At 38.6% G+C, this 56544-nt stretch carries 64 protein-coding genes and 1 pseudogene (1 of these 65 only partly in view); 22 read left to right on the top strand and 43 right to left on the bottom strand.

The features are described from left to right. The 6 genes from H5092_RS17805 to H5092_RS17780 all read right to left on the bottom strand — a co-directional run. Positions 1–386: the 5' portion of a DUF5675 family protein gene (locus tag H5092_RS17805; protein WP_182734384.1), read on the bottom strand. Its footprint begins 40 nt before the window's first position; the window shows 386 of its 426 coding nt (coding positions 1–386); it begins with the start codon at positions 384–386; its stop codon lies beyond the left edge, outside the window. Positions 387–451: 65 nt separating this feature from the next. Next, positions 452–1003 (bottom strand): hypothetical protein, encoded by a 552-nt coding sequence (locus tag H5092_RS17800; RefSeq protein ID WP_182734382.1) that lies wholly within the window; start codon positions 1001–1003, stop codon positions 452–454. 140 nt (positions 1004–1143) lie between these two features. Continuing rightward, positions 1144–1428 carry a hypothetical protein gene (locus H5092_RS17795; protein WP_182734380.1) on the bottom strand — a complete coding sequence of 95 codons (285 nt, stop codon included), beginning with the start codon at positions 1426–1428 and terminating at the stop codon, positions 1144–1146. A 51-nt stretch (positions 1429–1479) separates the two neighbouring features. Next, positions 1480–1860 (bottom strand): LexA family transcriptional regulator, encoded by a 381-nt coding sequence (locus H5092_RS17790; protein WP_182734378.1) that lies wholly within the window; start codon positions 1858–1860, stop codon positions 1480–1482. Positions 1861–1868: 8 nt separating this feature from the next. Then, the gene (locus H5092_RS17785) at positions 1869–2609 is read right to left on the bottom strand and encodes a hypothetical protein (RefSeq protein WP_182734374.1); all 741 of its coding nucleotides are present in this window, start codon (positions 2607–2609) and stop codon (positions 1869–1871) included. Then, complete coding sequence (locus H5092_RS17780) at positions 2609–2791, bottom strand: hypothetical protein (protein ID WP_182734372.1); 183 nt, start codon at positions 2789–2791, stop codon at positions 2609–2611. Before H5092_RS17780 ends, H5092_RS17785 begins: the two co-directional genes overlap by 1 nt. A gap of 516 nt (positions 2792–3307) precedes the next feature. Here H5092_RS17780 and H5092_RS17775 point away from each other — a divergent pair. Then, positions 3308–3514, top strand: coding sequence for a hypothetical protein (locus H5092_RS17775; RefSeq protein WP_182734370.1), 207 nt, complete (start codon positions 3308–3310; stop codon positions 3512–3514). Between the two features lie 249 nt (positions 3515–3763). Here H5092_RS17775 and H5092_RS17770 read toward each other — a convergent pair whose 3' ends face one another. The 14 genes from H5092_RS17770 to H5092_RS17705 all read right to left on the bottom strand — a co-directional run bounded on the left by H5092_RS17770 (position 3764) and on the right by H5092_RS17705 (position 11962). Beyond that, positions 3764–4564, bottom strand: coding sequence for a hypothetical protein (locus H5092_RS17770; protein ID WP_182734367.1), 801 nt, complete (start codon positions 4562–4564; stop codon positions 3764–3766). 287 nt (positions 4565–4851) lie between these two features. Next, positions 4852–5610, bottom strand: a complete 759-nt coding sequence (locus H5092_RS17765) for a hypothetical protein (protein ID WP_182734363.1) — start codon at positions 5608–5610, stop codon at positions 4852–4854. A gap of 389 nt (positions 5611–5999) precedes the next feature. Further along, positions 6000–6449 (bottom strand): hypothetical protein, encoded by a 450-nt coding sequence (locus tag H5092_RS17760; protein WP_182734360.1) that lies wholly within the window; start codon positions 6447–6449, stop codon positions 6000–6002. 95 nt (positions 6450–6544) lie between these two features. Beyond that, positions 6545–7039, bottom strand: coding sequence for a hypothetical protein (locus tag H5092_RS17755; protein WP_182734356.1), 495 nt, complete (start codon positions 7037–7039; stop codon positions 6545–6547). Between the two features lie 515 nt (positions 7040–7554). Continuing rightward, the gene (locus H5092_RS17750) at positions 7555–8115 is read right to left on the bottom strand and encodes a hypothetical protein (protein ID WP_182734353.1); all 561 of its coding nucleotides are present in this window, start codon (positions 8113–8115) and stop codon (positions 7555–7557) included. A 1-nt stretch (position 8116) separates the two neighbouring features. After that, positions 8117–8311 (bottom strand): hypothetical protein, encoded by a 195-nt coding sequence (locus H5092_RS17745; RefSeq protein WP_182734351.1) that lies wholly within the window; start codon positions 8309–8311, stop codon positions 8117–8119. Then, entirely contained in the window at positions 8304–8744 is a 441-nt protein-coding gene (locus H5092_RS17740) for a hypothetical protein (protein WP_182734349.1), read from the bottom strand. The genes H5092_RS17745 and H5092_RS17740 overlap by 8 nt, the downstream gene beginning before the upstream one ends. Next, a complete protein-coding gene (locus tag H5092_RS17735) occupies positions 8741–9043 on the bottom strand; it encodes a DUF1364 domain-containing protein (RefSeq protein WP_182734345.1) in 303 nt (100 codons plus the stop codon). The genes H5092_RS17740 and H5092_RS17735 overlap by 4 nt, the downstream gene beginning before the upstream one ends. Then, complete coding sequence (locus H5092_RS17730; protein WP_182734342.1) at positions 9030–9482, bottom strand: recombination protein NinB; 453 nt, start codon at positions 9480–9482, stop codon at positions 9030–9032. The genes H5092_RS17735 and H5092_RS17730 overlap by 14 nt, the downstream gene beginning before the upstream one ends. Beyond that, a complete protein-coding gene (locus H5092_RS17725; protein WP_182734332.1) occupies positions 9482–9781 on the bottom strand; it encodes a hypothetical protein in 300 nt (99 codons plus the stop codon). The genes H5092_RS17730 and H5092_RS17725 overlap by 1 nt, the downstream gene beginning before the upstream one ends. Before the next feature lie 9 nt (positions 9782–9790). After that, the gene (locus H5092_RS17720) at positions 9791–10204 is read right to left on the bottom strand and encodes a hypothetical protein (protein ID WP_182734328.1); all 414 of its coding nucleotides are present in this window, start codon (positions 10202–10204) and stop codon (positions 9791–9793) included. After that, entirely contained in the window at positions 10201–10779 is a 579-nt protein-coding gene (locus tag H5092_RS17715) for a hypothetical protein (RefSeq protein WP_182734325.1), read from the bottom strand. The genes H5092_RS17720 and H5092_RS17715 overlap by 4 nt, the downstream gene beginning before the upstream one ends. Next, positions 10779–11687: a replication protein gene (locus H5092_RS17710; protein ID WP_182734321.1), complete on the bottom strand. Its 909-nt coding sequence runs from the start codon at positions 11685–11687 to the stop codon at positions 10779–10781. The genes H5092_RS17715 and H5092_RS17710 overlap by 1 nt, the downstream gene beginning before the upstream one ends. A 59-nt stretch (positions 11688–11746) precedes the next feature. Next, positions 11747–11962: a hypothetical protein gene (locus H5092_RS17705; RefSeq protein ID WP_121953873.1), complete on the bottom strand. Its 216-nt coding sequence runs from the start codon at positions 11960–11962 to the stop codon at positions 11747–11749. 96 nt (positions 11963–12058) lie between these two features. On the opposite strand from H5092_RS17705, the gene H5092_RS17700 reads away from it, so the two are divergent. After that, complete coding sequence (locus H5092_RS17700; protein ID WP_121953874.1) at positions 12059–12379, top strand: hypothetical protein; 321 nt, start codon at positions 12059–12061, stop codon at positions 12377–12379. Here the strand turns inward: H5092_RS17700 and H5092_RS17695 are convergent. From H5092_RS17695 to H5092_RS17685, 3 genes are read right to left on the bottom strand one after another with little or no spacing between them, the layout of a single operon-like run. Further along, on the bottom strand, positions 12376–12606 hold the full coding sequence (locus H5092_RS17695; protein WP_121953875.1) for a hypothetical protein: 231 nt from the start codon (positions 12604–12606) through the stop codon (positions 12376–12378). The two genes, H5092_RS17700 and H5092_RS17695, sit on opposite strands and share 4 nt — an antisense overlap. Further along, positions 12606–13133 (bottom strand): phage regulatory CII family protein, encoded by a 528-nt coding sequence (locus H5092_RS17690; protein WP_182734317.1) that lies wholly within the window; start codon positions 13131–13133, stop codon positions 12606–12608. Before H5092_RS17690 ends, H5092_RS17695 begins: the two co-directional genes overlap by 1 nt. A gap of 12 nt (positions 13134–13145) precedes the next feature. After that, positions 13146–13358, bottom strand: coding sequence for a Cro/CI family transcriptional regulator (locus H5092_RS17685; protein ID WP_182734303.1), 213 nt, complete (start codon positions 13356–13358; stop codon positions 13146–13148). Between the two features lie 114 nt (positions 13359–13472). Between H5092_RS17685 and H5092_RS17680 the strand changes: the two genes are divergently transcribed. The 13 genes and pseudogenes from H5092_RS17680 to H5092_RS17620 all read left to right on the top strand — a co-directional run bounded on the left by H5092_RS17680 (position 13473) and on the right by H5092_RS17620 (position 22216). Continuing rightward, positions 13473–14117, top strand: coding sequence for a LexA family transcriptional regulator (locus tag H5092_RS17680; protein WP_182734299.1), 645 nt, complete (start codon positions 13473–13475; stop codon positions 14115–14117). Positions 14118–14129: 12 nt separating this feature from the next. Continuing rightward, positions 14130–14567 carry a hypothetical protein gene (locus tag H5092_RS17675; RefSeq protein WP_182734297.1) on the top strand — a complete coding sequence of 146 codons (438 nt, stop codon included), beginning with the start codon at positions 14130–14132 and terminating at the stop codon, positions 14565–14567. A 152-nt stretch (positions 14568–14719) separates the two neighbouring features. Continuing rightward, positions 14720–15013, top strand: coding sequence for a hypothetical protein (locus H5092_RS17670; protein ID WP_182734295.1), 294 nt, complete (start codon positions 14720–14722; stop codon positions 15011–15013). 4 nt (positions 15014–15017) lie between these two features. Continuing rightward, a pseudogene (locus H5092_RS20900) lies at positions 15018–15402 on the top strand (Rad52/Rad22 family DNA repair protein); the annotation flags it as partial. 556 nt (positions 15403–15958) lie between these two features. After that, complete coding sequence (locus H5092_RS17660) at positions 15959–17149, top strand: hypothetical protein (protein ID WP_182734290.1); 1191 nt, start codon at positions 15959–15961, stop codon at positions 17147–17149. 59 nt (positions 17150–17208) lie between these two features. Continuing rightward, the gene (locus tag H5092_RS17655; protein WP_182734286.1) at positions 17209–17445 is read left to right on the top strand and encodes a hypothetical protein; all 237 of its coding nucleotides are present in this window, start codon (positions 17209–17211) and stop codon (positions 17443–17445) included. A gap of 153 nt (positions 17446–17598) precedes the next feature. Continuing rightward, positions 17599–18216: a single-stranded DNA-binding protein gene (gene ssb, locus H5092_RS17650; protein ID WP_182734282.1), complete on the top strand. Its 618-nt coding sequence runs from the start codon at positions 17599–17601 to the stop codon at positions 18214–18216. Between the two features lie 19 nt (positions 18217–18235). Beyond that, positions 18236–18868 carry an MT-A70 family methyltransferase gene (locus tag H5092_RS17645; RefSeq protein WP_182734277.1) on the top strand — a complete coding sequence of 211 codons (633 nt, stop codon included), beginning with the start codon at positions 18236–18238 and terminating at the stop codon, positions 18866–18868. A gap of 64 nt (positions 18869–18932) precedes the next feature. Further along, entirely contained in the window at positions 18933–19256 is a 324-nt protein-coding gene (locus tag H5092_RS17640; RefSeq protein WP_182734275.1) for a hypothetical protein, read from the top strand. Then, a complete protein-coding gene (locus tag H5092_RS17635) occupies positions 19253–19669 on the top strand; it encodes a hypothetical protein (RefSeq protein WP_182734273.1) in 417 nt (138 codons plus the stop codon). Before H5092_RS17640 ends, H5092_RS17635 begins: the two co-directional genes overlap by 4 nt. A gap of 7 nt (positions 19670–19676) precedes the next feature. Next, positions 19677–19898, top strand: a complete 222-nt coding sequence (locus tag H5092_RS17630) for a hypothetical protein (RefSeq protein ID WP_182734270.1) — start codon at positions 19677–19679, stop codon at positions 19896–19898. Then, positions 19899–21071 carry a recombinase gene (locus H5092_RS17625; protein WP_182734268.1) on the top strand — a complete coding sequence of 391 codons (1173 nt, stop codon included), beginning with the start codon at positions 19899–19901 and terminating at the stop codon, positions 21069–21071. A 464-nt stretch (positions 21072–21535) separates the two neighbouring features. Then, on the top strand, positions 21536–22216 hold the full coding sequence (locus H5092_RS17620; protein ID WP_182734266.1) for a hypothetical protein: 681 nt from the start codon (positions 21536–21538) through the stop codon (positions 22214–22216). Positions 22217–22534: 318 nt separating this feature from the next. On the opposite strand, the gene H5092_RS17615 is transcribed toward H5092_RS17620, so the two are convergent. The 3 genes from H5092_RS17615 to H5092_RS17605 form a co-directional block, all read right to left on the bottom strand. After that, entirely contained in the window at positions 22535–23266 is a 732-nt protein-coding gene (locus H5092_RS17615) for an excalibur calcium-binding domain-containing protein (RefSeq protein WP_182734442.1), read from the bottom strand. Positions 23267–24018: 752 nt separating this feature from the next. Then, positions 24019–24267 carry a hypothetical protein gene (locus H5092_RS17610; RefSeq protein ID WP_024596835.1) on the bottom strand — a complete coding sequence of 83 codons (249 nt, stop codon included), beginning with the start codon at positions 24265–24267 and terminating at the stop codon, positions 24019–24021. 92 nt (positions 24268–24359) lie between these two features. Then, the gene (locus tag H5092_RS17605) at positions 24360–25997 is read right to left on the bottom strand and encodes a cyanophycinase (RefSeq protein ID WP_182734264.1); all 1638 of its coding nucleotides are present in this window, start codon (positions 25995–25997) and stop codon (positions 24360–24362) included. A 262-nt stretch (positions 25998–26259) separates the two neighbouring features. Between H5092_RS17605 and H5092_RS17600 the strand changes: the two genes are divergently transcribed. From H5092_RS17600 to H5092_RS17590, 3 genes are all read left to right on the top strand, one after another. Then, complete coding sequence (locus H5092_RS17600) at positions 26260–26847, top strand: hypothetical protein (RefSeq protein ID WP_024596834.1); 588 nt, start codon at positions 26260–26262, stop codon at positions 26845–26847. A gap of 98 nt (positions 26848–26945) precedes the next feature. Further along, positions 26946–27860 carry a zinc dependent phospholipase C family protein gene (locus H5092_RS17595; protein ID WP_182734262.1) on the top strand — a complete coding sequence of 305 codons (915 nt, stop codon included), beginning with the start codon at positions 26946–26948 and terminating at the stop codon, positions 27858–27860. A gap of 1 nt (position 27861) precedes the next feature. Next, on the top strand, positions 27862–28260 hold the full coding sequence (locus H5092_RS17590) for a hypothetical protein (RefSeq protein WP_182734260.1): 399 nt from the start codon (positions 27862–27864) through the stop codon (positions 28258–28260). Positions 28261–28283: 23 nt separating this feature from the next. On the opposite strand, the gene H5092_RS17585 is transcribed toward H5092_RS17590, so the two are convergent. Then, the gene (locus H5092_RS17585; RefSeq protein ID WP_182734258.1) at positions 28284–30554 is read right to left on the bottom strand and encodes an EAL domain-containing protein; all 2271 of its coding nucleotides are present in this window, start codon (positions 30552–30554) and stop codon (positions 28284–28286) included. 126 nt (positions 30555–30680) lie between these two features. Beyond that, the gene (locus H5092_RS17580) at positions 30681–33530 is read right to left on the bottom strand and encodes a UvrD-helicase domain-containing protein (protein ID WP_182734256.1); all 2850 of its coding nucleotides are present in this window, start codon (positions 33528–33530) and stop codon (positions 30681–30683) included. 271 nt (positions 33531–33801) lie between these two features. On the opposite strand from H5092_RS17580, the gene H5092_RS17575 reads away from it, so the two are divergent. From H5092_RS17575 to H5092_RS17565, 3 genes are all read left to right on the top strand, one after another. Next, the gene (locus tag H5092_RS17575) at positions 33802–34539 is read left to right on the top strand and encodes a hypothetical protein (protein WP_182734254.1); all 738 of its coding nucleotides are present in this window, start codon (positions 33802–33804) and stop codon (positions 34537–34539) included. 114 nt (positions 34540–34653) lie between these two features. Next, positions 34654–35568, top strand: coding sequence for a M14 family metallocarboxypeptidase (locus H5092_RS17570; protein WP_182671832.1), 915 nt, complete (start codon positions 34654–34656; stop codon positions 35566–35568). A 73-nt stretch (positions 35569–35641) separates the two neighbouring features. Beyond that, the gene (locus H5092_RS17565; RefSeq protein WP_182696237.1) at positions 35642–36052 is read left to right on the top strand and encodes a hypothetical protein; all 411 of its coding nucleotides are present in this window, start codon (positions 35642–35644) and stop codon (positions 36050–36052) included. Positions 36053–36094: 42 nt separating this feature from the next. Here the strand turns inward: H5092_RS17565 and ccoG are convergent, their stop codons facing one another. From ccoG to H5092_RS17515, 10 genes are all read right to left on the bottom strand, one after another. Beyond that, on the bottom strand, positions 36095–37477 hold the full coding sequence (gene ccoG, locus H5092_RS17560) for a cytochrome c oxidase accessory protein CcoG (RefSeq protein ID WP_182712924.1): 1383 nt from the start codon (positions 37475–37477) through the stop codon (positions 36095–36097). A 145-nt stretch (positions 37478–37622) separates the two neighbouring features. Continuing rightward, positions 37623–39041, bottom strand: coding sequence for a sigma-54-dependent Fis family transcriptional regulator (locus H5092_RS17555; RefSeq protein ID WP_182712925.1), 1419 nt, complete (start codon positions 39039–39041; stop codon positions 37623–37625). A gap of 93 nt (positions 39042–39134) precedes the next feature. Further along, a complete protein-coding gene (locus H5092_RS17550) occupies positions 39135–40439 on the bottom strand; it encodes an AarF/ABC1/UbiB kinase family protein (RefSeq protein WP_182734251.1) in 1305 nt (434 codons plus the stop codon). A 68-nt stretch (positions 40440–40507) separates the two neighbouring features. Beyond that, positions 40508–41062, bottom strand: a complete 555-nt coding sequence (locus H5092_RS17545; RefSeq protein ID WP_002960677.1) for a DUF1439 domain-containing protein — start codon at positions 41060–41062, stop codon at positions 40508–40510. Between the two features lie 95 nt (positions 41063–41157). Continuing rightward, positions 41158–43839 (bottom strand): DUF349 domain-containing protein, encoded by a 2682-nt coding sequence (locus H5092_RS17540; RefSeq protein ID WP_182734249.1) that lies wholly within the window; start codon positions 43837–43839, stop codon positions 41158–41160. Next, complete coding sequence (locus H5092_RS17535) at positions 43829–44110, bottom strand: YeaC family protein (protein WP_007378333.1); 282 nt, start codon at positions 44108–44110, stop codon at positions 43829–43831. The genes H5092_RS17540 and H5092_RS17535 overlap by 11 nt, the downstream gene beginning before the upstream one ends. Position 44111: 1 nt before the next feature. Beyond that, on the bottom strand, positions 44112–44438 hold the full coding sequence (locus tag H5092_RS17530) for a hypothetical protein (RefSeq protein WP_024605018.1): 327 nt from the start codon (positions 44436–44438) through the stop codon (positions 44112–44114). A gap of 139 nt (positions 44439–44577) precedes the next feature. Further along, entirely contained in the window at positions 44578–46080 is a 1503-nt protein-coding gene (locus tag H5092_RS17525; RefSeq protein ID WP_002960681.1) for a sodium:alanine symporter family protein, read from the bottom strand. Positions 46081–46459: 379 nt separating this feature from the next. After that, complete coding sequence (locus tag H5092_RS17520; protein WP_182734247.1) at positions 46460–47587, bottom strand: carboxypeptidase family protein; 1128 nt, start codon at positions 47585–47587, stop codon at positions 46460–46462. A 183-nt stretch (positions 47588–47770) separates the two neighbouring features. Then, the gene (locus tag H5092_RS17515; RefSeq protein ID WP_002960684.1) at positions 47771–49213 is read right to left on the bottom strand and encodes a glyceraldehyde-3-phosphate dehydrogenase; all 1443 of its coding nucleotides are present in this window, start codon (positions 49211–49213) and stop codon (positions 47771–47773) included. Positions 49214–49387: 174 nt separating this feature from the next. On the opposite strand from H5092_RS17515, the gene H5092_RS17510 reads away from it, so the two are divergent. Further along, a complete protein-coding gene (locus H5092_RS17510; protein WP_024596170.1) occupies positions 49388–50188 on the top strand; it encodes a DUF2989 domain-containing protein in 801 nt (266 codons plus the stop codon). Between the two features lie 238 nt (positions 50189–50426). Here H5092_RS17510 and ihfA read toward each other — a convergent pair whose 3' ends face one another. From ihfA to H5092_RS17485, 5 genes are all read right to left on the bottom strand, one after another. Next, on the bottom strand, positions 50427–50726 hold the full coding sequence (gene ihfA / locus H5092_RS17505; protein WP_002960690.1) for an integration host factor subunit alpha: 300 nt from the start codon (positions 50724–50726) through the stop codon (positions 50427–50429). 2 nt (positions 50727–50728) lie between these two features. Further along, a complete protein-coding gene (gene pheT, locus H5092_RS17500; RefSeq protein ID WP_002960691.1) occupies positions 50729–53116 on the bottom strand; it encodes a phenylalanine--tRNA ligase subunit beta in 2388 nt (795 codons plus the stop codon). Positions 53117–53131: 15 nt separating this feature from the next. Beyond that, on the bottom strand, positions 53132–54112 hold the full coding sequence (pheS, locus tag H5092_RS17495) for a phenylalanine--tRNA ligase subunit alpha (protein WP_182734245.1): 981 nt from the start codon (positions 54110–54112) through the stop codon (positions 53132–53134). A 345-nt stretch (positions 54113–54457) separates the two neighbouring features. After that, positions 54458–55168, bottom strand: coding sequence for a DnaA regulatory inactivator Hda (hda, locus tag H5092_RS17490; RefSeq protein WP_002960693.1), 711 nt, complete (start codon positions 55166–55168; stop codon positions 54458–54460). Next, positions 55168–56223: a DUF2066 domain-containing protein gene (locus H5092_RS17485; protein ID WP_182696243.1), complete on the bottom strand. Its 1056-nt coding sequence runs from the start codon at positions 56221–56223 to the stop codon at positions 55168–55170. The genes hda and H5092_RS17485 overlap by 1 nt, the downstream gene beginning before the upstream one ends. Positions 56224–56544 lie beyond the last annotated feature (321 nt).

The raw sequence follows: 56544 nt of genomic DNA, 5'->3' as shown, positions 1-56544 counted from the left end.
AGCAAAATCATTAGCTCGTTGAATGCGCCACTACTATTTAAAACAGCCCACTCATCGCCCACAGTGCCAAGGCCTTTTCCTGGTGCAATGCAGCCTGCCAATTCGGTTGCTTTGTTTGCAACATGAATAAGAATGTGTGTGCGTAATGACGGTCCGTAGATAGTTACGCCTAAACTTTGTTGCTGTAGCGCGTAGCACATTCCATGCTTTGGACTTTCGTGAGGTACTAGCTCATAGATTCCACAAGAAACGCAAGAAATAGACGGCTTATTGTTGTTCCATTCACGTTCGACAGTAAAACAAATAAACTCGCCTTTTGCGTATAACTCACCAAACGTGCCAAAAATATCCTTTGGTGTTGGAAGGCGTTTAAGTAAAAGTTTCATGGCTGGCCTTTTTGTTTCGCGCATAAAAAAGCCCGCTAGTGCGGGCATGTATTTTCTATTTGTGATTATTGCTTGGAATATGTGTTGCTAAATTCCTTCCCTTGAACATCTTTATATCGATAAGTTATCTCGCAACTTTCGATAAACTCCATAATGTCTATAAATTCTTCTTGGCTACTTGCCCACACTCCTAAAAACCGTCTCCTTCCCGATGGTGTCAAACCATTAGGAAAGCCAATATCTATAGAGATGGAACCTTGGAAAAGCCTCTGTATACCAATTTGAAAATCACGGTTTGATATAGCTTTGCCGTCTTTCTTTACTGTGAAGTCTATATCTAGTGCCGCGCCAGAACCGAAGTTTTCAATAAATATTTCACATTCCCATTTTCCCACATCTATAATGCGGTGAGCGTCTAAGATTGGCCTAATAGAGCTGGTATACAGCCTTTCATTATGATTTAAGCCGCTCCATGCAAAACCAAATGTAATTAATGTCGCAATCAATGCTATGAAATCACCAAGCTTTACCTCAGCATTGAAGCCTTGGCCAATTATAGCGCCAGATAAAAAGACCAGCGCCAAACCAATTAAAATTACACCATCTAATTTACGCATTTTCTCTCCTTGTTTTAAAAGAAGGTTACCATGCTCACACGTAAAGTTGGGATCTAAAAACAAAAAAATCCGCTCAGTCATAAACTAAGCGGATTTCTTCAATATGGGAAATAGTATATCAGGATTGGGGGGGTTGCAAGTTAATCATCCCACCTTGGTTTTGATATATGACAATGATTAATCCAATTAAACAATTGAGCTAAACGTGCTTCCGCTTCTTCGTAATCTATTTTCCCTAAATCAATAGACTCCCATATACTTAATAAAACATCGGGAGCTTGCTCTGGTAGGTATGTATAAAAGTTACTACGTAACATTTTAAATAACTCATCACCATCAGGGCTAGCGTCTTTGTTGTCCCATATAGATCCAGTTCCACCAATTCCCCAGCCACAAAGCACAAACCCTAATTCCACGGTTTGCATACTGTCTCTATTCTCATTCCAAACTTCTACTTTAAACAACATAGCTTTACCTTAAATAGTATTTTTTATACTTCCTCGATGCATGCGCACAGAGCTGGCTACAACACCTTCTAAAGTGAATTCGTCACCACCTTTGAGTACGTAAGGTTCGTATTCATCACTTGCAGACAGTAATTGATTGTTTTTAAGGTCTGCTACTTTGCAAACATACTGACCGTTTAGTACAGCAACTATTACGTCACCAGGCTCAACGTTCAAGCTTCTATCAATCAAAAGCACATCACCATCAAATATACCTACACCTTCCATTGAGCGGCCGCTAGCTATACCGTAAAAAGTAGCATCTTTATTCTTTTCGATTAAGCCTGATACGCCGCTAGGTAAGTCGGTGTAGTTATTCAACTTGTTCAAGTTACTAATTATTAGAGCCATACTTTCCTCTAATCATCTCTATTAAATAAAACATCTAAAAAATCATCAAACTGTTCATATTTTTTAAAAGATTCAGGTTCAATCAATTTAGGTAAACTTCTTTCTGTGCCAAGAAGTGACTTGGATATAATTGCAAACCTCTTATTAAAATTATCATGGAAGTTGACTGTGACTTTTCTTAGGTCATGAAGTTTTTCTTGCAAAATTAAAGCCTTGGACCTTTCAAAATGTATACTTATAATTAAAATGTCTTTTTCTAAAGCATCTATAGTAAGTATGACCTTTTGATAATCTTGCTCTGCCCTTGCCATTGCTTTCGATTTAGCTGCTAGTTGAGATCTTAGCTTATCAATAGCCTTATTTAACTCAATCTTATTTCCACTATGCTTTTCATATAACTCAGCTTCTGTTAAATTTGAATCTTTAATTTCATCTAGGTAAATAAATGTTTTAACTTGTAAATCCCTTGCATCTAAGTAATGGGAGTACAAGTGAACAAATTTTCCAATAACCTCTGAAGCTTGGTCAAACTCCCTTTCAACCTTCCATGATTTACCTGCAAACCAAGCCGCAATGAATAGCAAAGAAGTCGCTAAAGATATTAAAAACGTGAAAGCAGCAATGGCTACATCACTAAATGACCCCCATGAACCAGTAGGAACAAAAGCGTCATACAAAAATAGAAGTAAAAAAAGAATCAATACGTAAACAAACGATACACATTTAACCCAAGAACCTAACTTTTCCACTACTCTTCGCCCTCTATTTTATCAGCCAAACCCCTAAGCTTATAAGCAAGCGTTACCTTTGTGTCATTTTTATTGAAATATGCTTCGAGATGTTCTGAATTAGTGTCTATGCGCAGTGTAAAATGACAATGTTCGCCACACCCTACGGGAAGAACTTCTATACTGGTGAGTTTGTCTTGCATGGTTATATCCTTATTTCATGCTCTATTCTGTACAAGCGAATCGCTAGAAATTATATTCTTCATTCTTTTATATCATAAACTTAGTGGTAATTATTCTAATAAACCAATTATATTGACATCATCATAAAAAAAGTTAGTCTAAAGTTAAGTTTACTATTTCGCAGTTAATAATAGCTATGACATTCAGTTTTTCATTTGAGGACATTGAACTCTTATCGCCTTTAAAAGTTAGGCGTAAAAAGTCTAATGCGCTCTGTAAAGAGATTATTAATCGCTACCTGCTAAACCACTTCAAAAAGTATTTCTCAAATGCTAAGCCTACAAGCCCTATTTATGCTTGTTTACTATCCGCTGCTCTCAGGCCTATAAATGGAAAGCCAACTATAAAGCAGCTTTTTTACATTCCATACACTGTATCCATCTTCGTCTCTATTTTTATGCATGACAGTAAGAGATGCCTTTCATAATGAAGGGTGTCACACCTTAAAGTGTGTTCATTGAACAAAATGGTGAACCATGAATAAATTAGAAAATATAGATTTTGAAAACAACTTTAGCGAAGAAGCCTATGAGTTAATTATTAAATCGCTGTCATTATCCAATATCGCAATTGCAAATGACTGTCATAAATTAAATTGTTTTGAAATGACAGCAGATACTTTAGAGGTCGCGGCAGAGTTACTATTAAAGGCGGCTAATATTGCGAGAAATCAAGCGAAATAGCTACACAAGCTACTTTGTTGATAACAAGCTTAAATAAATAAGTCTTAATTTTATCTGACAGGTTTGGTTAGTAGGATTCAATCAAATCTGTCAGTCGCGCATAAGCCAGTTAGATGTTGATAGCATTTGCCTAACCTAAGTTAAACAGTAAGCTAAAATAACAACTAAGTAGAGCAAGCCTGCTTTCATATTCTTTGGCTAAGGATATGCTCAATTCAAATAGTAGCTGCCTGGGATTCATTCTGAATGCTAGTAAGTGATATCTCTAAACTCATTCAAAGCTCTTAACAGATTATTCTCTAGCTGCACAACGCTATTTAGATAGATTTCATCATCCTCAGTAAGAAAGTAAATTTCTGGCTTATATTTGAGACCATTTCCTCTTATTCCAGAAATGTATATAATTTCCCAGCTTTCGTCTCTCAAAAGTTTATCTAATGAATGACAAAGCTGAATAATATAATCTTGCCTCACTTTTATTGATGGATTGAATGACCAGAATTCATTCATAATATTCCAACCAACAGATCCAAAACTCAAACCTACATGACCAAGCACTACCCGCGAATTATCAGGGTAATACCTACCGGATTTACGAATGCTTTCATTTAGATCAAAAAACAATGGGGACAAATAATTTATGAATGATTTGGCCTTTATTAATTCTTTCTCCGTGTCAAAAGTACCGGTTTGTAAATGTGGATTATTGTATTCTTGCATTGCTTTTTTTTCAGACTGGCTTTTCCACGAAAATAGAAGAGCATCTGTATGAGCAGTTTCATCCTGATCAATCGTTGAAGAGCATCTTTCACAAAGCCAAATTCCATTACTAATATCCTTGCGCCGCTCAGATGTCATATCAGTGTTATATCTTTTCCCGCCTGGAGCTGCAGCATATATATGAGCGGCTCTTCCGCCATTGAGCTTCATATAAGGAGAACTGCCTGGAGCAGATGTTGGTGCCAAACATGCTGGATTACAGCATCTATTTCCTGCTCTATCTCTTAATATATCTTTAGTCTTTTGTGTGAAATCGTCTCTATTATTCATATTACATCTAATAATTTTAAAGGTTTGAAATGATCGATTGCTAGAAGCACCTAACGAAGCTATAGAATAACTGCAAAAGGCAAAATTGACCTATAGAAGTTCCTAAAATAAATACTAAGCATTTTAAACACATTAGGCAAAGTATTTAGACGTCATATATGCGCAACTCTTCAACAAGAGACTTTAGTACCACAATGCACAAATAAAACAGACAAAAATTGTTAGTTATGATGTATACCACGTACGAGGGGGTAACAAACTTTTTTAAAAGTCGTTTATATCATTTGTTAGATATTTTTATTAGCATTAGATATCATTTCATTTCGCTCTTTTTCACTTAATACCGAAATGGCTCCTAAATATACAAACCTTGAGTTTGCATACCATGTTGAACCCGTCGAACCATCAGGCTCCCGGATATACCAATAGTTAAATAAAAACCATGACACATGCTCTGACCACGTATACCCAGTGCAAACTGAAGGGTTTTCTCTATCAGTCCATAAACCCAAATCGCCTTTACCTATAAAGCCCTTTCGATCTTCGTGCGACATAAGCAATATATCTTCATTTACAGCTAAAGTTAATCTCAAGCGAGTTTTGAAAGGAGCCTGACGAAGAAGGGTTATTATATCATCGGGAACCGTTTGTCCTGCGTCATATAAACGACACCCAAATGATTTAGCTAAATACCGGTAAAGCGAAACCAAGCCTTCTTCAAAGTCATCTCCGTACACATCTGTGAAATCGATAAATCTTTTACGAAGAATGTCACTTTCATTTTGATACACATAATCAATAAACTTGTCATAAGCACGGTCAAATGGCTGTGTAAAACCAGTATTGCATTCATGGCATAGCGAAGGTGCGTATTTTATTCTCTTAGCGTCTGGACCCTGCAGACGTCTATGTTCTCCATTTTTATCATGGACTATTTCCAAATCGCCTTTATATGGGCCTTTACCATACACCCGAATAAGATCAGACTTTTTTATAATATGCTCTTTGCTGTTAGCCTCATTTGGGCAGATCCAACACTTTACCATTTATCTCATACTCTCATAGCCTAAGCTTTATCAGGGAACACTAACCTTGTTTTACGGGAAAGTGTTCTTATTTTGTGGATCTCTGTCGATAATAAATAACGTAAATTATTGCCAGCTACGCATACCATTCTTAGGGTGGTTTTCATCACGTAAAAAAGAGGTGGCTTCCTCTTAATATTACTTAGCTAATGATTGACACTTTATGGTCAGTTATTGCTCACAGCAAATCTTCTCTAATGTGCTAATTGAGGACGGTCAGGAGAATAATGTCTGAAATCAAGATTTGACTGCTCTGGCCTATAACGCCCTAATAATGGGCAAAAAACTGTTGGTTAAAATGTTAAAGCACGAAATATAACCAACTGATTTTATTGCCTTTAAGTTCCTTGTTAGGAGTTGGGCATAGCATCGGCAACTTGTTTTATTAAGTCTCTTAAAAAGGAATTCTTCTCTGATAAAAACTTCAAGGTCAATACTTCCCTATATTCCACAGTAGTTTTATCGCTCTGAGATCTTTTGGGCTTTGAAAACTTTACGACTGTCATTGGAGTATCGTCATTCGTGAATATACGACCATGTGCAAGTGCATCTCTTAGCTTCTCAATTGGTTCAAAATTAAGTGTAGTTTCAGATAATTCGTTATATTTACTAGTAAGCTGTCTAAATGTTCTATAGTCTGTTATGGGATTAACGTTCAATATTTCACCCACTTTCCCATCTAGTCCTATATCAGGTTCCCCCAGTTTTTTTGCAATATAAAACCTTAGTAATAACTCGAGAGAGTTAAAGTTTGTCCAAAGCTTCCCCAAGCTTAAAGCATGTTTCTCTAGATTATTCATAGTGTACTAAGACTCCTAACGCTTTGCTAAGCGGCTAAAAATGGCTGGCTATAATAGCGAGGTACGAGCACAGCCAGCTGTTTGGCCCGTTTAAGCTACTTGAATGGCTTAGGTTTTACTTGAGCATCACTTGTAACTGTACTAAAGTTAGTAGTTTCCCTAATATCAGGCTCATGAAAAACAATTACCTCTTTTGATTTAAGCCCATCATCACAGCCATGTAGATGCTTTCTAATATCAATGATAATGTTTCGAACATCCTTTGCACCAGGTTTATGAGAAAGGCAGCTAGATAAATCCTCTGCGAGATCTCTAGGCAACCATAAAAATGCTTGAAAGGTTAGTTTGTTGAGTTGATGGTAATCGAGTGTTCCATTTTTTTTAATCCACTCAGCAAGTAGATCGGCAACGACTTCACCCTTTAACCTCATTTCTTTTTGGCTTTCAACCTCAAGAATCTTTTTATCGTATTCGTGCTTCACAGACCAACGTAATCTTGTAGCAATCCACGAGCGTAATAAAAAAGCGACAACTACAGTTGCACTAACTGTTGAGAGAGAACTTAGTAAAGCGACTACAACATTTTCCATATGATACTCTGAGTTTATAACAGCTTATTGAGCACTACTTTGGTGGTTTATAAAACACCAAAACGGCATATATTACATACCCTGATAATTTCATCAACAATTACCTTTGTAAACAAGTAATCAAAACAGCTAGGACTTAAGCATGTTATTTTGCCCCAAAACGGCGTTTAATAATGTTATCTGACAAAATTAGGATCCTACTCAAAGATGTAGGAATAAATTTAACTTTTTCAGTGTCCAGTTATCGCTCATAGCTGCCTGGGTAATCTTCAAAAAAAATAATGAAACCAAAACTTATTCATCACATAAACATGAGAACAGATTTGAGCTACTCCAAATTAAAGCTGCGCATTTTACGTATTTAATCGTTCATATGCGCAGTAAGTGTAGTTGATTTTTCTTATTATAAAAAATATCAACAACTTAGGAATGCGCACATTGCGCACTTTAATTTGCGGAAATACTCTTAGTACGCAATGCTTAGATTAGAACTAACTCCAACCAAATACCTTACGCTAAGCAACGTCCTCCATTTTTACGCGTATATTCTTAAATATATCGCTTTCCCAGCAAGCTATTAAACGCAGTAGCTCTTTCGTAATGTCATCATGGCTATCAGTGTAGCTTTTATGCCCGATACCTATAATCTTGCATCTGCTACGGGTTGATACTGTCTTTCTGCCTCGGCCGTAGCATTTAATACATATTTCAGCGTTAAGGTTAGTCGCCTTTTGCCCTGGCACTAAACCACTACCATCACATTCACCACATACAGGTTGCACAAATTCATGTATTGCAGCCATTACTATACCGTTTAGTGTTTCCGGTTTAACTTTGTACTGCTTTATCTTTACGAATAACGTTATGTGCATAGTAAGCGAGCGTACAACACGATTAAGCCGTGTTTCTTCCCCTACATAACGAAAGTAAGCCCAATTTGTTTGGCATTGTGGCAAACCGGCTAAAGCATGGGCTGCCGTTCGCCAATCAATAACGTCTTGCCCACTACCACCAAACGTACCAGTGAGATTAAGTGTTTTAGTCGATAGCTTAGATAGTAACTTTATTGGCTGCATATTATCTCACTCCCATACGCTTGAATATATCAATAACTTCTCTGTGAGCTTTGAAATCTGCGGGTTTAGCGAGTAAACTTTCAAGCGCTAAACACGGCCAAGATAAATCAAAAGTTTCAATTCCGCCTCGCTTTAGCATCCATCCGTATACATGCTGCGCGTGAGTCATTTTTAGCTTTAATGGTTTATCATCCATAAAGCGCCACCAAAGCAGCATCGCGCTTATCTTCGTTGCTTCTGCCTTTCCAACCTGTAATTTGGTTGAAATACTTATCGCTTTTTTTAGCTTCTCGCTTTACCGGGCCTTTTAGTGGTGCAATTAACTTTACTTTATATCCCTGGCTTTCTAATACTTGCTGAATTAGCGAGCTTGTCGCTTTACACTTACCTACGTCCTGGCAGATTTTTTCTCGTACAGCGCGTTTGTTTTTTATCTTTGCGCCAAACAGCGGCTTTATGGCGCTTGGGTTCTCTAATTTTATTAAAATATTCTCTTTTGGCCCTACTGCTGCTATGTACTCGAACATATTTACAAAGCTTAGTGACTCAAGATGAATTATTTCTTTGCCGTGAATAACAGCAACACCACTTTTAACAAAGTCGGGATCAATGCCTATCGTTAAATTCATTTAGCCACCTGTATCAATTCTTGCTCGAGTAAAAGCTTTTGCGTTCTAACCATGCCGTCATACGCATAAAGCCTAATAACTTGCGGTGTATTCACTCTTACTCTGTCATCTATAGCATCGTGACACGCTGAGCATGCGTAAGTGGCGTGAATATCGTCACACTTCTGGCCCATGCCTGAACCCTTGCCAACATGAGCAAGTACAACTGTTTCGGGGTTGCGGTTGCATACGCCTGGTATACGCACTTGGCATTGCTGGCCGCGTGCGCTATTTCTTATCTTTTTACTAATGAGCGACATTGTTTGACTCCCCATACATAGCCAAGTGATAAAGATCATCTGGTTGCGGTAGTAAAAGCTCTAAATATTCAGCGCAGTATTGCTCTAACCAATTTAGATACTCGCAAAACTCTTTTATGTTTAGCTTGCGCGTTCGCTTGCGCACGATTATTGGTTCCTCGTTGCCAGCTTGAATAACTTTTACACCAAACTTTCTACGCACAAATACTTCGTGTACGTCCTCTGAACTATTTTCTTGCCCGTAGTGCTCGCGAAAATAATCAGCAATTATCTGGTTCCACAGCCAAAGCAAACGGTTTTGAGCCAAAGAGCGCTTGGCTTTGTGCTCCTTAAACTCAACAACAACGTTTTTGCCCTGCTTTAAAAGCGCCCTTACCGCTTGCCCAATTTGAGGCATAAAGTATTGGGCGTTAGTAACGGTTACTACTTTCTTACTCATTACGCGGCCTTATCTTGCTTCTTGGCTTTTTCTTGCTCTTTCACTGCCGCCTTTTGCGCATGCACTAGAATGTAAGCACCAATTGATAGGAATGAATCGCGCAACTCGTTCGTTAAGCAATTTTTTTCAGCGAGTACGGCAACTGACTTTGTTAAATTGGCAAATGCTGCATCGTGGCTTACCTGTGCACCATCTTGAATAATTTTTGCTGCCTGTGGCTTTGCGTTAGCGATAAATCCATCACAAAAAATCTCGCCTGCTGGTGATAACTGAGTAAGTGTGCTTTTTTTAATAGTCATGGTTTGCTCCTAAGCTGTTTTTCTTGCGTTGTTGAATGTTTTATCTAGCTCTGCATTAAGTGAATAGCCTTGATTAACTGGCACTTTGCTCGATGTAAAGTTACCCGGATTAGCCTTAATATTGCTTTGCCTGGCTGCTTGCTTAGTTATTGCTTGTAAAGCGTGGTGATTTCTACCCTGCTCTTTTTTGTCTTTAATGTGTTGCGGTACACTATCAACACCACACGCTTTAGCGGCGCGGGCCATTGCGCGGTTGGCCTCTGCGGTTGCAAAGCCTAATTGCTTTGGTGTCGGTTTTTTAATTCCGTCCAGGGCTGCGAATTTTGCTTGCTTCGCATCTGCTAAAGCGGCTTGATAGTGAACACCTAAAATTTCTTTTAAGGCTCGAATAAATTGTTTTTGATCTTGCTCGTATGATTTCATTGCCCCACCCCCGCATATCTCAAATAGGCCGGCGGTGCGTTATATTCTATTTTCAGTGGTATTGGGCTTAGCTCACCTTTGCCATACTTATCAGCCAATTCCGTGTAACGGTTTTTAGCCATCTTCTTCCATGCACTATCAGCCATCGTTGATCGCGCTGCAGCAATGTGCTGGTTAAGCCAATAAACTAAAGGTTCTGACCACTCCTTGTCTTTTCCGTAATTTTTATTGCGCTGTTCGTTTATCTCGCTCATGCAACTATCGAGCGTTGGCATGCCCTTCGCCTGCAGGCATAAAATTTTAAATTCAATTGGATTTGGTGCGTGTCTCTCGCTTGTTGAAAGTAAACGCGCCATATCTAACGCAGCTCTTACGTACTTAGCGATAATTCCCATGCCGTAAAGCTGCCCAGCATATTCATTTGCAAACAAAACAAGGTTTCCGCGCCAATTAAAATCACTGTTTGGGTAGTACGCTTTTAGTGATGGCAACACCTCATCGCTGATCAGCTTAACCAGCACATCGTTAGTCTGCCGCTTGTCGGTGCTGTGGGTCGTTGAAACTTGAGTGCTCATCAAAGCACCTCATCATCGTGCGGTGTTGGAATGTGGGCCACTGACTGCTGCAAAGCAGCCAATTGATCGCCAACGAAGCTAGATTGACTGCCAAAGCTCTGCGATGACTTTTGATTTGAATTGGCTATCCAAGAATATTTAAAACCTTGCCAGTTTCGCGTTATGCACTCGGATAAACATTCATCGACACTGAGTCCGTTTTGGCAAGCAATTTGAAACTGAGTCCCAAAATTGTTAATCACGGTTTGACTAACGCTCGCTTTTTTGGATTTACGCATAGCAATCCAATCATCAAAAATTTGATTGCTAGGCATGGTTGGCCAAGTAGAAAAATCTAAAGATTCGAGCAAACTTTTTTTGTTTATTTTTTTAATATTATCTTTTGTATTAGTTTCTTTTCTTATGTGGCAGTCATTTTCGACTAGTTTTTTAGTCGTTTTTGACGAGTTAGCTAGTCGGTTTTGACTAGTTTTAGGGGTGCTTTCAACTAGTCGGTTTTGACTAGTTTTTAGTTGTTTTTGACTAGTGTCTATTTCTTGCCAATCGCTAACAACAGGGTTGATTCCAGTGTTTTTACCGTCACGAAATAACACTTTCTTAGCGATCAAACCTTTAATTATTTTCCCGATATTCGTGCTATCAATTCCGGTCAAACTGCTAATTTGTGTATTCGTCATCCAATCATTTTTTTTCTGCCAGCGGTACGTTTTACTGATCACAGCAAATACAATTTGATACTCTCGCGCACTTAGCTTTACCGGTGGGTTTGCAAGTGTGTCAGTTAGCTTTTGGGCTAGCCTGTCATAGCCTTGCTCAATATCTGCCTTCACATAACCACCTGTGTCATGTTGATTAATTTCGTCCCCTCGTTTATCAGGGAACTTGTAAACTTCTGCTAAATTGTTCATAATTATCTCGCTAAATTGAAACCCGCTATCGTGCCTCCTAAGCTGATGCGGGTTTTGTTTTACCTGCGAGTTGCGTAGTTTCTGCTACGTAACTCGCGCATTTCTGCGCAACCAATACACAAATTTGTTTTTATCGCCTTTTTACGCGCCTCTTGAATTTCACTACCACACTCAATACATTCATCTGTTGGCACTACTTCTGGGCGCTTTAAGTTCGCAATCTGGAGCGCTTCGTGGTGCTCCATTTCTTGCTGTGCGCTATCTGCTAAATCCATAAATAAAACCTAAAATTAAAACTGATTAAAAAGCGCCCTTTTGTCTGCTAGCATGCAAGTGCGAATTACTAAACCAACAAACAAAAGGACAAAAACATGAAATTCGATATTTCTTCTTTTAATAAAATTGCAAAGCCACTATTAAATAAACTTGCTGAGCAATTCCCACTACCTTTAACCATCAAACCTCAGAGCTATAATGAACCCACTTTTGACCGTGAGCTTGATGGTCCACTGCTTGAGCCAACGCTTCATTTTTTAGTTGAAAATAAGTTTCTAACCACTATGGAAGTCAGAGCTGAAGGCTACACCGCCTACCTAATAACCGAAAAAGGCCTATCACTTCTAAATATCGACCTCATAAGAGAAATCAAAAAGACCCCTTCCGTTTACGAACAAGGCAAAGTGGGTTGCTAGTCATTTACAATTACTAAGGTGCTTACTCTTATGTTTTGCTTTTCCAACGCATAAGCAGCAACGTCTGATACAAACCCAATATAAGAGCGGCTATGTAATCCATGTAGAGCCGCTTCTTTTTCAATTAACGATGCAATTTCATCGACCTTGCTGTCATAACTCTTCCAGCTCGCAATGTCTTTTTCGCGAAGCTCTTTTTCGGTTAACTCTTTGCTCTTATCACTCATCACGCCACCTTCAACGATGCTGACTTAGCTGCCACTGGTTCATTAGGATCAGGCCTAACCATCTGTTCAATTTCAGCGTTAAGCTGCAAAGCTGTAGAAATAATAGAAAGGGTATTTTTCTGAATGGCATTAAAATCTAATTGCGTGATCACGCCTTTTTGTCGTGCCAAGCGAAAGGTTTTAGCAAAGTCGCCAATAGTTTCTTGCAAATGCAAAACCTGATCGGCTAATTCATCGTCAGATAAGCCCACTTCTGGTAAATCAATAACAGTCTTGCCTTCGCTATAGGCCCAGGCGTTTAAAATTCGACTGTCATTAGTGATATTCTGAATAGCAATTGCTTCTTGCAGTGTTAATACATGCGAATCAATATTTGTATTTAGCTTATTGCTAAGTGTTGTTGGTGACTTAGCCATGACGCGCGCAATTTCAGACACATTAAAGTCACTCGCAATACTTGCCGCTGCTGCAAGTGGGCATCGAGCGCTAGGCTTAGCGTTTCTCGTACTCTTTTTAGATAAAAGCATTTATAGTTTCTCCTATGCTGCGGTTTGCGGATGACTATCTTCATAAACAGATAGATCGACTTTCAATTTGCCACCGGTAATAAGTTGAAGCTCAAAAGCTCTACCTCGCGGTATGCGTTTTGCTTTTACCCACGGGGTAATCGCGCCTTTCGTTATAGGCGGATTAAATGCGTTGGCTAACTTTGCTTTACCGCCAAAGAAATCAACTGCGTCTTGGGTTTTCATATGAACCTCCTAAAATATATCTGTAGAGTATAGTTTTATGAACATTTACAAGTCAAGGAAAGCAAACCGCCAAGGTAGTATTATGTTTAGTTATCTATACTAAGGAGTAAGCTCATGACTTTTCAGGACAGGCTTGAACAACAAATGAAAGCTACAAGTATCAAAGGAATTGATATTGTTAATAAACTAAATGTATCAAAAGGAACCGTAAGCCAGTGGCGTAACGGCGTTACGAAACCAGGTGGTGAAAATGCAATTAGACTGGCTAAGTTTTTGCGCTGTAATTTGACATGGCTAATCGAGGGTAAAGGTTCACCTAATAAAAACCTTGAATTAGAGTTAGGCCCTGACTTAAGGGGAAAGGCTCCTCTTATATCATGGGTGCAAGCTGGGAAGTGGAAGGAAATTGATGTGAATATGATCAGGGAAGATGTAGGGATAACCTACTACCAGCACACTGCCAATGTAAGTGATGACTCTTTTGCATTGAGAGTTAAAGGTGACAGCATGACGAGTAATACTGGAGGAAAGTCAATTCCGGAAGGCTCTGTGATAATTGTTGACCCAAATTTATCAGCAGAGCATGGAAAGGTTATTGTAGCGAGGCTTGAGGATAGTAATGAAGCTACATTGAAGCAGCTTGTTATTGATGGCGGCTCAAAATACCTTAAGCCTTTTAATAATAGCTACCCCACTATGCCCATAAACGGTAACTGCACAATTATTGGTGTAGTTAAGCAGGTAATACAGGATTTCTAAAAAGGAATAATCATGAAAGGTAAGATTTTTACAGGTATTATTTCTGCAGCAGTGACGAGCTTTATAATTAATGATTTTAATGTAAATGACACTGAGTCTGCAACCGTATGGCTTGGTTCGTTTGTTACTATTACTGTAGCCGCATTAATTGCGGCATCATCGCCAATAATGTTCAGGAGCAAATTTAACTCCCCACTATTTCAAAGCGTATGCTTGATTATTTCGTTTGGCCTTTTAGCTGGATATTCATTGTCTGAAAAAGAAAAAAAACAACAACTAAATAGTAAATACAATGATCTATTGATCGAGCAGCTAAATACGGTTAGTGGAAACGATTGCAAACATAAAGAAATTATTTACGAATCTCTTAATCAATGCGCCAACGGAGATTTGAGCGAAAACGAAAAAACACTTTTAAAAGAGGCTTTAAAAAGAAAAATAATTCAGTAACCCACCCTAAATTCCCTTATAAAAGCAGATAGCGCCCCATAAGGCGTTTTTTCATTAGCAACAAGTTTAGTTTTGTGAACTTTTAATTTGACAATTAAGTATAGTTATATAAACTAATGTCAAAGTTTAGAAAAACGAACCTTGAGGCGAAAATGGAAAACAACACTCAAACCACTAGTCGATTATCACTTGAAACAAAAACGCTTATAGCTTCTCTCTCTGTAGAGTCATTTTGTTATAGAAATCGCTCACACGTAAACGTAGTTACATGCGCAACGGACCCGTCTATCAGTGTATTTGTTTACATAGACGGCAAAGCTGAAAAGTCTTGGATTGTTTTCCTAACTGATCACGATGCGGCAGAACAGCTTCAAGTAATACTAAGCGAAGTACGCAGCTTTAAACGCATTGGCACATTTAACCTTCCTACGTTACTAGCGAGCTAGATCAATGAGCAACACAAAAACAGCAGCAGAGATCCAACGGTTATTAGCCGACCCGTTTGAAGCCCACGATATCGAATGGCGTGTGCAACAAAGTGGCGTATCTGGCAAGAGTAAGCCATGGGTAATGGTTATCCCTTACATCACTAACCGCGCAATTCAGCAGCGCCTTGATGATGTTGTTGGTATAGATGGATGGGAAAACACCTACACAGAAGCCGCCGGCGGCAAAGGTTACTTGTGTGGTTTAAGTATTCGCTTTGGCGATAAGTGGATCACTAAATGGGACGGTTCAGAGTATTCGCAAATCGAAGCATTAAAAGGCGCTTTATCTGGCGCTATGAAGCGCACAGCGGTTCAATTTGGCATTGGTCGTTACCTTTACTCACTTGATACCGAGTTTGCAACATGTGCACCGGTTGAAAGTCGATTTGTAGCTAACGGTGAGTTTATCAACATACCGCTTAGTAAGGGCAATAAAAACGGCCCTAGAATGAGCGCCGAGTGGTTCCCGCCTGAACTTCCTGACTGGGCGCTACCTAAAGCTAAGTTTGATAAGTACCTAGATGCTATCGAGCAAGCAACCAGCCTATTAACACTGCGCGAACATTACGAGCAGGCTTATAAATTTGCAGCTGTCGTTAATCGCATAGATATACGCGACAAGGCGATTGAAATTAAAGATCGCAAAAAAGCAGAACTTGAAGCTAGAGAGCAAGAAAATAGCTTAAACGCAAATAAGAAATTTCACTCCTGGCTAAATCAATCTATCAAAGACCGCATTGTCACAGCAGAGAACGAATCAGTATTAACCCTGAACCATAAGCACTTGTTACAAGAGCTCAAAGGTCATTGCCGAGCAACCAAAGTAGATAGCAGTAGCTTTGTAGCTCAAATCAACCAAGCGCATACAGAGGCGCTAAACAAACTAAGAAACGGAGTATAACCATGGCTACTAATCAAAGCACAGCAACCGACTTGGTTGAAGTTGTATACCAAGAAGATTTAACCAAAAAAGGCCTTGCAGATTTGCGCAAGAAGTATCCTAAATCGTTTTCTCTTGATATGTCAGACGATGAACAATTTAAACAAGCTCGCGCTATTCGTGCAGAGTTCAACAAACTTGTTAAGTCTATTAACGAGCGCCGCATTGGATTTAGTAAAGAACTTAAAACTTATGGTGATGACTTGGTTAAAAAAGTAGAGGCTATTTACGCGCCTACTGTTGAAGCTTTTTTACTTGAAGATAAACATCGCAAAGAAGAAGCTGCACGCATAGCCAAAGAGCGTGAACAATTTTTAAATAAGCAACGTGATGAAATAGCGCAAATGGGCAGCTTTGTTGACCAATGCAAAAATCAAGGTTCACAGTTTATTGCTGACACAATCGAAGCCGTTGATCTTGTTGATACCGAATCGTTTGATAAAGAGCTTATTCACGAAGCTATCGACACTAAAAAAGGCATCTTAGAAACGCTTAACAACATGTATCAAGCAGCTAAAGCAGCAGAAGCAGTTGCAGCAGAGCGCGAACAATTACGCATTCAACAAGAAGCCATTGCACAGCAAGAGCGCTTACAAAAGCAAGCTCAAGAGATAGAGGCTCGCATTAACAACTTGCGCGCCGACCCTATGAATTACTTTGATAAATCTAGCGCAGAGATAGCCGCTCGCATCGAAAAGCTGGATACCTTCACGCCTACCAATGAAAAGTTTGGCAATCGCTTAGATGAAGTTATCCAAGTGTTAGCTCAAGTAATCCAACAGCTAAAAATGATGCACCAACAAAAGCTACAGCTTGAGTCTATCGCTGTTACTACAGATCCAGAACCACAAGTTCAAGTGAACCACGAGCCAATTGAGCAAAGCACTCCTATAGAGCAGCAAGAGCATGAAGCACTAACCGAAGTAAATCGTATGTTAGACCAAAACGAGCAGCCGCTACTTGGTAATAGCTTTAAATCAACAATGTTTGAAAATACTAGTGCGCCTATTAACTACATGCCTCTTTCAGCATGGCCGAGCAGCCAGGACCGAGCAGACAATGATGAGCTAGACCGCATTTGCGACCAGCTAGACCTAGCTGAAAGCTACATCGAAGTATTAGAGCAGCGCTTAAACAAAGCACACGCAGCGTAAGTTCCCAACTCCGACCGAGCAAGCGCCTACGGGCGCAAGCTCTTTTAAATGAGGTTTATATGAAAGCATTACGCGTTCCACGACTAGTAGCAGCAAGAGAAGATTTTAAAGATATTCGCGTAGGCCAAGCAACTATTGTCGCATGTGAAGTTAATGGCGAATCTGGATGGGCATTACCTGGTAGTAATTTTACAACAAGGCGCTCTCTTGCATTCAACGTTTGCGCAAAGATGAACAACATCATTTTAGATCTTGGCGGCATTAGACCAGTAATGAAGTTCAAGCGAGCAGCTTAATGATGCATGACTACATGGCAATTAAAGGCAACAGCTCAAGCGCTTTAGAAAAGCAAAAGCGTAGAGATTTTATAAAGATGGTTGCAATAAACAGCGCTCGCGTTTTAGTCGTTTCCATTATTGTTTTAATAACAACCAAGTAAGGAGTCAGTCATGGCTAGAGGTGTGAACAAAGTAATTTTAGTGGGTAATTTGGGCGAAGATCCTGACGTTCGTTACATGCCTAACGGCAATGCGGTAGCGAAAATCAGTCTTGCGACTAGCGACAGCTACAAGGATAAAAACACTGGTCAAATGGTAGAAAAAACCGAATGGCACCGCGTTATTTTCTTTGGAAAATTAGCGGAAGTTGTGGGCGAATACTGCCGCAAAGGTTCACAAATTTACGTTGAAGGAAAACTTCAAACGCGTAAATGGACCGACCAACAAAGCATTGAACGTTACACGACTGAAATTGTAGTCGATGGCTTTACAGGTCAAATGCAAATGCTTGGCCAAAGACAGCAAGGCCTTGGACAGCAAAGCAACCAAAGCACACAAGGTAATAATTCTTACCAAAACAGTAACAGTTCTTACCAGGGGAATAACCAGGGCCAGAACAAACAGCAGCAAAGTGGTCACGCTCAAAACAACCAAAAGCAAGGTGGTTTTGCGCCAAAGCAGAACCAAGGTGTAACTAATAATCAGTACATGAACGGCGGGCAGCAAGGCGGCGCATCTAATCCTATGAGTCCTGGTGATGACTTTTACGATGATGATATTCCGTTCTAAATGATATAAGGAAATCCCTATGTTTGAACAATTCAAAGGCAAAAAATTTAATCTTATTTACTGCGATCCTGCTTGGCAGTTTGGCAATAAAAAGACAGGTGGAACTATGACAAGCGGCGCAGCGCACCAGTACAAATCAACAATGAGCGTAGACGAGCTAAAAGCTATGCCTATTGATGATATAGCCGCAGACGATTGTATCTTGGTTATGTGGTACGTAGGTGCAATGCCGCAAGAAGCCCTGGACGTTGTTAAAGCATGGGGCTTTACGCTTAAAAATATGAATGGCTTTGTATGGAACAAGCTAACCATAAACAACAACCCACTTTTTGGTATGGGGTTTTGGACTCGTGCCGGTAGCGAGTCGGCCATTATTGCAGTTAAAGGAAAGCCAAAAGTTGCTAGTCGCTCAGTGCGTGCAGTTGGTAATTACGACACCGAAAGCCTAGACGAAATACTAGGCCGTGGCGTTTTTGCAGGTGCCTACCCTATCGGCGTGCATAGCGAAAAGCCAAACGAGTTTAGAGAGGCGTGTTTTGAGTTGGCCGGTGACGTTCCTCGCGTAGAGTTGTTTTCTCGAAAGCGCGTTAAGGGCTGGACCGTTTGGGGTAATGAAGTTGGCAAGCTTAATAAAAAAGCAAAAGCCGCCTAATGAAACCACAAGTAAAACGTAGAGCGCATACCTGGTATGCACTAACCAAACTAAGGAGTGAGCCATGCAAGTGCAATTTAATTTCGAAGCGCCAATTGAGTCACCAGCAACAAAAGAAATAACAAGCTACTGTTCAAAAATTGGAATGCCAAAAGCATGTGTTAGTTGTGCTTATTTTGTGCATATCGGGTGGGAAGAAGATGATCAGCACCCGCTGTTAAAGTCTGGAATATTTAGAAAGTCATTACTAACAACTCAAGTAGGGGTATGTAAAAAACAAGGTGGCAAACAATTTGGTACAGAAATTTGCCCGAAGTATTCAGCACATCCTGATGTTATCCCTGTTGAAGTTGAAAATAGAGCTGTGCCATATGGAGTGAAACAATGAACAATGCAAAAATCAAAGCCCTAGCTCTAAAGCATGGCTTCAAATTAAGAGAGCAAAAAGGCGGTGAAATTGACCTAAACGACTACGTTTATTCATTCGCTTGGGCGCTACTTCAAAGCGGTAAGCCTAACGTGTCGCACAAAGCATACTTGGCCGACTTACTAAAAGATGCCGCTGATTGTGTACCGGAAAAGAGCGTTGGGTACAGACTTAATATTTACGCCAACGATGTATGTAGTGATGAACCACGTATGCAGTGGAATTTTTACAACGGTGTTGAGCGCAGTAATTTTGAGTGTCGCGTACCTGATACACGTGAAGAGCTAAACACAGCCCTTAACAATGCAAAGGGCTGTATGAAGTCGGCTTGTTATAGAGCTATGAACCCAGATTTTGATAAAAAATTAGCATAGGTGATTTATGAGTAAAGCAAAACTAATGAAAGCGCGTAAATGGGCTGAACAACACTTTTCACCTGAGTCAATGCCTAATCAGCGCTGCTTGCGCAACTGGGTGATTGAAGGCACAGTGAAAGGTGAATTAATTGGACCTGGTCAACATGCCTATGTATATGATGACCAAGTACCTGGATCGATCAACAAAGCACACTCAATTGCATTAGAACTAGCGGCGAACAGTTAAATGGCACCAAGGAAAAGAAACAATAACAATAGGGATCTCCCGCCCTACTTATACTTTGAAAGCGGCAAAGGTTATCGCTTAACCTTAACTAATGGAACTCGCAAAGTTATAAGTAAAAATAGAACTGAGGCAATTATCATCGCTAATGAGTATAACCGCCTAAAGCGTGCCTCTATTCTTGATGTTATTTTATCTGGTGATAGTAAATCATCACCACTTGCAGAGCATTGTGATGCAATCATTGAACGTATGATTACAGATAAGACACCTGGTAAGAGTCTTTTATCTACATGGAAAAACGATATAACTCGCGTTAAAGACTATTTTAATATGCCTGGTAATCAAATTGATCTTGGTACAGTAACCGATTATATGGAAAAGTTTCACGGTACGGCTAGCAACAATGTATACAACCGAAAATTAGGCTTTTTAGAATTGGTTTTCGATTACGCAAAAGATATTGGTGAAATGAAAGAAAACCCAGCAAAGCTTAAAATTAAACGACCAAAAGAAGCTAAAAAGCGCAAAGCACTTGATGTTAAGTCATTTATTCTGATCCGCGAAGCTGCCCCACTCTGGCTTAAAACTGCAATGGATTTAACACTTCAGACTACGCATGCAGTTTTAGAAATATCCCGAATCGAGTATAAAATAAATAAAGCAGAGCAAGGCCGCTGCGGTTGTATTTGGTATCCCGAACCTAAGAGCGTTGTTGATGACACAATCTATGGTGAGTTAGCTATACATCGTCAAAAAACACACAAGTCAGAGGCATCACACGTTGTGATCCCAATAGGCCAAACAATAAAAGATATAATCGACACAAGCCGAGATAACATAACTTCGCCTTACGTAGTGCATAAGCTACCTAAGACCAGCTCTAATCCAATGAGCAAGGAAGTTAAACATATTACGCAGATTGTTAGTCACAACATAAGCCGTGAATTTTCAAATGTTAGAGATAAATTAGAGCTATTTTCTAATTTATCTAAAGATGAACGCCCTACTTACCATGAAATAAGAGGCATGGCAGCAAGGTTGATTGAATCTCAAGGAGTCAGCCCACAAGAGCGTATGGGACATTCAGACAGTAAATCAACAAAGATATATACTAGCTTCGGTAAAGAGGTTGAGTGGATTCAGGTGCCTCATCTCAAAGTCCTAATTAATTAAATCAATTATAGTTAATCAAATGACTGTTCAGTGCCATGAGCCGACTATAAGCCGTAACTCGTTTCTGCCCCTTAACGAGTTAGTGCAGGCCTTTAACGATTTAAATTCACTCTAAAATGATGAGTCTTGGTGAAGAAATTCTGATTCATTTTAATCTACCATGATTGGTAATCTTTTATATTTCTATATAGACTACCGAAATATTGGCCTGCGTCGAATACCCGCCGAGAGTATGATAACTACACCTACCAACGTAAAACTTTTAGTAAGTTTCTCAATTTTTTACATTATAGCTACTAACTAAGAACAGGGTTTAATTTAGATCTAGTCTATGACAAATGTAGGAGACTAAGATTAGAAGCTTGTTAAGTAAATGTTGCCCTATGTTGACAATTAACAAGTATTAATATAGGTTTTTATTTGTTGAATAATGAACATATTGTTAATTTACTAAGGACTTTATTATGACAATCTTTTATAAGCTAGCTTCTGCAATACTTTTTATTGGCACTTTTAGTGTTAATGCGGAAACAACAATTGAACCTACTAATCCAGTATCACAAATAAAAAGTAATATAACTTATAATAGTAAAACTTTGGGTTTATCTGAAAAAGCCTATAAATACGCTGCGGATCAATTCATGAGATTAAACTCAGGCTCATCTACTCCTGATATGCAACTAATTTATGAGGTTCCTGAATTTATTTCGCCGGAGAATTATTCAGAAAAAGAATTGAATCAAGCGATGAATGAACAAAAAACAAAATTTGCTAACTATTTCGGTATCTCTGTATCAAAGTTAGACCCATTCATTGCTCATATGGCTGTCGCTTTTGATTCAGATCTTTTCAGTGGAGGTATTAGTACTTTCGATACAGATGAAGATATGGAAACAATAACAATTTTTTGTGAAGAAGCATGTAGTGGTGGAACAACTTCGGGAGGAGGTATTGCGTTGGGTCTCAGTGTTTATCAAGGTGCAGTTAATGCGGGCATAAGTCAGTACACTGATTTCAAAGTTGAGTTTGTCAAGAATTCCACAAATGATAAAGTTTCTACCGAAGTGTGGAGATACAATAACTTTTCGGGCGCTTGGAGAGAGAGCGTTATTTCTAAGCCTTGTCCTACCTGTTCTTATAATTAGAGTAGCTAAATTCAAGTGTGAAAAGCTAGCATTTATGTTAGCTTTTTTTTATTGCTAAATCTTTTAATTTACTAAATTAGCAAAACGAATTAATACAGTAGGAGGAAAGGTGTTTGGCTCACGAATAGCATCATATTAAGAATTATGATTTTAATACTCTAATATGTTCTTGTCCAAAAACGAGTTTAACCGACCGTCTGCTTCTCGCTCATAGCTGTCTGTCAGATATCATATAAACCAAACTTATTCGTCAAATCTGTAAATTCAAATATAAGCGACTAAATATATCTAATGCAATAAATAAACTTACAAATTGATTTATTCACATACCTTTCCATCCCCATCACGATCGCTCATATACTCATACGCAGGATGATCAGAATGAACTGGATCAATACCATGCTCTCTCGCTTCTGAGCAGGTGATTCGCCCATTCATATTAGTATCATATAGTGTGAGTACATTAACGATTACCGGTGGATGTTTATGACCAGCACCTTCATCAGGATAAAAAATCATTTCAAAACTATCACATTTAGATAATACAGCCTCTAAGGTATTAGCTTCTTCTGTATCTACACTGAGCTCATATTTTGTTTTTATTTCAACAACTCTATTTGCAAACCAGCATTCGTTTTTTTCAGGCAACCATTCTGAAGGGTCAAAACCACACTTTCCTCCTGTACTGCATCGATTAATCTTAGGTGCCGCAAGAGTTAGGTTTAAAAGATCTGTTGCAAACTGTCTTCGCTTATTTTCATTTGCACTACATAGGCCACTATCATGACCTTCTGATGCTGCAACAATATGTTCTATATCTGTCATAGTATCATGATCAAAGTACCGTCCAGTATATGGCCCGTACACTAAGCCCCCCATACTTTGCACAATGTCATCCTCTACACTCTGAGAATAAGGGTATTGGGCTTTTTTATCGTAGGGTGAGCATCTGTACTCTGGCTCAACAACAAGGCCATTCCAAATGCTCTGATCAGCATATGAGTATATTGAAAATGTGGTGATAAAAAACAATGTTACTAAGTGCTTCATGTATATGTTCTTATATTTGCGATAATTGATAAATAAACAGTATACGACAGCTAGACGATCGCTCTCGAAAATTTGGGGAAAATAGTCATTAGCAGAAACGGTAAAAACTTAATTTAAATGATTTATGTTGTGGTAAAATGAAATATAACATATTGATTTCGTTAAATACGTATTTTGCAAAGAACGCACTTAAAGCACTGTTTTTATATACACAGAAACAGAATAAAACAAATAAAATCAACAACTTAACAGTATTCAGCACGGTAACATGGGGTGGCAGGGGTCGAGAGTTCGAATCTCTCCATACCGACCATTAATACCAATCCGCTATAATACTTAATCATTTTGCGGAGCTAAACTTGTCGCTACCTGTGTTAAAAAATTCTCATTTAGAACAACTAAATAGCGAATTTTTTGCCTAGCTATCAACACGTTTTTCCATCCTAAAAATAGATCACTTAATTAAGCGAATTGGTATAAACTCCCTTTATATCAAAAAGTTAAACTTCTCTTCAAAATATAGCCAAAATCCATCTGTTTTGATTCTACAATTTATCCGTAGCACTATCTTATTTAACTAAGCGCACTTAATAAAACTGAGTTTAGCTGGCTAGTTTTGTGGTTTTTGATGGGGGTTGTATTTAATTGTTATTAACTTGAAGTGGCCTTTGTGGAATCTATATGAAGGCATTTGATTTCAATTTATTGAAATTAAAATAAAAAAGCGCTCTAAGCGCTTTTTTATTAAAGTACTAGTGCTTGCGCCCTACACCATTACGTACCATATCTTGCCCTGTTTGGAATACATCTTCTGTAATACCGCGCGCTAAAAGTAATTTTTGATTATCGTCAAACACGGCTACAAAACGACTACCATCACTATTGTTTGTTGCCATACCAACGCCCGAAACACCCTTAAGGCCAAGACCGCCGTTTTCTACATTTAATAAAAAGCTTTCTAATTCGGCTAGACTAGAAATTACATCATTTTCTTTATTCATTTTAACACTCTTTTAGTAAGGCTTTTAAATCATTATGGTGGCTATTTTATATAGAAGAGCCAAAAACTTAAACCCTTGGCTCAGGTTAGTCACTAAATCGACTTTATAGCTAACTCTAAATTGCTTAGCGCACAACCAAACTCTTTTGCATTGATGCGATGATACTGCGTGTCACTCGTTGCTGTAAGGCTAATTATAAACTCGTCTTGTTGGGCTACCGCACTTTGCTCTTGGCTTAGGCACATCGCTTGAGTAAGTGAACGCAGTTTTGAATTTGTTAAAATTGAGCCAAAACGCTGCACTGGCAGTGGAGGTATTTTTATAGCGGGTAACGCTTCATCTATTGTGCGTGCGCTTAAGGTAAACGTGTTATTGGTAATTTCAATTACACTGCTTGTAGGCCAGTACGAGTAGCTATAGCTCTTACTCTCAGGTTGGGCTTTTCCTTGGTTAGCCAAATGCACTACACCACTTTTGCCTATTACGGTTATTAAACTACCTTCTGGCGATTTAATAACAACCAAAGCCGTATTTTCATCAATACCAAAACCATGTTGAATTTCTGTTTTAGTACTTTTTACTTCGTTTTTATTTAGCGCTGCTGTGAGCTTAAATGTACGGTTTTGTTCGCTAAATTGAGTATCTAGTACACCAAAGTTAAAACTGCCCAGCCCACCAGCATTAGTGTTATTTTCACTTTTACGAAGTGCCTCAAGGCTTGTCGTATTTGTAAGCATGCCCGTCACTTTACTTTGGATTGCAGCACCGGCTCCTTCACCTACAATTACTGGGCGAGTTTGCAATGCTTGCGTCCACGGGTATGGGTTATTGTTTTGATCAAATAATACCTTATGAGTTAATGCTGCATTACCGCTATTAAACATCACACCGGTACTATTTTTAATAAGTGATACAAGTGCATTAGTGCCATTTTTACATAAAGCGTATTCGGCCTTTGTGCGATCGGGATAAATCACTTCACGGTTATACACATTCATTAATGTATTTCTAAGCGCTGGTAATTCATCGCACGAGTTACTCGTAATCGCTTTAGCAAGCGCTGGCGTTAGTGCTAACCATTGAGTGTTTATATTTGATTGTGCCAAAAGACTTTGCGCTACATCTGCCGACTCATAAGGGTCGCGGCTCGAAGCCGTAATAGCAAGCATGGTTGGTTTTGCGTTATTAACTTTTAAACTGCCCGACACAAATTGTAAAATATTATTAGTCGCAACCTCATTATTAAAATCGGTATTTACTTGCTCTTTTAAACGCTCACCGTTTTTATTAAGTAGCGGTACTTCTAGCATATCAAATACAAAGTTGTACTCTTGCTGAGTTAGACTTTCTAATTGCTGATTATTTTTATCGCGCCACTGCCAGAGTAAATCTGTTTTTGATACGCTATTTGACGATTTACTTTGTATGGTTTTAAGTGTTTTTAATACAGCCGTTTTTGCCTCAACATTATTATTAGGCCAATGCTGCGCGATGTTTTTTATTTGAGAGCTGCTAAGTGTATATAAATTATGTGACTTACCATCAATAACAGCCTCTTTTTGGCAATTATTAAGCTTGGCGCTAGTACAGGTAGTAAGCTCTGACCCCACTAAAATTAAAGTTTGGCTTTGCTCTTGAGCTACTGCATTTATTGAAAAACCGGCACCGAACAATGCCACTACCATACCCAGTAACTTCGGCTGTTGATCACGTAAAAATGCACATATCATAATGTAAACTCTAATATAAATAATAAAACTAATGTGCTGTAGTTTAACAGCTAGCCACTTGCGCCTAAATATATTTTTATAAATGTTAAATAATTCAAGTCTCTGAAAAACGTTCGGGTTAAGCACTGCATTTAAATACATTGTTTAGTTTGCCCCTCTGTCTTTGTAAATATTATCTAAACAAATTTAAACGGAGCATTTATTGACCAATTTCATTGTTTAAATTACGGTGGTGAATTATTTTATGTAACTGGGATGAAATATGGACTTTTCTAATGAAGAGATAAATTTTTTTGCTGAGTTATTTAAGCCCAATACAAAGTCACATGCTCACAACAGTCACGTTTTAACGTTACAAAGTTCAGTACCAGCCAATATTGCTCACTTACTTAGTAGCGCTAATTTAACCCTGCTCGCAGAGGTTGCACACTATCAGTTATGGTTTCCGTTGGACTTGAAAATTGATAGCGCCGGTATAATCAAACCGATTTTAACCGCCCCCGAAGTAATAGACACACAAGGCACACTGCGCAGTTGGCGCTGGAGTGAGCTAAATATTAAAAGCCAAGGGTTTAAAATTGAATCAATATCAAACACGGGGATGTTTTTAAAACCCCTCAGAAAAGGTAACCATTTAAATAAATCACAGCACATGGAATTTATTTTACCTAACAAACAAAGTATTTCGATGGAAATAGAACCCGTAAGGCAAAGCACGCAAGGTATAGCCGCTAAAATAACGCAAATTCATAGCGGTCAAGAGCAACTAAGAGCTTACCTATTTGAAGAACATAAGCGTCAACATGCTAAATTATACGAGAATGGCCAATTAGTTGAGCAGCTAATTTAATAGGTGTTTACCCCGCTATACTTGCATTTAGTTGGCTTTATTTAACCCCCTCTCAATGTTAATCTGTACCCTTATTAATAAATCATAAGGATATGACAATGCCAGGTGCTTTTGCGCACATCACTGCTGTTAATATTGCAACGCAAACCAAGTCACTCGCTAAAATGGATATGCCTAAAAAAGCAAAGCTTATTTTAAGCCAACGCCAAGCATACCTTGAACTAGGCTGTGTAGCCCCCGATTATCCTTACTTAGCTGTAGCGCAGCCTAGCCAAAATGCGTGGGCCGACCTAATGCACTATGAGCACACAGGCGATTTACTTAAAGCAATGATTGAATACTGTAAAACACTTGAAGGTGAAGCATTTGAAAAGTGTTTTGCCTGGTTATGCGGTTATATGGCCCATGTTGCTGCAGATATAACAGTGCATCCGGTTGTTGAATTAAAAGTAGGCCCTTACGCGCAAAACCAAACGGCGCACCGTACCTGCGAAATGAATCAAGACGCGTTTATTTGGCAACGTTTAAACTTAGGTGAGTTAGGTTATGCTGACCGCGTGCAACAAAATATTGGATCTTGTACTAACAAAGACGATAATTTTGATACCGATATTGCAAAAATTTGGCGACATGCTTTATTAACGGTTCACCCAAGCTACGCAGCACAACACGCTCCTAACTTTAATTCATGGCATAACGGTTTTCAGCTTGTAGTAAATAATGTTGAAGAAAGCTATCGATTATTTGCCTGTGCACGCCATGTTGCTGCTGATTTAGGCTTGTTTTATCCTCGCCCAAACGAAGTAGACCCCACTTTTATTGAACATCTAAAAACGCCGCACGAGCCTATGCATTACAACGATATTTTTGACTTTGCCGTTAGTAACATTCAGCACTACATAACCATTATTGCCAATGCCGTATTTTTAGATACTGATTACAGTGCAATTAAAAATTGGAACCTAGATACAGGCTACGATGAACACAACACGATGACGGTATGGAGCCAATAAAATGAAATACTTACTTTATATAAGCCTCATAGTATTACTTAGCGGTTGCTACACTCCTAAAAAAAACAATCCAGAAGTGATGGCCGACTTAGCCTCACAATTAAAAGATATTGCTACAGCCGTTGATGGCACACTAAAATTTAGTGAAACACCCTATTCAACAACTGATGAGTTATTAAAAGCCGCTGTTAATAACGATTTAAGCAAACTTGCACCTTTTGGGGAATACACGCTTATTGTAAACGTACAAGATGATAACGCAGTGCTACTTTTATGTGATGCCAATACGGCTTTAATTGAAGATGCAGGCTGTACTGCTCAATCAGATATACAGCATTGGGGAGCAGGAGTTATTCATCAGTGCGAAATAACTATAAACGCCCAACAGCTCTGTAACTAGGTAATAAAATACCTGCTATACATTTAAAGTTGAGCCGTCATCTCTTTGGGGTTAAACACTAAGCCATGGCGGCTAACATGCTCTGCAAAATTTTCGGCTGACATTGGTTTCGCAAAGTAAAAGCCCTGAAATTCTTTACACCCCATTTGCGCCATTATTGCTACTTGCTCTTGGGTTTCTACTCCTTCGGCTACACACTTAATATCAAGCTCTTCACACATAACGTGCACCGCTTTAACTAAACTTTTTTGACGCGTAGAGCTTGTTACTTGGCTGATTAATGAGCGATCTAACTTGAGCTTGTTAATAGGGTAATCGGCAAGGCGTGCAATATTAGAATACCCCACTCCAAAATCATCAACCGAAATAGTAAAACCCCACGATTGCAGTGTTTGCATAAGCTTTAGCGAATGCGCTTGGTTTGCCTCAAGAGAGGTTTCAGTCAGTTCTAACTCTATTTGAGGTGGCTTTACGTTGAAGTCGGCAAGGTATTTAACCAGTTTTGACATAAAATCGGTTTGGCTAAAATCAATTAGAGATATATTTATTGCCACCGGCACACTCGGTAAACCCGCCTTAGTCCAATTGGAAATTTGAGCGCAGACTTTTTGAATAATCAGATCGGTTAACCTACTGACCATTCTGTATTCTTCGGCAATAGGAATAAATACCACTGGCGACACATTACCTAGTATAGGACTGTTCCAACGCGCTAAAGCTTCAAGCCCTATACATTTACCCGTTGCATCTACTTTAGGTTGATAGTGTACCGACAAATCGCCCTGCTGAAGCGCTTCATCTAATAACATCGAAATTTCGTATTTTTCGATAAAAGCTTGTGATTGTTTTTCGTTATAACCACTTAGAGGCATATTACAGTTTGCAACTTTAAGTGCTTCGCACGCATTGCTAAGTACTGTTGTGCTGTTTTTTCCGTGATCAGGATACTTTGCAAAACCAAATAAAAATGATTGCTGACACTTAGTGCCAAACACATTATAAGTTTTATCTAATGTATTTTTTATTTGCATTAATAGCTTATCTTCAAGCTCGTTTTGCGAGTTTGCGCCAATTATAAAAGCAAGCTTTCCTACTCCTATATGGGCACACAACAACGGCCCATCTGCCATCGCCTTTAAACGCTTGTACGCGTTAATAAGTAATGCTTGAGAGTCGGCTTTAGTGAGCTTTAAATTTAAGTATTCACTATTTGCACTTTGGGTAACAACGATAAAAAAACCTTTTTGGTATTTGCTTGTTAATCTGTCGCATTGCAGCTCAAACCATTCTCTATTAGGTAGTTTTGTTTGCGAGTCTCTAAAGCGTAAACGTTTATTTTCTTGTTCCATCATCGATAAATTTTGTTTAATGAGCTGTTCTTGCGTGCAATCGTAAAAGTCGTATACACGGTAGTTTGTACTCATTGTTATTTGTTGGTAGCAGGCTTTAAAATAGCTTTTTTTGTACTTCACAATTTTATTTTGAGCATTAGGGGCGTCAAAAACTAAAGTAGGAAATAAATGAGAAAGGTTAACGCATTCTTCTTTTAATTCTTTTTTTATACCAAACATATCAATAGCGTGTTGATTAAAATCAGTAATGACAAGATTTTCGTCAACAATAATTTTGGCTTTATTTGATTCGGTGAACAGGCTTCGATAAAGCTCATTTTTATCTTTAAGGTGTGTATTAGCGCTTATCATTGTTTTGTTTAAACGCTTAGCAGCCACAATTGTGCGTGCCACAGCAAGGGGAATACAAATGTTAAAAAATAAGAATATTAGCCCTGTAATGTATAAGCTGGCATCGGGAAGTTGCTGAGCAATGCCAGTTAAACCCGAGACATCAACGTTATTGATGATCATATAAAACGGCGCAATATTTAATACGCCATAAGCAAGGGCTGTTCTATAACCAAGTAGCATAAGTGCGATTATTGGGCAGGAATACATATACATAGAGCCCACTTTAGCAAGCTCTAGGTCTGTTAAAAATAAGTTCATTGACACGCTAGCAGCTACAATGGCTATTAAAAGTACATGAGCGCTAAAGTGATAAAAACGCTTACTTGCTATAAGTAAACCACATGCAGTAGCAAGAAAACTGCTTGTTAATACAACAATATAAATTAAGTTAAATTCAATAGCGCTTGTGTACGTGTGGCACGCCACAGCAAAACATAACACCATTACTAATGATAGAATAATGCGCAGTGCACTTATTCGCCAATCAGCAACCTGACCAGGGGCTGAATAATGGTCATTTAATAAAAAGAATCTATTGAAAAAATGCATAATAAACAACAGTTAAAGCTCATTTTTCTATTAGACATTGATAACTTGTTAAAATCAATCAAATGAATGTAATTTCTATTTACATAGTTCTATAAAATAGACAGGTGTAAACCTGCTCGTTAGCCATTAAACATTCATTTTTCGAGTGTTTTTACAGTTATCCTCTTTAAGCGCGAAACCACTGCACCCTAAAAATTCACCGTGCTTAGATTTACGTTTACGCATTTCGCGACCACACTTTTCACAAATTGGATGCTGCGTTTTACACTCTGTATTCACACATTGTGAATACGTGCTTTTATCAACTGATGGGCTACTACAGCTTTTACACACTCGTAGTTTAGTTTCGCAAATCTGCGTATTAGTACAGCTATAATAATCACCATACTGACCCGTTTTTGGCACAATTAATCCGTCGCTGCACGTATTACACTCTCTTTGCTTTAGTTGCGACTTGTTAAACAACGTGGAGCCGATTTGAATAGGATAATCGTCATTTACTAGTTCTTTTACAAACGCTGAGCATGCATAAGGGTCTGCAATTAAATACGCTTTATGTTTTGCGCGCGTAATACCTACATAAAGCAAACGCCTTTCTTCTGAGTGAGTGAATTCATCTTGCACTGGTAATAACGACTCCACTAGGACGTTATTTTGATTATCGCTAGGAAACCCTAATTTACCTTGTTCAAAACCAATAATAATACAGTAATCGGCTTCAAGCCCCTTAGCGCTATGCAATGTCCAAAAATAAAGAGGGTTTGTATGCTTTTTATCTTTTAAATGCTGCTGCACGCTATTTAACATGTATCGGTATCGACTAAGTATGGCAATGCTCGCTGATGCATCGTTTTTTTGAATAGTGCTTATGCTCTGCTGTACTTTTATTTCTATCGATTTAGTGCCTTGGTATAAATCGTCTAACAAAATAACTTGTGGTGTGGTTACTTGCGTATGTGTGCTGATCTGCTTTTTATATTGCTCAGGGTTTTGCATTACAAAGCGCCCCGCTACATCACTAATACTATTGTTATATCTAAATGTTTTTTGCAACATAGTAAGTGAGTGGCTGCCCACTAATTCATTAAAGCGTGTAGTAAGCGCTAAATTACCACCCGAGAACCGATAAATTGCTTGCCAGTCATCACCTACCGCAGTAAAGCGTATTCCTTTGCCATATTTTAATATGGCATTTAAAAAAACCATACGCGCACTTGATATATCTTGAAACTCATCAACTAAAATGTGGCTCCATGGAATATTAAAATCTCCGCTTACTATCGCCTTTGTTGCTTGAATAATCATGTCGTCAAAATCAATGGCATTTTGCGTGCTTAGTTCATTTATATAAGCGTCATGAATTTGCACTAACAAGTTTGCATATTGTTGATAGTTTTTAATACCACTTTGCTTGATGCGCTGCGCTATTTGCTTATTACTTAGTTGCTCCACTCGAATAGCTTGTAAGCATTTTATGTACTTATCAATGCCTTGCTGTAACTGTCCTGAGTTATTTAAAGTATGAAATATTTCGTCGTTACTTAAAGGTGTTAATTCAACATTATGCTGCTTTAATTGTTTAGCGAGAGTTTGCTCTAGCTTTCCTTCTACCCAGTTGTAATGAAAGGTTTCGAGTAAAGTGGTGCCATTTTGTTTATGTAACTTACGCTTAAATGCAATTTGCTCGTTATAGTGTTTTTTATCTATATCGGCACGAGTATTCCCTTGCATATCAATGCCAAAGTGATCTAAGTAAATATCGTATTGAGGTATATAAAAGTCTGGTTGGTATTGCCCACTTAGCTCTGCGCCTTGATTAAAGTGATAATTCACCTCATAACTGTGCGCCACGCAATTCAAATGTAGCCAGTTTGAAATAAGCACTTCCTGATAACTTTTTACTTTATGACCCGCAAGGCTACGGTATTCGTTATCGCGTACGTACCGCTCGTACTGTGCATTATCTTTAAAGCTAAATATATCAATCGGCTCATGGAGTAAATCTACAAATGCTTTTAAAAACTGTGGCTCGGTTTGTATTTTTTTACTTACCCACCCAGTTAACCAACTATTTAATTGAACTGGGTCGGTTGCAAATTTTGACAATTCGATTGGCTTTTTAGCACTTTGTAATAATTTAAGCCCAAGCGCATGAAACGTTAAAATAGTGGGTGCTTTGGTATGCAATTTTGCATACGTGGCGCGTTTAATAAAGCGCTCTTTAAGCTCATTTGCTGCTGTTTTATTATAGGCCAGCACCAAAATTTGCTCAGGCTTGGCAATATCACACGCTATTAGATCTAACGATTTTGCGACCATCACAGATGTTTTACCTGTGCCTGCTGCCGCTAATACTAGGTTTTTATCGTTATCGCGTATAACCGCTAAGCGCTGCTCTGTTGTTAATGGATTTGACTCTACTTGATTAAAAAAGTCATTTTTAAGAGTTAGCTGTTTTTTTTCATATTTATGGCGCAGCTGTGCGATTGCATCGTGAGTATTGGGTGTGGAGCTCAGTATATTTAAAAATTTAATACTGCTTGGCGATAAGTGTTGTTGCCATGTATTTGTACTTTGAGCGTATTGTTTAGCAAGTAAAAATACTTCGTTATTAAGTATTTTCATGGAACTATCACGTAAAAACTCATCTAAAGCATAACGCTTTAGCAAAGCCTTGGCGTTATTTACTTTTTGCTCAAGCATGGCTGAAAATTGCGTATTAAGGGCGGTATTTAAAGACTTAGCTTGTGCTTTGTTTAAAAAGCTAATTGATGTATTGCTACTATCGCACAAATTAATTTTGGCGCTAAATAAACGATTTTTAAGTATTGAGTAATTATCAAAGTCTTTAATTAAAAATGTCCGTGCGGGAACACTTCTAAAATGCACAACAAGGCGCTCTTGTTCAATAGTTACGTGTTTAATACGGGTAAAAAAACGGCCTAGCCAACTTGGAGTAGCAATATACTGCGCCATAATACTCAATATGAAGATATGCTTTGGCTTGATTGTAACATACTCTTTTATATTACATTTAACGCTAAATAGTAGTCATTTATCAAGCAACCTCTTAGCAGGCTGACTTTTAAAACTTAATGTTATCATTTTACTCACAACCATTAACAATTTTAAACATTTACAGATAGTGTGTTGTGTAACAATGCACAAATACACTTAATATATTTACCAGGTATATCCGCAATTAAACAATTACTTATAGCTAATTCAGTGGTTAAAAGGAGCTAACATGCTTAAAAAGTGCATTACCACAACTGCTTTAATTTTATTATTATGCGCCTGTACAACAGAAACAGAGTCGAATTTAGTAAAAACAAAAGGAATTTGGGCAGGCTTTGAACTGATTTCTGACGGTAACCGCACGCGTGTTAACGCAGAGCTAAATGCGGGAGATGCTAATGGCTCAAACATTATTTTAAGCGATAGCGACTCATTGCAAGCTGTTGTTAATAACACTGCTATTGTACTTACAAAAGATACCGACTTTTTAGACGTTGATTACCAAGCGTATATAAATGCTACTGATGATAACCAACAGTTTGATATAAAATTTAAACGAGACGATGGCATAAATGCGAATTCAGGTGTGGAACTACCTTTAAATTTTATTATTTTAACCCCGAGTAACAACCAAACTTTTAGTATTAATAGTCCCCTTACAGTTCAGTTAGATGGCACTGATCCCAATAGTACTAGTCAAGTAGAACTTAGCAGTAGCTGCACTAACAATAATAATGAAACACTTTTACAATCAATGCTTTTTGCGCTTAGTACTTCGCGCCTTGAAATAGATTTGCAAAGCTTAGATATGTTTAGCAGCTCGCAAGTAGATCAAAGTAAAACGTGTAGTTTAACAGTTAGTGTAAAGCGTGAACGACTAGGTAGTATTTCGGGTGAGTTCGCAAACCAAAGTTATATTAAAGCCCTGCAATCACGCGCTATTAAAAATATGACTTTAACGTTTTAATTTGCACGCTAATTTACTCAGCGTTAAGCTACGCCTTTATTAAGTAATTTTACCAATTGTAATTGCCCTCCTTATTTATAGGAGAACAAATAACAGTTGATATAAAGGTTTATTATGACTAACAGCACATACCCTATTGGCACACCAGGCAAAAAATGGAATAACAACGATAAAGCCCAGTGGTTAGCACGCCAAAACATTAAACGCAGTTACCAAAACGAAGTCGTAACGCTAATTAATGACCTTAAAAGCACCTTAGATATAGAGCAATACGGCGAGCTTAATTACGCCGCTGGTACTTACCCATTATATATATTAAAAACGCCTAACTTTAATGCCAATAAACCAACTGTTTTAATCACAGGTGGTGTACATGGCTACGAAACCAGTGGCGTACATGGCGCACTTAGATTTGCTAAAACATCCGCTATGCAACACTCAGAGCAGTTTAATATTGTTGTTGCGCCCTGCATTAGCCCTTGGGGATATGAAACTATAAACCGCTGGAACCCTGATGCTATTGATCCTAACCGCTCATTTTACGAAGGCAGCCCAGCACAAGAGTCAGCAGCTATTATGGCGTTTGTAAAATCACTCAATGTAGACTTAGTTGCTCATATTGATTTACACGAAACAACCGACAGCGATAACAGTGAATTTAGACCCGCACTTGCTGCCCGTGAAGGCACAACAAACACTAATTGGAACATACCTGATGGGTTTTATTTAGTGGCCGATACCAATAAGCCTGAGCCTGAATTTCAAAAAGTAATTATCGAAGATGTAGCAAAGGTCACGCACATTGCACCGAGTGATGAAAATAACCAGTTAATAGGCGTCCCTCAAGAGCAATTTGGCGTTATTAATTACGCAGCACGCGATTTAGGTTTGTGTATGGGCTTTACAGATGCACCCTATGTAACCACAACAGAGGTATACCCTGATAGTCCAACAGCCACAGATGAAGAATGTATTTTGGCGCAAGTAGCGGTTATTAAAAGCGCCCTTAACTATATTAAAGCACTTTAATAAGTTTGCAGCCGCTTGTACCCTCTTGGCTGCTAAACGAAATTTAGATAAAAAGCTAATTTAGGAGGTATTAATGGAATACAAAAATAAAAACGGACACGTTAATTTATCGCTTGAAAATAATATAGTTATTGCACAATTTAGCGGAAACCTAGAACTTGAGCTTTTAAGTAATTTTAAAACAGCGCTTTTTGAAACCATTCAATCATTTAAAGGCGAGAAATGGGGTTATATAAGTGACTCATCAAACGTTGTAGCTGCAACCCCACAGGCCGAGCAAGAAATGGTAGCCATAAGCCACAGCATGCAGCAAAACAACTGTTTAATTAGCGCGTTTGTGCTTACATCACCTATTGCTATAAGCCAAATGCAACGAATAATGCAAAACGCCAAAAGAGACGTTACTTTCAAAGATTGTCTTTTTGATAATCTAGAATCTGCAAAGCATTTTATTTTAAATGAATTAAACAATGACTTGAGCTAGGTAGAGCTCAAGTCGTTGTTTATATAGAGCTTATATACTGTACTAATTTTTATAAAATTGGCTGTCTTTGGTTATAGTAATGCTGGCATCTTCTTGCGCTGTTACTATAAATTGTAACTTACTCACTTTGTGCGCAATATTGTAACCATCGGCTGTTACAGTAACGGGGACTCTTTTCATTGCACCTGGCTGTATAAGTGTAGAACTTGGACTTGAGAGTGTTGCTTCTGGCAAGCCCTCTATGGCAATACTGTAATGCAGTGCTTGCTGCGTTTTATTAATAATAGTAAGTGTATAAGGGTTTTCTACCAGGCCCTCGTAGTTCACTCTATAAAGCGCATTCCTATCGCGTAGTACTGAGGCTTCTATTGGTGTGCGTTGCAGCATCCATGCAAACATAGAAATTATTAACAAAGCCGTTAATGCGCCGTATCCTATTAGTTTTAATCTAAATGGATTGGTTTTTTTGCCTTCCATTTGTTTTTCGCTGGCGTATTTAATTAAGCCTTTTTGATAACCAAATTTCTCCATGGTATCGTCGCAAGCATCAATACATAAGCCACAGTTTATACATTCATATTGTAAGCCATTTCGAATGTCTATACCTGCCGGGCAAACCTCTACACATAAGTTACAGTCTACACAGTCACCTAAGTTAAGCTCTTTTGGATCGGCTTTGCGTTTACGCGGTCCACGACTTTCACCGCGCTTGCTATCATAGGTAACAAGCAACGTATCTTTATCAAACATAACAGCCTGAAAACGAGAATACGGGCAAGCAATCGTGCACATTTTTTCGCGTAAAAACCCTGCATTACCGTAAGTACAAAAAGCGAATAAAAACACCCAAAAGCTCGTAATACCTGACCATTCAAATGTAAGCATTTCCATATACAAACTTTTTGCTGGAATAAAATACGCCATAAACGAGGTGGCGGTTAAAACTGAAATAATAATCCACGCACTGTGCTTAGTTATTTTTTTGCGCCAAGTACTTAGCGTCCACTGAGATTTATCTAATTTAATTCGCTGATTTCGCGTGCCTTCTATGCGCTGCTCTACCCACGAAAACATGAGCATCCATATTGTTTGCGGGCACGTGTATCCACACCAAACCCGACCAAGCCAGTTGGTTACAAAAAATAACGCAAAAGCCCCCACCATGAATAGCAGGGCTAAAATCATAAAATCTTGAGGAAGGAGTGTTAAACCAAAAATAGTAAAGGTTTGCGTTGCCACATCAAGCAGCACAGCTTGTTGACCGTTATATTGGATCCACGGTATTGCAATAAAAGTTAGCATTAACAGCCAACCTAAATTACGGCGTATGCGCTGAAAAAATCCTTTTTGCTCGCGGATATAAATTGGCCCTTCGGTGTTATAGGGCTTAATGATCATGTCTTCTTCTTTAATATCAAACTTCATAGTACTTGCTTCATAATGACGGGTATTACGCAAGCATTTGCAACTTTCAGACCAAGCTGAAAATTTATTTACATTATTGATATTAAACGGTTTATTTCAAAGCAATAAAATAAAATTCGCGACACTAAACGCACTTCGCGATATATCACGAATCTTTAGCAATCCCTAACTTTCGCATTTTTGAGCGTAGTGTACTCTCAGGTAAGCCCAATTTAACTGCCGCTCCTTTATCACCTGATATTTGCCAGTGCGATAACGCTAGAACAGAGGTTATATGCTGCTTTTGCGCTTCATCGAGCGTAAGTGAAGGATTAATAACTACTTCACCACCCGCTTGCAAAGGCTGACTTAGCTGAAGTACCGCTTGATTAGATAAAATAGCTTCGCGTTCAAGTACATTTTGCAGCTCTCTAATATTGCCTGGCCAATCGTAAGCCTGCAGCTGCGTAATTGCTTTTTTACTTAGCCCTTTTAAATTTTTCCCGAGCCGTTTATTTAGCTGCGCAATCAAATTAGCGCATAAATAAGGAATATCTTCTTTTCGATCTTTAAGGGCAGGTACTTTTATAGGAAATACATTGAGCCGATAATACAAATCAATTCTAAACGTGCCTTTTTGTACCATTTCCCACAGGTCGCGATTAGTCGCTGCAATTACTCTAATGTTTACTTTTAGCGTGTTGCTGCCACCCACACGCTCAAACTCTTGTTCTTGCAGGACTCTCAGTAATTTACTTTGCGCCTCAAGTGGAAGCTCTGCTATTTCATCTAAAAACAAGGTGCCTTTATCAGCAAGTTCAAAGCGCCCTTTACGGCGGTCATTGGCACCTGTAAACGCGCCCTTTTCATGGCCAAACAATTCCGACTCTAGCAAGCTCGGTGTAAATGCAGCGCAATTTACTTTTATAAAGGCTTGCTCACTACGTTTGCTTAGCCTATACAAGTTACGGGCTACCAACTCTTTACCCGTGCCATTTTCGCCAAGTATAAGCACTGTGCTGTCGGTTTCACTCACCAGTTTTATTTGATCTAACATGGTTTGAAATATATGGCTTTGTCCAACTAGCCCTGAGTCTTGCCAGTCTTCGTTGAGCTCTGCAATTAAGTAGTTGTTTTCATCTTTTAGCTGCTCACTTAAGTGCTTTACTTGAGTAAGTGCCTCTTGCAGTGCATTTTGTGTTTGCTGTTGCAGTGATATATCGCGAAATACCGCTACAGCACCAATTAACTTATCATTTTGATAAACCGGTGTTGAAGTGTATTGAACTGCAAATGAGCTACCGTCTTTACGCCAAAAAACTTCATTTTTAACTTCACGACGCTTTCCGTCAAACATGGTGCAGTAAATTTGGCATTCATCTGCGGGATAAGGTGTGCCATCAGCATGAGTATGGTGATGATATTGGTGTATTTTTTTACCTAATAGTTCCTCAGCGCACCAACCTGTCATGCGCTCAGCGGCAGGATTAACAAACACCGCATTACCCGATAGGTCAAAACCGTATATGCCCTCACCTACTGCGTTTAGCAATAATTTAGGATCGTTTAAAAATTGTTTTATCATAAATACACCTCGCGAAATATCGCGAGCATTATGGCAATTTTATACACTAATTGCACTCATTACTTAAAGTGCACTTACGCGTAAGTTAAAAAGCTATAAATAGTGCTTAAATAACGTTTTTACATCTATTTTTGCACCTAGCCTTGCGGCTATTAAATAAAGTCCTGCAAGTTTTCGGTGAATAAATAACGCATCAACGGGCGGTGTATGCCATTGCTGAGATTGCGCACTAAGGGCAAGCCCTGCATTTTTAATTTTGAGCGCGAGTTCGCTATTTTTAAAATCAAATTCCCCTTCTGCTCTTAGTGGCTCGCACGCCATTAAAAATAAATCAATGACGTTGTTTTTATACTCATCAACTAAGTCATTTTTAAAATAACCTATGTGTGATGCCGCTTTAAGTACACCTTCTCGGTTGTTTTCGCTACCCGCTTTAAATAAGGCTAAGTACGCTAAGCTAAGCTCGGTTGATATTTCTCGCGTTGCACCAAAATCAAATAAAACAATTTTTTGTGTATCAAGCTGATAATGAAAGTTGGCAAAGTTAGGGTCGGTTTGAATTAATTTAAATTCAAACATTTCTTTAAAAAACAAATCAATCAGTTGCTCTGCAACAAAGCTTTTTTGACTATCTGGTAGCTCTGTAATGCTCTCAATAGGTTCTGCTTTTATATACTCCATAGTTAGCACTTGTTGTGTGCTGTGCTCTGGATATACGTTGGGTACTTTAAAGTGGGGATTAGTTGCTAATGCATTTTTATAACGTATTAAGTACTGAGCCTCACGTTTATAATCAGCCTCAGCTAATAACTGTGCCTTAGCCTCACCAATAAGTGGTTTAATATTAAGATCTTTTGGCAATAATCGAGAAATCGTTAATAACGAAATAACGTTATCGACATCACTTACTACACTTTTTGCAATACCAGGATATTGAATTTTAACAGCAAGCTGATCGCCATTTTCTTTATAAGCTAAATGAACTTGCCCTATAGAAGCCGCTGCAAAAGGCCTTAGCTCAATGTGAGAAAAACGCGCTAGCCACTCATCCCCCCATTGCTCTTTTAACACTTCAACAAGCTGCTTATGAGGCATTGGATTCGCGTCTGAGCGCAGTAAAGCAAGTAACTGAGCCAATTCAGGACTAAGTAAATCACCGGCATCCATTGAAAGCAATTGCCCTAGCTTCATCGCAGCGCCACGTAAATGAGATAGCTGTATAGCTAGTTTTTCAATGTTTTTAGGTTGTAGCAGTAAGCTTTTATTGTCCCAACCTTTACCTGTTAGCGCGCTCTTAGCACCATCAACTAACATGTTGGTAGCAACACCTGTGACAAGTGAGCCTAATTTTGCAAAGCGAGAAAGCCTAGAAGTGGGAACAGTACGAGGAGCCGCCATAATATTAAAACCTAATTAGCCTGAAAGTCAGGCTAATTAATACGTATATTATAAGTAGGTAGATCTACTTATAGACGAGGTACTAGCTTAATTGCACCTTCAACCACTTTCATATCAAGTGGAAGCTTACTAAGTAGCATCATTTTAGGGTCATCCATATTTAGAGTATAAACAGGGTTAACCGCTAAAAAAGCATTAATCACATCCATTGCTTGGCTATCAAGTGCACCTAAATTACCTTTGAAACCACCGGCATCAACACTCGAATCAAGTAATTTAATATTACGTAAAAACACCGCTTTTTTCTCACTGTCGTAAAATGGGCTACCTTCAATTTGTAGCTTTAAACGCACTGGGTATTTAAGTGCGAATGCATTAATTTCAGCGCTTGAATCAGCACCAAGAACAACAACGTCGCGGTTATCAGGCCCAATATTTACACTTAAATCGTTTACATCAAACTGAACCGGCAAACCCATTAAGCTTACTTTTTCACTTAACTTTGGTAATTGCTTACCCAGTACAGACTCAACCTCAGAGTTAGTAAATGAATATACTGATATGCCTTGCGTGGTATTACAGGCAGTTAAAAATAACGCTGCAATAATAACTAAAATTCTCATGAGAACCCTTTTGTTTATGAATTAGTGATACATAAAAAAGCCGCTATTAAAGCGGCTTAGTAAAATAGTAACCAGCACATATTATGCTGGTTTTATTAAGCTGCAAGTGTCGCTTTAAGTCGCGTTAGTGTGTCAGGTTCAACTGAACCGTCACTGAGCGCTAATAACTGTTTTAAATAATAGTTTAAATCAGCATGATCGCCACGATGTTTGTCATCTAGCATGGCTACTTGTTCTGCCATTCTAAGTGACTTATCGGTTGAACTTACGTTCGCTAGTATTTCCATGCGAGTAATAAGTTGCTCTTTACTTAATGTTGTTTTAAGCGGTGCTTGATACTGACTTGGTAACGCTTCATTGTTTTCAAGTGCAGTAATTAATGCATCTAAATTAGCTTGCTCAGATTTACTTGTAAGCAATGCAAGTTTATCTTCAATAGCAGCTAGTAGCTTAGTAACCTTTGGCACAAGCGATCTAAATTGCGTGTACCCTTTCACTTTTGTTTCTAGGTCGTGCAACTGCGCTCTTTGATTAACATCACTAAGTGCTGCTTCAAGCTCAGCAAGTTCTGCAACTGCTTGCTTATCTGACTCGTTTTGCTCGAGTTTTTGCTGCTCAAACTCACTACTACGCTTAGTAAATGTTTCATCGTTATACTGACGAAACTTTTGCCATAACGCATTTTCAGCTTTTAAACCAGCAAAGCCAATGGTTTGCCATTGCTGCTGCATTTGCTTCAACTCTTGGCAGGCAGCGGCTAAATCATCGCTTTGTGATAATTGCTGCGCTTTTTCTACTAACTCATTTTTAAGTGCTGCATTACTTTTATGAAATGCGTTTAATAAAGCCAGTACTTGTTGTTGCTCATTTTTATAACGATCGTTTAGTGTACGGTATGTTTTAGGGTCAACTTTACCCACACTGCGCCACGCTTTATTTAAACGATTGTATTGGCTTTCATATTGTTTCCAATCAAAATCATCCTCAGCAGTTGGCTGTAAATGGAGCGCATGCATGTCGTTAATAATACTTTCACGCTGTGCTTTTGATGCTTCGCGTTGCACTTCTTGCTCTGCGAAGTAACTACGGCAAGGCGCAAATAACAACTCGATTTGTTCATCAAACTGCACACCTTGTAGCTTTTCTTCATCTGTGTCTAAACGACCTAACTCATTCCAACGTTTACGTAGCGCTTTTACTTGCTCTGCGCGTTGTTGTGGGTCTGTACACTCTTCGCTTACTAATGCACTTACTTCTTCTAATAAAGCTTTACGCTTTGGTGCTGCAGCGTATTTTTGCCAATCTTTCGCATCTGCAAGTTGCGCTTCAAGGTCTGCTTTTATGTTTACAAGTGGCTGCTGATATTGCTCAGTAAGTGTATTAAATAACTCTTCAAAGCCTTTAAACACGCCAAAAGCAACATTAAAACGACCTTCTTCAATTAGGCGCTTAACATCACGAGCTTTGCGCTTTGCTTGGCTTTGGTTTTTTTCAAGTGGCTTAACTAGCTCATTCATTGGTGCTAAAAATTGCTTTTTATGCCCATTTAACTGTGTTTTAAAGGTACTTTGCAGTGGGCCATCTAAAACATTCAAATGATTACGCGCTGCTTTAAAGCCATTATTAAATTCAGTTAGAGTTGCATCGTATTGTGCTAAATCTTCTGCTGGCTTAATTTCGCATAATGCTGCAAAAGCGAGTTTGTACTCTTTAATAGCCGTTGTTAGCTCGGGTAATTTAGCAACTTGAGTAAATAGTTTTTCTAACTTGCTTACAGCGAGTTTTGATTGTGCATTATTAGCAAGTTCTGTTTCGCTAATAGCTTGCTTAGCTTGCGCTACTTTTGCATCAAGCCAATCTTGTTGAATTTGCTCTGGAGTTTCAAGACCAAGCTGTAAGGCATTTTCAATTTCTTCACCCAAAGCTTCAAGTGTTGCAAGTGCTAATAATTGACGCTGTTGTTGCGCTAATTGCTGCTGCTCTTTGTCATGTACTGCTTTTAGCTGTTCAATGTGTGCATCTAACTTAGTAGTAATAGAAATATATTTTTCATCAAGCAGCTTTACACGTTCATCACTTAACCATTTGAGCTCAAGTGCTTGCCACTGGGCCATTAATTCGCCGGCTTGTGAATTTACAACACCAAAATCTGTTTTTTCACGTAAAGCATTTAACTTAGCTAAAATAACACGTGTTGCACTTTCAACCTGAAGTGGCATTTCAATTGCTAAACGCTCATTTTCAATATGCGTTTCAAGTGCTGCTTTTGCATCACCTTTTGCATGTTTTACTAATGGCTTAATTAATTGATGGGTAATAACAAGTTCAACTAACTGAGTTTGTAGCTCTTCGCTACCTTCTTTAAATGCTTTTTCTACTAATTTTGGATTTGCTAAACGTTTTAATAATTTAACGCGTACTTGCAGTTCTTTTTCTGCAAATGCTAACTTTTCGAGTGTTTTAACAGGTGCAAAACGCTCTATGTATTCACTTTTGATTTGCGCTGTTAGTGTACTTTCGCTATTTAAAACAGCATTAGATATTTGCAGCTCTGCTATATCTTTTAATGCTTGATCTTGTTTATACGCTTTCCACCATAGCGGCAAATTGTTTACCTTTTGCAGCGCTTTACGGCGAATTTCAGCTGAGCTATCTTCAAGTGCTAACGTGTTTAATATGGTTGCATCACGTTCAATGTCTAATTTTTCGATAGCATCAAGACGTACTTGTTGCTTTGGGTGTTTCCACTTAGGTGTAAAAAGGTGCTTAAAGATCATGTTCACTAAACCTAGCTATTTCGTTGTCTGATTTGAATTCTTTTTGTAGTTGAGCTTTTGTCTTTTGGATCATTTCACCATTAGCACCAATCGTAAATTGCTCGTTTGATTGAGCCACCTTTGCTTGATACAACATAACCAACTGCACTGTTTGTTGCTTTTGTTCATCTGATAAAACGGTACCGTCTGGCCACTTGCCAGTAGAAGCACCGTATTGTAAGCGTTCGAATAATTCGGGAGTAATATTTTGTACAAGATTGTCGATGTTCATGTCATTTTTTCTTTTTTAGAGTCACTAAAATAATACGATTTACAAGGTACCAAATACAGCCTATGCCTATTGCGGCAGTGTAAGCATACCACTGAAGTGTTTCTTCTTGCGGTTGTAAAAAGTACAAGCAGAAAAAACCACCTAAAAATAAGATAAGCGCCAAAAAGGAGTGATTTATAAACATCTGCTTTTTTTTAATTCGCTGTTCGCGCTGAAGTTGTAAAACTTGCTCGTCGTTTAGCTCTGCAATGTTGCTTTCGCAATGCGGACATTGCTTATGTTTATCTGAAATTGATTTTGCACATTTTGGGCAACGAATAATCGCCATACTTCTCTCCATACTACGCATAAAAAAAGCGCCTTTCGGCGCCTTTATTGTACTTGTTTTATTTCTCGTTGTCTTTTTTGAATTCAAACCAACAACTGATTTAGGGGCTATAATTTTCTAAGTTGCCCACTAAGTTTAATTACTCAGCGTCTTTTGACTGTTTCTCTAAACGCTTTTCCCAAAACGAGGCGTTTTTAATCCCTAATTTAACTGGGTCAAATGTGATTTTTCCGCCTTTTTTCTTCTGATCCTCATAATCGCTCAAACATAACAAAGCTGGCTTAGCTACAAAGAAAATAGCTAAAATACCCAATATGTTAATCCAAGCCATTAAGCCAACGCCAATATCTCCAATAGTCCAGATATAACCTGAATTATTAACCATACCGTATGCAACCATGAACATAATCACAAATTTCACAAGGACAAGCGGGATATTGCCTTTAAAGTAACGATTTAAGTAAGCAATATTTGTCTCTGCAATGAAGTAATAAGCAAGTATTGTGGTAAAGGCAAAGAAGAATAATGCAATACCGACAAATGCTTGTCCAAAGCTGCCAAATACACTAAATAAAGCCATTTGAGTAAAGGCTGCTGAGCCTACTTCAGTCGCTGCATCGACATTTTGTACAATAAACTGTCCTGCTGGTAAATCACCCACAACATTATATTGCTGCGTTATTAAAATCATTAATGCTGTTGCAGTACACACAAAAATGGTATCAACATAAACCGAAAAAGCTTGTACTAAACCCTGTTGAGCTGGGTGATCAACCTCTGCAGCAGCTGCAGCATGAGGCCCACTACCTTGGCCAGCTTCATTAGAATATATACCACGCTTTACGCCCCAACCAATAGCGGCACCAAAACCAGCCTGTGCAGTAAATGCATCACTAATAATTAAATAGAATATATCAGCTACTTTATCTAAATTTAAAAATACCACGATTAATGCCAGTACTATGTAACCCAGTGCCATAAATGGCACTACTACTTGTGTAAAGTTTGCAATACGCTTTATACCGCCAAAAATAATAAACGCTAAAACAATAAGGATGATTGCTAAAGCGACTAACTTAAAGCTACCTACGTCACCAAAGCTAGTAGTAACCATGTTGCCACTGCCAAACACTTGGGTAAACGCATTACCTACTGCATTTGCTTGCACACCAGGTAGAAAAACACCACAGGCAATAATCGCCGAAACAGCAAATAAAACAGCTAGCCACTTTTGCCCTAAACAACGGTCAAAATAGTACGCTGGGCCACCACGGTATTGCCCATCTTCCTCTGTTTTATAAATTTGGCCTAAAGTAGACTCTGCGTATGCAGTGCTTGCACCTAAAAATGCAACAACCCACATCCAAAAAATTGCGCCTGGCCCACCAAAGCCGATAGCGGCAGCAACGCCAGCGATATTACCCACGCCTACTCGTCCAGACAACGATACTGCAAGGGCTTGAAAAGATGAGATACCTTTATCAGACGTGTTAGGACTAAATAATAACTTACACATTTCTTTAAAATGTCTAACTTGAGCAAATCGAGTTAATACTGAATAAAACAAGCCTGCGCCTAGGCATAAATAGATGAGTGCATTACTCCAAACAACATCATTAACAGCACTTACAAAAGCTTCCATGGATATCCTCTATAGTTATATTTATTATTTTTAATTACGAGACTCTGCTTTAGCTACTCCGCTACATAAGCTTTACGAAATGAGGTTTTACCTCTCCCGTCCCGACTCATGATTTAATTAATCTTAACTTAAGTAACCTAACTTTGTTAACACTTAATTTTCAAAATATATAATTACACGCTTGGCGAAAGGCACTACATCTGTAGTATTTAAATGAAAGTAGATTGATTTGTACCGATACGGTGATGATACGCAGCGAAGAAGCGTTGAAAACGTTTTAAGAATAAAGCTGCTATATGATTATTATTTTTTTATACAAGAGGTTTTATTAAAAGCAAAAAGGGTATCAAAACTATTGATACCCTTTTAGATAAACGTTTTATCTTAAATCATCAACAACATTCACAATAGCCGCTAATGTATCTTGACCAAATTGATACGAACGACGATCTGACCAGCCGTAATCTGGATCCGGTAAAGCGTTGTTATCTTTAAATGGCATTTCAATTGTGTACGTTAATGCTTTGAATTCTTCAGCCGTAGCTGATGAACCTACCGTTAGGTTAGCTTGACCTGGCTCATCTTTTGGATAGCCATGCTCATCTTGAAACTCAGGTGTAATAGTTAAAAGCGCAGCTTTAAAGCTATCTTCTAAACCTTTTAAGCGTTCATCGTAACTTGGAATACCTTCACTGCCTGCCACAAAGTTATATGGGATAGCTTCATCGCCGTGTATGTCTAAGTGCATATCTAAGCCAGCTTCGCGCATTTTATTAAGCACTAAGTAAACCTCAGGGCTATTTTCCATGCTTGGTGTTTGCCATTCACGGTTTAAGTTAACACCTTTAGCGTTAGTACGAAGATGTCCGCGTGCGCTACCGTCTGGATTCATATTAGGCACAACGTAAAAAACTGCTTTTGATAGAAGCGCAGCTGCATGTGGGTCTTCGTCATCAAGAAGTTTGTGCAGTAGACCTTCAACATACCACTGCGCCATTGTTTCACCTGGGTGTTGACGTGCTGTGATCCAAATGGTTTTCTTGTCTTCACTTGGCTCACCAATTTTAAGCACACTCATATCGCGGCCATCGAGTGTTTCACCAAGCGTTATTAATTGGCAAGCGCCTTGGCTTTGTGCCCAAGATAATAAATCTAAATGGCGGTCGTAACTGTATGGCGCAAAGTAAGCAAAATATACGCTGCCGCACTCTGGTTCAATTTCAAAGCTTAATGTGCCATTTTCATAGCTTGATGGTACACGAAACCATGTTTGGCGGTCATATGATGCAACGGCTTGGTACCCTTCCCAACCATCTGGGTAAGCTGATTTATCAAGCTCATTAATATTTAACTTATGCAATTGGTAAGGTGTTGTTTCAAGACGAAAGTGAAACCACTGATAAAATTCAGACTGGTGATCTTTATTAATTTCTAATTGAATATTTAAAGGATCGGTGGCTTCAATAACTTTGATATTACCACTATCGAAATTGCTGCTGATTTTCATGAAAAAACCTTTAGGTTGAATAAGTTTATCTGCTTATTAATTCACAGAACTGACATTATTTTATAAATAGTAAAACGAATGTGCATCTTCTTAATTAAAGCCTATCACAAGGCATACGCTTTAAAAATAATACACGACCAAAAAAGCCAGCAACATGCTGGCTTTTAAGTCACTGCAAATAAATTAGCGAGGTAAGCTTGGGAATGACACTTCGGCCATATCGCGCATACAACGAACTACTTGGCAGCTGTAACCAAACTCATTGTCGTACCATACATATAAAACAATACGGTTATCTTCAACAATTGTTGCTTGTGAATCAACAACACCTGCGTAACGGCTACCTACTAAATCGGTAGATACAATTTCCGTTGATGCAGTGTAATCAATTTGATCACGTAAGTCTGAATGAAGTGCTGTGTCGCGTAAAAATGCGTTTAGCTCTTCAACTGATGTGCTTGTTGCTAAGTTAAGATTTAAAATAGCTAGCGACACATTAGGTGTAGGTACGCGGATTGCGTTACCTGTTAACTTGCCTTCAAGCTCTGGTAATGCTTTTGAAACCGCTTTTGCAGCACCTGTTTCAGTAATTACCATATTGAGTGCTGCGGCACGGCCACGGCGCTCTGCTTTGTGGTAGTTATCAATAAGGTTTTGATCGTTCGTGTACGAGTGTACAGTTTCAACATGGCCATTATTGATACCAAACTTATCGTTTAATGCTTTAAGCGTTGGTGTAATTGCATTGGTTGTACAGCTTGCTGCACAAACAATTTTATCTTCAGGTAAAATATCTTTGTTATTAACACCATATACGATGTTTTTGATATTGCCCTTTGCAGGAGCTGTTAATAATACTTTTGCAGCGCCCTTACACTCTAGGTGCTGGCCAAGGCCCGCTTCGTCTTTCCAAATACCAGTGTTATCAACAATTAATGCATTGTCGATACCGTATTGAGTGTAATCAATTTCGCTAGGAGAGTTAGCGTAAATAACTTGAATGTAGCTACCGTTAGCTTTAATTGCATTGCGTTCTTTATCAATCGTGATTGAGCCATTGAATGGACCGTGAATTGAATCACGACGCAGTAAGCTTGCACGCTTTTCAAGATCCCCATCTTTACCACCACGCACAACAATAGCGCGCAAACGTAAATCTGAATATGGACCTGATTTTTCAATTAATAAGCGCGCTAATAAACGACCGATACGACCAAAACCATACAATACTACATCGCGTGGCTCTTTCGCTGGTGAGTCTGTTATTTCTGCAAGTTCATCTTTTACAAACTCTTCTACTGAACGACCTTTTGCGGCTTCAGTGAACAAATAACTATATGCAAGCTTACCAATATCAATACGTGCTGAGTTTAATTCCATTTTGCTGATAGCTTCTAAAAATGGGAAGCTTTCGCGCAAACGTAATTTAGTGCCTTCAAACTGAGCAACGGTTTTGTGAGATTTGATAATATCTATAGTACTGGCATTTACGAGAGGACGGCCATATACAGCGATTTCGATACCACGATTACGGTAAAGCTTACCAATGATTGGTTGCATGCTTTCTGCGTAATCTTGGCGCTCTTGCCAACTATTTGTGTATTCTAACTCGTGAGATGAGGTCATTTTATTTACCTAAGTTTATCATTTTGAACGGATAGCCTTTAAAAATGCACTATATTTTGAGAGTAATGCACTTCAGGCAGGGCTATTCTAATTTAAACTGAAGTTATTCTCTACTGTTAGGCGTTAAATGATTGCGTTAGAATAACAAAGTAAATATTCATTTGGGGTTAAGGAATGCTTAAAAAAGCAAGTGTACTATTGGGTTTGCTAACATTGGCAGGGTGTGAAGAACCGTTAACACTCGCACAAGTGTGCAAAGAAACACCTGGCTTTTGTAGCGACTTAAACAAAGACAGTCACTGCAAGGATGAGCGTTCTGATGTAATTATCAAACGCTACATAGAATACAAAGACCCTACTGATGAAAATAAATACCAATTACTCAAGGACTTTGAATCTTATAACCAATGCATAACTTTGGCCGCTAAAATTGAACATATTAAGTTAAAAGCTAAAAAAACGTCACGTATTGATGGTCAATTAACGAGTATTAAAGAAATGACTCGGTTATATCAAGATACCCAAAATACAAACCACCCAGGTTTGCTCTACTACCAATGGTCACGAAATAACAACCAAAGTGCGTTGACTAAATTATTGGCTATAGAAAATGATAAAAGTGTAACGCAAAGTGCCGAAATGCAATTTTTTTTAGCATCGTACTATATTAAATTTGATGATGAAAAAACCATTGATTTACTTTATAAAACTCTAGAGCTCAATAAAAAAGACAACATACCGAATCCGGAAGTGTATACATCACTTATTAGTCTTTTTTATAAACATGATAAGTTTAAGCACGCATATATATTTTCTAAAGTAGCGCAAATGTCGGGGATTGAAAATATTGATGTATTTGAAATTGAGCAGAAATTAGTCGCAAATGGTAAAAGCTTAGATAGCCTAGATGTACTTGCAGAGCAAACATTTCAGCAAATAATGGCAGGTGATTTTGTATCTCCTCGAGAGTTTTAATTTATAATCGCAAAAATAACCTAATACCAATCTGCTTATGTATGGGGTCTATTTAACGTTAAGGAAATTACGCTAGAACTAGGCAAAAATTTTGTATCTAGTTGTTCTAGATAAAAATATTTTAACGACGTTATAGTGTTATTTAATTCGTTAAATTGATCAAAGATTTATGCAGGTTGGTATAATTTAATAACTAGGTTATTCAGGCAAATAAAAAGGCAGCTTACGCTGCCTTTTTTTATTTTGCTTTGCTTGTGCCCACTTCTACGCGGGTTTTAAGCTTTTGACCTGGTCGAAAAGTCACCACGCGACGTGCCGAAATAGGAATATCTTCGCCTGTTTTCGGGTTGCGGCCTGGTCTTTCTTTTTTGTCTCGAAGATCAAAGTTACCAAATCCAGAGAGCTTAACCTGCTCGCCTTTTTCTAGCGCTGAGCGGATTTCTTCAAAAAACGCTTCAACTAAATCTTTGGCATCTTTTTTATTGATCCCGAGCTTTTCAAATAGGTGTTCAGCTATGTCGGCTTTAGTAAGCGCCATATCTAGTCCCTCAACGATGCATTAAACTGTTCGGCCAATTCGGCCACCACGTTATCAACTACTAGATTGATATCTTTCTCTTCGAGTGTTCTATCAACCGCTTGCAGTGTTAGAGCAATCGCCAAACTCTTATAATTTGGCTCAATACCTTTGCCCTTATACACATCGAATAAGTTTAGGTCAACCAATTGATTTCCGCCAACTTTTTCGATCACGCTTAAAATGTCGCCAGATTTAACGCTGTCTGCCACTAAAATCGCGATGTCGCGGCGATTTGAAGGAAATTTAGACACCCCTTCGGCTTGCGGTAAATTTCTTTTTTCTATTGCTGACATTTCAATTTCAAAAACAAAAGTTGCGTTGTTGATATCTAACGACTTTTGAGCTTGAGGATGTAAAGCACCAAAAAAACCAACCTTTTTACCATCAACATATATTACTGCTGATTGACCAGGGTGAAGCCCATCTGACTGCTCGGCTTTAATTTCAAAGCGAGTAATGTCATTGGTAATTGCAAGTAAGGCTTCAACATCACCTTTTAAATCGTAAAAATCAACATTGCGTTTTTCTTCAACCCAATGTTCACCATTTACAAGACCCGTAATAACACCGCCAATAACCGGTACTTGGTAAACACCATTTTCTGCACTTTCGTCGCTTATAAATTTAAGACCATGTTCGAATAAACGAATACGAGGCTGTTGGCGATTTTGGTTATACGCTACAGACGCTAATAAACCCGGCATTAAACTTACACGCATTGCTGACATTTCAATTGAAATAGGATGCGGTAATACCATTGCTTTACACTCTGGGTGTAAAATAGCTTGTGCTTTAGGGTCTACAAAGCTGTAAGTAATTGCTTCTTGGTAACCACGAGTCACTAACGTATTGCGGAACTTGCTAAGCGCAATAGTTGCTTCGTTATGTGTCGTCATTTTAAGTTTTGCAGTTGGTGCAACATTAGGAATGCTGTTGTAACCGTAAACACGTGCTACTTCTTCAATTAAATCTTCTTCGATGCGAATATCAAAACGGTAGCTTGGTACGTCCGCACTCCAGCTTTCATTTTCTACTTTAACATCAAGACCTAAACGCGTAAGAATGTCTGTTACTTTAGCATCTTCAATATGATGACCAATAACACGGTCTAAACGTGCACGACGAAGACGTACTTCAGTCACTTTTGGTAGTTTATCAGCCGCAACAGCTTCAACTACTGGACCTGCTTGACCACCCACAATTTCAAGAAGAAGTGCTGTTGCACGTTCCATTGCATCGTGTTGTAGAGCAAAATCAACACCGCGCTCATAACGGTGTGAAGCATCAGTGTGTAAACCGTAGCTACGTGCTTGTCCTGCAATTGCTACAGGATTAAAAAATGCGCTTTCAAGTAATATATCAGATGTTTTATCTGTAACACCTGATTGCTCCCCACCAAAAATACCCGCAATTGCAAGTGCTTTATTATGATCGGCTATCACAAGTGTTGTGTCGTTTAATTTAGCGGTATTACCGTCTAATAAAACAAGTTCTTCGCCTGCGTTTGCACTACGAACTTTAATACCACCTTCAATCGCATTTAAATCAAACGCGTGCATTGGGTGACCAAGTTCAAGTAATACATAGTTAGTAACATCAACTACAGGATCGATAGAACGTACGCCACTACGACGTAATTTTTCAACCATCCAAAGTGGTGTTTCAGCATCAAGGTTAATGCCCTTTATCACACGGCCAAGGTAACGAGGACATGCATCTTCGTTAACTAGCTCAATTGATACTTTGTCATCAATTGTTGGCGTAACCGCTGGGATATCTAATACATTTACGTCAATGCTATTTAAAACACCTACTTCACGAGCAAGGCCTTTAATACCTAAACAATCACCACGATTTGGTGTTAAGTCAACATCTATAATATTGTCATCAAGACCTAGGTAGTCACGTAAATCAGTGCCTACTGGTGCATCGCTTGGCAATTCCATAATGCCGTCGCCTTCTTCGCTAATACCTAGCTCAACAAAAGCACATAGCATTCCGTTTGAAGGTTGGCCGCGTAGTTTGGCTTTTTTAATTTTAAAGTCACCAGGAAGTACAGCGCCCACAGTTGCAACAGCAACTTTAATACCTAAACGACAATTTGGTGCACCACACACGATATCAAGTAGCTCATCGCCACCTACGTTAATTTTGGTAACACGAAGTTTATCTGCATCAGGGTGTTGACCACATTCAACCACTTCACCAACAACTACGCCATTAAATTTGGCAGCAGCAGGCTCAACACCATCAACTTCTAAACCAGCCATTGAAAGCTGTTCCGAAAGAGCTTGCGTATCAATAGCAGGATTAACCCACTCTCTTAACCACTTTTCACTAAATTTCATTTTATTGTTTCACTCTTAACGGAACTGGTTCAGGAATTTTAAGTCATTTTCGAAAAATGCACGCAAATCGTTTACGCCATAGCGCAACATAGTTAAACGCTCTACACCCATGCCAAAGGCAAAGCCGGTGTATTTTTCTGGGTCAATGCCCACAGACTTAAGTACATTGGGATGTACCATGCCGCAGCCTAGTACTTCTAACCACTTTCCGTCTTTACCCATAACATCTACTTCAGCTGAAGGTTCTGTAAACGGGAAGAATGAAGGACGGAAACGAATTTCCATATCTTCTTCAAAGAAGTTACGTAAAAAATCATGCAAAATACCTTTTAACTCAGTAAAGCTAACATCGGTATCAACCATTAAACCTTCAACCTGGTGGAACATTGGTGTATGTGTTTGGTCGTAATCGTTACGGTATACACGTCCAGGTGAAATAATGCGCAGTGGTGGCTGCTCAGTTTCCATAGTACGAATTTGCACGCCACTAGTTTGTGTGCGTAGTACTAATTTAGGATTGAAATAAAAGGTATCGTGATCAGCACGTGCTGGATGGTGCTCAGGGATATTTAGCGCATCAAAGTTATGAAAATCGTCTTCGATTTCTGGACCAGATTTAACTTCAAAACCTAACTCACCAAAAAAGCTTTCTATACGCTCAATAGTGCGCGTAACAGGGTGTAAACCGCCGGTAGGCATAACACGCCCAGGCAGAGTTACATCTATAGTTTCAGCAGCTAGCTTTTCTTCAAGTGCTTTACCTGCAAGCAATTCACGCTTTTCGTTAATAGCAGCTTGCACATCCTGTTTAGCTTGGTTTATAACTTGGCCTGCTTCTTTACGTTCTTCAGGTGCTATTTTACCTAACGTTTTAAGTAAGCTAGTGATTTCGCCTTTTTTACCAAGGTAATTAACCCTGATATCTTCTAACTGCGCTATTTCACTGGCACTGGCTACCGCCTCAAGTGCTTGCGCTAATATGTTTTCTAAGTTCATTCGATACCTGATCTTTCACAGAAGGTGATTGCTTAAGAGCGTGTTGGCCTTTCAAGATTGCTTTTCAACTGTGTGGTTGGCTATTAAATAAGGTTAAGCATTGGGCTGTAGTTTCCTACATAAGTCATGCAATAACCCTAAATAAAGACCAAACACGTGTTGTTCGAAGTGTTTATCTTGAAGGCTATTTTCTTTGTTGTTCGGGTTTTGCATATAAAAACTATGCTAATGTCCTCACGACGCGATTAAAGCACCCTTAAGTTAAACAAATTCCAATCAGGAAAGGTAAACACGCTCTGATAATAGCTTATGATAACTGAAAGCAGGGTCTAGATTCTAGACCTACTACAGCTTTAACGTTGATTTTATAAAAGGAATAGTTAATTTTCGCTGTGCAGCCATAGATGCATGATCTAATTTGTCGAGTACATCTAATAAAGCTCGCATATCACGGCTTAAACGGGTTAATAAAAAGCGTGCACACTCATCACTTAATTCAAGGCCGCGCATGTGAGCGCGCTTAACAAGTGCTTGTGCTTTATCGTCATCACTCATAGAACGAATTTGAAAGGTTGTTCCCCACGTTAAACGAGACTCTAAATCAGGCAGAGATATATTGAGCATGCTCGGAAGTAAATCAGCAGTTACTACTAGCATTTTACCGGGTTCGTTAAACCGGTTAAAAAAGTTAAATAGTGCTTTTTCCCACGCATCATTCCCTGCAACTAAATGCACATCATCAATACATAGAACATCAAGCGCCTCTAACCCGTCTAATACCATAGGTCCAAAGTCAATTACTTCGCGCATAGACAGCAACATATTAGATAAGCCACGCTCTTGTGCTTTTATGCAGGTTGCATATAAAAGATGAGACTTGCCCGAATCACCTAAACCACATAGGTATGTATACTGAAACGTTTTTGCTAATTTGGAAAAGCTATCTTTTAGGTGATTAACCTCCAAAGAGTCTTCTCCCCCAAAATACGATGCAAATGTTTCGTCATCCGGTAAAGTAACCGGTAGTGCCATTTGCATCGGCTCAGACATTAGCATTATGGTGTTACCCATTGATACTCTAAGCTATTTTTATCAACAACATGATAAAATGCGCGTGGATCCTCATAATCTTTAAATGAAGAGTCTAGCCCTAACCCTTTTTTAAGATCACTCAAGTTACCAGTATGATTTAATTTAAATTCAACAAATTCCGGTGTTTTACGAACGATTTTGACTTGCGTAACAACACTTATGCTCAATAATCTTCGTTTCGCTAATTCTATATCAACAAAACTTTGTGTGCCTTTTAGCGTGAGCGTAGCAGTTGCTTGTTCATAATAAGCATTTGGGTCAATTGCATACTCGCTTGCAAGGCCTCGAGCTAAGGTGTCAATCATCTGGCTAACTATTTGCTGCTTATCGCCCGTTAATCTATTTGAATCAAATTGATCATCATTAGTAAAACGCCAATCTAAAATCCAATTTTCGCTATCAGCTTCTTTATACATTCTTGCTGTAATACTTCGCTCAGCACTGTAGCGTCTAGAGGCCTCTTCTACTGGTTCAGAAAAGTTACCCCATACCTCAGGAATACCTACTAGACGTCGATCTTGTAAATCAAGTAATGGAACAACGACAGGTAAACCACGACGCCCTGCTTTGTCATAAATTAACTGCTCTAACTGCGGGTAACTTTCTTGTGTTACTAATTCTCTGCGCCAATTGTCTTCAATACCTAACCATATTGCGACTAATGGACGTTGTACTCCCCATAAAGGTAAGTTTAACTCTTTGATTAGCGCGTTGATCTTTCGAGCTTCAAATTTAACAACGAGTTTCAATTGTCCATTTGCTCTCTCGTCATATTCAAACTTAAGCATATAATCAGAAATATCTTTAGTACGTTGCTGCGCTAACTTATTTTGATCCGCAGTTTCATCACCGCTTACTTTCACTAAAACATTAAGCAAAGCTTTTCGACTCGCAGCTAATCGAGTATCTCGTGTTTTGTCATCCACTTTTAAAATATCTTGATATAGATCAGTTACTTCAACTGCCGACACAGAAAAACAAAATAAAATGGATATGGCGCTAATTAATAATCTATACACAGGCTGTTAGTTCTTGGTTTTAAACTGATTTGATCCTAAATCAAAGACAGTAACAAAGCAAAATTAAATTTGTTATCTAAGGAAATGAGAGTAATTAGCTTTTATAAAAAATAAAAAAGATTAAATTAACTTCAGGAGTCGCTAAGCTCACCCGACCTACGTGATGGTGTTGATGTGAATGTGTGTTAATTGCGCATATTTCACTTTTCTGCAGACGTAAAAAAGCCCGACTATTTCTAGTCGGGCTCTCTACAATTTGAAGCCTGGTAATGTCCTACTTTCACATAGCAAATGCTACACTATCATCGGCGCTGTTTCGTT

Source organism: Pseudoalteromonas sp. SR41-7 (assembly GCF_014163935.1).
Lineage (GTDB): Bacteria > Pseudomonadota > Gammaproteobacteria > Enterobacterales > Alteromonadaceae > Pseudoalteromonas > Pseudoalteromonas distincta.
The sequence above is the reverse complement of the archived record's forward strand: the minus strand, read 5'-3'. Positions and strand labels throughout refer to the sequence as shown.

Coding starts and splice junctions, on each gene's coding strand:
- H5092_RS17800 (WP_182734382.1), bottom strand. CDS start 1,003: ATGCGTAAATTAGATGGTGTAATTTTAATTGGTTTGGCGCTGGTCTTT.
- H5092_RS17795 (WP_182734380.1), bottom strand. CDS start 1,428: ATGCAAACCGTGGAATTAGGGTTTGTGCTTTGTGGCTGGGGAATTGGT.
- H5092_RS17790 (WP_182734378.1), bottom strand. CDS start 1,860: ATGGCTCTAATAATTAGTAACTTGAACAAGTTGAATAACTACACCGAC.
- H5092_RS17780 (WP_182734372.1), bottom strand. CDS start 2,791: ATGCAAGACAAACTCACCAGTATAGAAGTTCTTCCCGTAGGGTGTGGC.
- H5092_RS17775 (WP_182734370.1), top strand. CDS start 3,308: ATGAATAAATTAGAAAATATAGATTTTGAAAACAACTTTAGCGAAGAA.
- H5092_RS17770 (WP_182734367.1), bottom strand. CDS start 4,564: ATGAATAATAGAGACGATTTCACACAAAAGACTAAAGATATATTAAGA.
- H5092_RS17765 (WP_182734363.1), bottom strand. CDS start 5,610: ATGGTAAAGTGTTGGATCTGCCCAAATGAGGCTAACAGCAAAGAGCAT.
- H5092_RS17760 (WP_182734360.1), bottom strand. CDS start 6,449: ATGAATAATCTAGAGAAACATGCTTTAAGCTTGGGGAAGCTTTGGACA.
- H5092_RS17755 (WP_182734356.1), bottom strand. CDS start 7,039: ATGGAAAATGTTGTAGTCGCTTTACTAAGTTCTCTCTCAACAGTTAGT.
- H5092_RS17750 (WP_182734353.1), bottom strand. CDS start 8,115: ATGCAGCCAATAAAGTTACTATCTAAGCTATCGACTAAAACACTTAAT.
- H5092_RS17745 (WP_182734351.1), bottom strand. CDS start 8,311: ATGGATGATAAACCATTAAAGCTAAAAATGACTCACGCGCAGCATGTA.
- H5092_RS17740 (WP_182734349.1), bottom strand. CDS start 8,744: ATGAATTTAACGATAGGCATTGATCCCGACTTTGTTAAAAGTGGTGTT.
- H5092_RS17735 (WP_182734345.1), bottom strand. CDS start 9,043: ATGTCGCTCATTAGTAAAAAGATAAGAAATAGCGCACGCGGCCAGCAA.
- H5092_RS17730 (WP_182734342.1), bottom strand. CDS start 9,482: ATGAGTAAGAAAGTAGTAACCGTTACTAACGCCCAATACTTTATGCCT.
- H5092_RS17725 (WP_182734332.1), bottom strand. CDS start 9,781: ATGACTATTAAAAAAAGCACACTTACTCAGTTATCACCAGCAGGCGAG.
- H5092_RS17720 (WP_182734328.1), bottom strand. CDS start 10,204: ATGAAATCATACGAGCAAGATCAAAAACAATTTATTCGAGCCTTAAAA.
- H5092_RS17715 (WP_182734325.1), bottom strand. CDS start 10,779: ATGAGCACTCAAGTTTCAACGACCCACAGCACCGACAAGCGGCAGACT.
- H5092_RS17710 (WP_182734321.1), bottom strand. CDS start 11,687: ATGAACAATTTAGCAGAAGTTTACAAGTTCCCTGATAAACGAGGGGAC.
- H5092_RS17705 (WP_121953873.1), bottom strand. CDS start 11,962: ATGGATTTAGCAGATAGCGCACAGCAAGAAATGGAGCACCACGAAGCG.
- H5092_RS17700 (WP_121953874.1), top strand. CDS start 12,059: ATGAAATTCGATATTTCTTCTTTTAATAAAATTGCAAAGCCACTATTA.
- H5092_RS17695 (WP_121953875.1), bottom strand. CDS start 12,606: ATGAGTGATAAGAGCAAAGAGTTAACCGAAAAAGAGCTTCGCGAAAAA.
- H5092_RS17690 (WP_182734317.1), bottom strand. CDS start 13,133: ATGCTTTTATCTAAAAAGAGTACGAGAAACGCTAAGCCTAGCGCTCGA.
- H5092_RS17685 (WP_182734303.1), bottom strand. CDS start 13,358: ATGAAAACCCAAGACGCAGTTGATTTCTTTGGCGGTAAAGCAAAGTTA.
- H5092_RS17680 (WP_182734299.1), top strand. CDS start 13,473: ATGACTTTTCAGGACAGGCTTGAACAACAAATGAAAGCTACAAGTATC.
- H5092_RS17675 (WP_182734297.1), top strand. CDS start 14,130: ATGAAAGGTAAGATTTTTACAGGTATTATTTCTGCAGCAGTGACGAGC.
- H5092_RS17670 (WP_182734295.1), top strand. CDS start 14,720: ATGGAAAACAACACTCAAACCACTAGTCGATTATCACTTGAAACAAAA.
- H5092_RS17660 (WP_182734290.1), top strand. CDS start 15,959: ATGGCTACTAATCAAAGCACAGCAACCGACTTGGTTGAAGTTGTATAC.
- H5092_RS17655 (WP_182734286.1), top strand. CDS start 17,209: ATGAAAGCATTACGCGTTCCACGACTAGTAGCAGCAAGAGAAGATTTT.
- ssb (WP_182734282.1), top strand. CDS start 17,599: ATGGCTAGAGGTGTGAACAAAGTAATTTTAGTGGGTAATTTGGGCGAA.
- H5092_RS17645 (WP_182734277.1), top strand. CDS start 18,236: ATGTTTGAACAATTCAAAGGCAAAAAATTTAATCTTATTTACTGCGAT.
- H5092_RS17640 (WP_182734275.1), top strand. CDS start 18,933: ATGCAAGTGCAATTTAATTTCGAAGCGCCAATTGAGTCACCAGCAACA.
- H5092_RS17635 (WP_182734273.1), top strand. CDS start 19,253: ATGAACAATGCAAAAATCAAAGCCCTAGCTCTAAAGCATGGCTTCAAA.
- H5092_RS17630 (WP_182734270.1), top strand. CDS start 19,677: ATGAGTAAAGCAAAACTAATGAAAGCGCGTAAATGGGCTGAACAACAC.
- H5092_RS17625 (WP_182734268.1), top strand. CDS start 19,899: ATGGCACCAAGGAAAAGAAACAATAACAATAGGGATCTCCCGCCCTAC.
- H5092_RS17620 (WP_182734266.1), top strand. CDS start 21,536: ATGACAATCTTTTATAAGCTAGCTTCTGCAATACTTTTTATTGGCACT.
- H5092_RS17615 (WP_182734442.1), bottom strand. CDS start 23,266: ATGAAGCACTTAGTAACATTGTTTTTTATCACCACATTTTCAATATAC.
- H5092_RS17610 (WP_024596835.1), bottom strand. CDS start 24,267: ATGAATAAAGAAAATGATGTAATTTCTAGTCTAGCCGAATTAGAAAGC.
- H5092_RS17605 (WP_182734264.1), bottom strand. CDS start 25,997: ATGATATGTGCATTTTTACGTGATCAACAGCCGAAGTTACTGGGTATG.
- H5092_RS17600 (WP_024596834.1), top strand. CDS start 26,260: ATGGACTTTTCTAATGAAGAGATAAATTTTTTTGCTGAGTTATTTAAG.
- H5092_RS17595 (WP_182734262.1), top strand. CDS start 26,946: ATGCCAGGTGCTTTTGCGCACATCACTGCTGTTAATATTGCAACGCAA.
- H5092_RS17590 (WP_182734260.1), top strand. CDS start 27,862: ATGAAATACTTACTTTATATAAGCCTCATAGTATTACTTAGCGGTTGC.
- H5092_RS17585 (WP_182734258.1), bottom strand. CDS start 30,554: ATGCATTTTTTCAATAGATTCTTTTTATTAAATGACCATTATTCAGCC.
- H5092_RS17580 (WP_182734256.1), bottom strand. CDS start 33,530: ATGGCGCAGTATATTGCTACTCCAAGTTGGCTAGGCCGTTTTTTTACC.
- H5092_RS17575 (WP_182734254.1), top strand. CDS start 33,802: ATGCTTAAAAAGTGCATTACCACAACTGCTTTAATTTTATTATTATGC.
- H5092_RS17570 (WP_182671832.1), top strand. CDS start 34,654: ATGACTAACAGCACATACCCTATTGGCACACCAGGCAAAAAATGGAAT.
- H5092_RS17565 (WP_182696237.1), top strand. CDS start 35,642: ATGGAATACAAAAATAAAAACGGACACGTTAATTTATCGCTTGAAAAT.
- ccoG (WP_182712924.1), bottom strand. CDS start 37,477: ATGAAGTTTGATATTAAAGAAGAAGACATGATCATTAAGCCCTATAAC.
- H5092_RS17555 (WP_182712925.1), bottom strand. CDS start 39,041: ATGATAAAACAATTTTTAAACGATCCTAAATTATTGCTAAACGCAGTA.
- H5092_RS17550 (WP_182734251.1), bottom strand. CDS start 40,439: ATGGCGGCTCCTCGTACTGTTCCCACTTCTAGGCTTTCTCGCTTTGCA.
- H5092_RS17545 (WP_002960677.1), bottom strand. CDS start 41,062: ATGAGAATTTTAGTTATTATTGCAGCGTTATTTTTAACTGCCTGTAAT.
- H5092_RS17540 (WP_182734249.1), bottom strand. CDS start 43,839: ATGATCTTTAAGCACCTTTTTACACCTAAGTGGAAACACCCAAAGCAA.
- H5092_RS17535 (WP_007378333.1), bottom strand. CDS start 44,110: ATGAACATCGACAATCTTGTACAAAATATTACTCCCGAATTATTCGAA.
- H5092_RS17530 (WP_024605018.1), bottom strand. CDS start 44,438: ATGGCGATTATTCGTTGCCCAAAATGTGCAAAATCAATTTCAGATAAA.
- H5092_RS17525 (WP_002960681.1), bottom strand. CDS start 46,080: ATGGAAGCTTTTGTAAGTGCTGTTAATGATGTTGTTTGGAGTAATGCA.
- H5092_RS17520 (WP_182734247.1), bottom strand. CDS start 47,587: ATGAAAATCAGCAGCAATTTCGATAGTGGTAATATCAAAGTTATTGAA.
- H5092_RS17515 (WP_002960684.1), bottom strand. CDS start 49,213: ATGACCTCATCTCACGAGTTAGAATACACAAATAGTTGGCAAGAGCGC.
- H5092_RS17510 (WP_024596170.1), top strand. CDS start 49,388: ATGCTTAAAAAAGCAAGTGTACTATTGGGTTTGCTAACATTGGCAGGG.
- ihfA (WP_002960690.1), bottom strand. CDS start 50,726: ATGGCGCTTACTAAAGCCGACATAGCTGAACACCTATTTGAAAAGCTC.
- pheT (WP_002960691.1), bottom strand. CDS start 53,116: ATGAAATTTAGTGAAAAGTGGTTAAGAGAGTGGGTTAATCCTGCTATT.
- pheS (WP_182734245.1), bottom strand. CDS start 54,112: ATGAACTTAGAAAACATATTAGCGCAAGCACTTGAGGCGGTAGCCAGT.
- hda (WP_002960693.1), bottom strand. CDS start 55,168: ATGCTAATGTCTGAGCCGATGCAAATGGCACTACCGGTTACTTTACCG.